General features: G+C 72.9%; 57 protein-coding genes and 3 pseudogenes (2 of these 60 cut by a window edge). 27 read left to right on the top strand and 33 right to left on the bottom strand.

Features of this window, described 5'->3' with window-relative positions; all coding sequences use genetic code 11:
- The 8 genes from FRADC12_RS27365 to FRADC12_RS27325 all read right to left on the bottom strand — a co-directional run.
- Nucleotides 1-131, bottom strand: partial view of a class I SAM-dependent methyltransferase gene (locus FRADC12_RS27365; protein WP_045878765.1) — the 5' portion only. It extends 607 nt beyond the left edge of the window; 131 of the gene's 738 nt are visible here — the first part of the coding sequence; the start codon lies at nucleotides 129-131; its stop codon lies off the left edge, out of view.
- Nucleotides 128-1078, bottom strand: a complete 951-nt coding sequence (locus FRADC12_RS27360) for a glycosyltransferase family 2 protein (RefSeq protein ID WP_052711223.1) — start codon at nucleotides 1076-1078, stop codon at nucleotides 128-130. The genes FRADC12_RS27365 and FRADC12_RS27360 overlap by 4 nt, the downstream gene beginning before the upstream one ends.
- Nucleotides 1075-2253, bottom strand: a complete 1179-nt coding sequence (locus FRADC12_RS27355; protein ID WP_045880329.1) for an arylsulfotransferase family protein — start codon at nucleotides 2251-2253, stop codon at nucleotides 1075-1077. The genes FRADC12_RS27360 and FRADC12_RS27355 overlap by 4 nt, the downstream gene beginning before the upstream one ends.
- A gap of 23 nt (nucleotides 2254-2276) precedes the next feature.
- Nucleotides 2277-3038 (bottom strand): creatininase family protein, encoded by a 762-nt coding sequence (locus tag FRADC12_RS27350; protein WP_045880328.1) that lies wholly within the window; start codon nucleotides 3036-3038, stop codon nucleotides 2277-2279.
- A 35-nt stretch (nucleotides 3039-3073) separates the two neighbouring features.
- Nucleotides 3074-4039 carry a hypothetical protein gene (locus FRADC12_RS27345; protein ID WP_052711222.1) on the bottom strand — a complete coding sequence of 322 codons (966 nt, stop codon included), beginning with the start codon at nucleotides 4037-4039 and terminating at the stop codon, nucleotides 3074-3076.
- 18 nt (nucleotides 4040-4057) lie between these two features.
- Nucleotides 4058-5257 (bottom strand): radical SAM/SPASM domain-containing protein, encoded by a 1200-nt coding sequence (locus tag FRADC12_RS27340; RefSeq protein WP_198153065.1) that lies wholly within the window; start codon nucleotides 5255-5257, stop codon nucleotides 4058-4060.
- A gap of 246 nt (nucleotides 5258-5503) precedes the next feature.
- Nucleotides 5504-5986, bottom strand: a complete 483-nt coding sequence (locus FRADC12_RS35265) for a DUF397 domain-containing protein (RefSeq protein WP_502685293.1) — start codon at nucleotides 5984-5986, stop codon at nucleotides 5504-5506.
- 24 nt (nucleotides 5987-6010) lie between these two features.
- On the bottom strand, nucleotides 6011-6874 hold the full coding sequence (locus FRADC12_RS27325; RefSeq protein ID WP_045880323.1) for a helix-turn-helix domain-containing protein: 864 nt from the start codon (nucleotides 6872-6874) through the stop codon (nucleotides 6011-6013).
- A gap of 200 nt (nucleotides 6875-7074) precedes the next feature.
- On the opposite strand from FRADC12_RS27325, the pseudogene FRADC12_RS33660 reads away from it, so the two are divergent.
- Nucleotides 7075-7569 (top strand): annotated as a pseudogene (locus FRADC12_RS33660) (DUF4158 domain-containing protein); the annotation flags it as partial.
- 283 nt (nucleotides 7570-7852) lie between these two features.
- Nucleotides 7853-9982: a Tn3 family transposase gene (locus tag FRADC12_RS27320; protein ID WP_052711221.1), complete on the top strand. Its 2130-nt coding sequence runs from the start codon at nucleotides 7853-7855 to the stop codon at nucleotides 9980-9982.
- A gap of 7 nt (nucleotides 9983-9989) precedes the next feature.
- Here the strand turns inward: FRADC12_RS27320 and FRADC12_RS27315 are convergent, their stop codons facing one another.
- Nucleotides 9990-10256, bottom strand: a complete 267-nt coding sequence (locus FRADC12_RS27315) for a hypothetical protein (protein ID WP_084011226.1) — start codon at nucleotides 10254-10256, stop codon at nucleotides 9990-9992.
- A gap of 72 nt (nucleotides 10257-10328) precedes the next feature.
- A complete protein-coding gene (locus tag FRADC12_RS27310) occupies nucleotides 10329-10658 on the bottom strand; it encodes a hypothetical protein (protein ID WP_045878764.1) in 330 nt (109 codons plus the stop codon).
- Here FRADC12_RS27310 and FRADC12_RS31850 point away from each other — a divergent pair.
- Nucleotides 10633-10833 (top strand): hypothetical protein, encoded by a 201-nt coding sequence (locus tag FRADC12_RS31850; protein ID WP_198153064.1) that lies wholly within the window; start codon nucleotides 10633-10635, stop codon nucleotides 10831-10833. The two genes, FRADC12_RS27310 and FRADC12_RS31850, sit on opposite strands and share 26 nt — an antisense overlap.
- Entirely contained in the window at nucleotides 10811-11206 is a 396-nt protein-coding gene (locus FRADC12_RS32590; RefSeq protein WP_052711220.1) for a hypothetical protein, read from the top strand. The genes FRADC12_RS31850 and FRADC12_RS32590 overlap by 23 nt, the downstream gene beginning before the upstream one ends.
- A 324-nt stretch (nucleotides 11207-11530) precedes the next feature.
- Here FRADC12_RS32590 and FRADC12_RS27300 read toward each other — a convergent pair.
- A pseudogene (locus FRADC12_RS27300) lies at nucleotides 11531-12077 on the bottom strand (methylenetetrahydrofolate reductase); the annotation flags it as partial.
- Nucleotides 12078-12186: 109 nt separating this feature from the next.
- Between FRADC12_RS27300 and FRADC12_RS27295 the strand changes: the two are divergent.
- On the top strand, nucleotides 12187-12723 hold the full coding sequence (locus FRADC12_RS27295) for a Tn3 family transposase (protein WP_052711219.1): 537 nt from the start codon (nucleotides 12187-12189) through the stop codon (nucleotides 12721-12723).
- Here the strand turns inward: FRADC12_RS27295 and FRADC12_RS27290 are convergent.
- Nucleotides 12720-12995 (bottom strand): hypothetical protein, encoded by a 276-nt coding sequence (locus FRADC12_RS27290; RefSeq protein ID WP_045878763.1) that lies wholly within the window; start codon nucleotides 12993-12995, stop codon nucleotides 12720-12722. The genes FRADC12_RS27295 and FRADC12_RS27290 overlap by 4 nt on opposite strands.
- A gap of 190 nt (nucleotides 12996-13185) precedes the next feature.
- Here FRADC12_RS27290 and FRADC12_RS27285 point away from each other — a divergent pair, with 190 nt between their 5' ends.
- Nucleotides 13186-13404, top strand: a complete 219-nt coding sequence (locus FRADC12_RS27285) for a hypothetical protein (RefSeq protein WP_157489082.1) — start codon at nucleotides 13186-13188, stop codon at nucleotides 13402-13404.
- Between the two features lie 16 nt (nucleotides 13405-13420).
- On the opposite strand, the gene FRADC12_RS27280 is transcribed toward FRADC12_RS27285, so the two are convergent.
- Complete coding sequence (locus tag FRADC12_RS27280; RefSeq protein ID WP_045878761.1) at nucleotides 13421-14227, bottom strand: methylenetetrahydrofolate reductase; 807 nt, start codon at nucleotides 14225-14227, stop codon at nucleotides 13421-13423.
- Between the two features lie 210 nt (nucleotides 14228-14437).
- Between FRADC12_RS27280 and FRADC12_RS27275 the strand changes: the two genes are divergently transcribed.
- Complete coding sequence (locus FRADC12_RS27275) at nucleotides 14438-15229, top strand: alpha/beta hydrolase (RefSeq protein ID WP_045878760.1); 792 nt, start codon at nucleotides 14438-14440, stop codon at nucleotides 15227-15229.
- Between the two features lie 361 nt (nucleotides 15230-15590).
- On the opposite strand, the pseudogene FRADC12_RS34640 reads toward FRADC12_RS27275, so the two are convergent.
- Nucleotides 15591-16324: pseudogene (locus tag FRADC12_RS34640) on the bottom strand (SCO6745 family protein).
- A gap of 440 nt (nucleotides 16325-16764) precedes the next feature.
- Here FRADC12_RS34640 and FRADC12_RS35260 point away from each other — a divergent pair.
- The 4 genes from FRADC12_RS35260 (at nucleotide 16765) to FRADC12_RS27250 (ending at nucleotide 20886) form a co-directional block, all read left to right on the top strand.
- Nucleotides 16765-17376, top strand: coding sequence for an endonuclease domain-containing protein (locus FRADC12_RS35260; protein ID WP_084011225.1), 612 nt, complete (start codon nucleotides 16765-16767; stop codon nucleotides 17374-17376).
- Nucleotides 17377-17536: 160 nt separating this feature from the next.
- A complete protein-coding gene (locus FRADC12_RS27260) occupies nucleotides 17537-18901 on the top strand; it encodes a coiled-coil domain-containing protein (protein WP_157489080.1) in 1365 nt (454 codons plus the stop codon).
- 429 nt (nucleotides 18902-19330) lie between these two features.
- On the top strand, nucleotides 19331-20113 hold the full coding sequence (locus tag FRADC12_RS27255; protein WP_052711322.1) for a class I SAM-dependent methyltransferase: 783 nt from the start codon (nucleotides 19331-19333) through the stop codon (nucleotides 20111-20113).
- Between the two features lie 254 nt (nucleotides 20114-20367).
- On the top strand, nucleotides 20368-20886 hold the full coding sequence (locus FRADC12_RS27250; protein WP_232304079.1) for an NUDIX hydrolase: 519 nt from the start codon (nucleotides 20368-20370) through the stop codon (nucleotides 20884-20886).
- An 88-nt stretch (nucleotides 20887-20974) separates the two neighbouring features.
- Here FRADC12_RS27250 and FRADC12_RS27245 read toward each other — a convergent pair whose 3' ends face one another.
- From FRADC12_RS27245 to FRADC12_RS27230, 4 genes are all read right to left on the bottom strand, one after another.
- On the bottom strand, nucleotides 20975-21418 hold the full coding sequence (locus FRADC12_RS27245; RefSeq protein WP_198153063.1) for a GNAT family N-acetyltransferase: 444 nt from the start codon (nucleotides 21416-21418) through the stop codon (nucleotides 20975-20977).
- 127 nt (nucleotides 21419-21545) lie between these two features.
- Complete coding sequence (locus tag FRADC12_RS27240; protein WP_045878758.1) at nucleotides 21546-24623, bottom strand: Tn3 family transposase; 3078 nt, start codon at nucleotides 24621-24623, stop codon at nucleotides 21546-21548.
- Between the two features lie 245 nt (nucleotides 24624-24868).
- The gene (locus FRADC12_RS27235) at nucleotides 24869-25768 is read right to left on the bottom strand and encodes a M48 family metalloprotease (RefSeq protein WP_052711217.1); all 900 of its coding nucleotides are present in this window, start codon (nucleotides 25766-25768) and stop codon (nucleotides 24869-24871) included.
- Between the two features lie 195 nt (nucleotides 25769-25963).
- On the bottom strand, nucleotides 25964-26365 hold the full coding sequence (locus tag FRADC12_RS27230) for a BlaI/MecI/CopY family transcriptional regulator (protein WP_045878757.1): 402 nt from the start codon (nucleotides 26363-26365) through the stop codon (nucleotides 25964-25966).
- A 161-nt stretch (nucleotides 26366-26526) separates the two neighbouring features.
- Between FRADC12_RS27230 and FRADC12_RS27225 the strand changes: the two genes are divergently transcribed.
- The 5 genes from FRADC12_RS27225 to FRADC12_RS27205 all read left to right on the top strand — a co-directional run bounded on the left by FRADC12_RS27225 (nucleotide 26527) and on the right by FRADC12_RS27205 (nucleotide 30850).
- Nucleotides 26527-27216: a ferric reductase-like transmembrane domain-containing protein gene (locus FRADC12_RS27225; RefSeq protein ID WP_052711216.1), complete on the top strand. Its 690-nt coding sequence runs from the start codon at nucleotides 26527-26529 to the stop codon at nucleotides 27214-27216.
- Between the two features lie 3 nt (nucleotides 27217-27219).
- Nucleotides 27220-27495 (top strand): ferredoxin, encoded by a 276-nt coding sequence (locus FRADC12_RS27220; RefSeq protein WP_084011224.1) that lies wholly within the window; start codon nucleotides 27220-27222, stop codon nucleotides 27493-27495.
- Nucleotides 27492-28826 carry an NAD(P)/FAD-dependent oxidoreductase gene (locus FRADC12_RS27215; RefSeq protein WP_052711215.1) on the top strand — a complete coding sequence of 445 codons (1335 nt, stop codon included), beginning with the start codon at nucleotides 27492-27494 and terminating at the stop codon, nucleotides 28824-28826. The genes FRADC12_RS27220 and FRADC12_RS27215 overlap by 4 nt, the downstream gene beginning before the upstream one ends.
- On the top strand, nucleotides 28823-29794 hold the full coding sequence (locus tag FRADC12_RS27210) for an acyl-CoA desaturase (protein ID WP_084011222.1): 972 nt from the start codon (nucleotides 28823-28825) through the stop codon (nucleotides 29792-29794). The genes FRADC12_RS27215 and FRADC12_RS27210 overlap by 4 nt, the downstream gene beginning before the upstream one ends.
- 150 nt (nucleotides 29795-29944) lie before the next feature.
- A complete protein-coding gene (locus FRADC12_RS27205) occupies nucleotides 29945-30850 on the top strand; it encodes a biosynthetic peptidoglycan transglycosylase (RefSeq protein WP_045878756.1) in 906 nt (301 codons plus the stop codon).
- 115 nt (nucleotides 30851-30965) lie between these two features.
- Here FRADC12_RS27205 and FRADC12_RS27200 read toward each other — a convergent pair whose 3' ends face one another.
- From FRADC12_RS27200 to FRADC12_RS27185, 4 genes are all read right to left on the bottom strand, one after another.
- Nucleotides 30966-32096, bottom strand: coding sequence for an MFS transporter (locus tag FRADC12_RS27200; protein WP_198153062.1), 1131 nt, complete (start codon nucleotides 32094-32096; stop codon nucleotides 30966-30968).
- A gap of 306 nt (nucleotides 32097-32402) precedes the next feature.
- A complete protein-coding gene (locus FRADC12_RS27195) occupies nucleotides 32403-33239 on the bottom strand; it encodes a metallophosphoesterase family protein (RefSeq protein ID WP_045878754.1) in 837 nt (278 codons plus the stop codon).
- Between the two features lie 104 nt (nucleotides 33240-33343).
- Complete coding sequence (locus FRADC12_RS27190) at nucleotides 33344-34081, bottom strand: VOC family protein (RefSeq protein ID WP_045878753.1); 738 nt, start codon at nucleotides 34079-34081, stop codon at nucleotides 33344-33346.
- Nucleotides 34082-34195: 114 nt separating this feature from the next.
- Complete coding sequence (locus FRADC12_RS27185; protein WP_045878752.1) at nucleotides 34196-34882, bottom strand: class I SAM-dependent methyltransferase; 687 nt, start codon at nucleotides 34880-34882, stop codon at nucleotides 34196-34198.
- Between the two features lie 170 nt (nucleotides 34883-35052).
- Between FRADC12_RS27185 and FRADC12_RS27180 the strand changes: the two genes are divergently transcribed.
- From FRADC12_RS27180 to FRADC12_RS27165, 4 genes are all read left to right on the top strand, one after another.
- The gene (locus FRADC12_RS27180; RefSeq protein ID WP_198153061.1) at nucleotides 35053-35847 is read left to right on the top strand and encodes an SHOCT domain-containing protein; all 795 of its coding nucleotides are present in this window, start codon (nucleotides 35053-35055) and stop codon (nucleotides 35845-35847) included.
- Nucleotides 35848-35921: 74 nt separating this feature from the next.
- On the top strand, nucleotides 35922-36470 hold the full coding sequence (locus FRADC12_RS27175; protein ID WP_198153060.1) for a hypothetical protein: 549 nt from the start codon (nucleotides 35922-35924) through the stop codon (nucleotides 36468-36470).
- Between the two features lie 309 nt (nucleotides 36471-36779).
- Nucleotides 36780-38138 carry an MFS transporter gene (locus FRADC12_RS27170; protein WP_045878749.1) on the top strand — a complete coding sequence of 453 codons (1359 nt, stop codon included), beginning with the start codon at nucleotides 36780-36782 and terminating at the stop codon, nucleotides 38136-38138.
- Between the two features lie 351 nt (nucleotides 38139-38489).
- A complete protein-coding gene (locus tag FRADC12_RS27165) occupies nucleotides 38490-38969 on the top strand; it encodes an NUDIX hydrolase (protein ID WP_052711214.1) in 480 nt (159 codons plus the stop codon).
- A 128-nt stretch (nucleotides 38970-39097) separates the two neighbouring features.
- Here the strand turns inward: FRADC12_RS27165 and FRADC12_RS27160 are convergent, their stop codons facing one another.
- A complete protein-coding gene (locus FRADC12_RS27160; RefSeq protein WP_045880311.1) occupies nucleotides 39098-39316 on the bottom strand; it encodes a hypothetical protein in 219 nt (72 codons plus the stop codon).
- A gap of 107 nt (nucleotides 39317-39423) precedes the next feature.
- Nucleotides 39424-40179, bottom strand: coding sequence for an AAA family ATPase (locus tag FRADC12_RS27155; RefSeq protein WP_157489077.1), 756 nt, complete (start codon nucleotides 40177-40179; stop codon nucleotides 39424-39426).
- 125 nt (nucleotides 40180-40304) lie between these two features.
- Here FRADC12_RS27155 and FRADC12_RS35255 point away from each other — a divergent pair, with 125 nt between their 5' ends.
- Nucleotides 40305-40649 (top strand): hypothetical protein, encoded by a 345-nt coding sequence (locus tag FRADC12_RS35255; RefSeq protein WP_232304078.1) that lies wholly within the window; start codon nucleotides 40305-40307, stop codon nucleotides 40647-40649.
- On the opposite strand, the gene glmS is transcribed toward FRADC12_RS35255, so the two are convergent.
- From glmS to FRADC12_RS27115, 8 genes are all read right to left on the bottom strand, one after another.
- Entirely contained in the window at nucleotides 40574-42400 is a 1827-nt protein-coding gene (gene glmS, locus FRADC12_RS27150) for a glutamine--fructose-6-phosphate transaminase (isomerizing) (protein ID WP_045878747.1), read from the bottom strand. The genes FRADC12_RS35255 and glmS overlap by 76 nt on opposite strands.
- Before the next feature lie 38 nt (nucleotides 42401-42438).
- Entirely contained in the window at nucleotides 42439-42717 is a 279-nt protein-coding gene (locus FRADC12_RS27145) for a hypothetical protein (protein ID WP_084011221.1), read from the bottom strand.
- 269 nt (nucleotides 42718-42986) lie between these two features.
- Nucleotides 42987-43718 (bottom strand): dienelactone hydrolase family protein, encoded by a 732-nt coding sequence (locus FRADC12_RS27140; protein WP_045878745.1) that lies wholly within the window; start codon nucleotides 43716-43718, stop codon nucleotides 42987-42989.
- Nucleotides 43719-44007: 289 nt separating this feature from the next.
- Nucleotides 44008-44463, bottom strand: coding sequence for a VOC family protein (locus FRADC12_RS27135; RefSeq protein WP_045878744.1), 456 nt, complete (start codon nucleotides 44461-44463; stop codon nucleotides 44008-44010).
- 50 nt (nucleotides 44464-44513) lie between these two features.
- Complete coding sequence (locus tag FRADC12_RS27130; protein WP_045878743.1) at nucleotides 44514-45092, bottom strand: hypothetical protein; 579 nt, start codon at nucleotides 45090-45092, stop codon at nucleotides 44514-44516.
- A 264-nt stretch (nucleotides 45093-45356) separates the two neighbouring features.
- Nucleotides 45357-46367, bottom strand: a complete 1011-nt coding sequence (locus tag FRADC12_RS27125; RefSeq protein ID WP_045878742.1) for an NAD-dependent epimerase/dehydratase family protein — start codon at nucleotides 46365-46367, stop codon at nucleotides 45357-45359.
- 84 nt (nucleotides 46368-46451) lie between these two features.
- A complete protein-coding gene (locus FRADC12_RS27120) occupies nucleotides 46452-48092 on the bottom strand; it encodes an MTB12 C-terminal domain-containing protein (protein WP_157489076.1) in 1641 nt (546 codons plus the stop codon).
- Nucleotides 48089-48763, bottom strand: coding sequence for a SigE family RNA polymerase sigma factor (locus tag FRADC12_RS27115; RefSeq protein WP_045878740.1), 675 nt, complete (start codon nucleotides 48761-48763; stop codon nucleotides 48089-48091). The genes FRADC12_RS27120 and FRADC12_RS27115 overlap by 4 nt, the downstream gene beginning before the upstream one ends.
- A gap of 211 nt (nucleotides 48764-48974) precedes the next feature.
- On the opposite strand from FRADC12_RS27115, the gene FRADC12_RS27110 reads away from it, so the two are divergent.
- From FRADC12_RS27110 to FRADC12_RS27085, 5 genes are all read left to right on the top strand, one after another.
- Entirely contained in the window at nucleotides 48975-50132 is a 1158-nt protein-coding gene (locus tag FRADC12_RS27110) for a phosphotransferase family protein (RefSeq protein ID WP_052711212.1), read from the top strand.
- Nucleotides 50133-50221: 89 nt separating this feature from the next.
- The gene (locus FRADC12_RS27105; RefSeq protein WP_045878738.1) at nucleotides 50222-51316 is read left to right on the top strand and encodes an Rv3169 family protein; all 1095 of its coding nucleotides are present in this window, start codon (nucleotides 50222-50224) and stop codon (nucleotides 51314-51316) included.
- A 177-nt stretch (nucleotides 51317-51493) separates the two neighbouring features.
- A complete protein-coding gene (locus FRADC12_RS27100) occupies nucleotides 51494-51826 on the top strand; it encodes a YnfA family protein (protein ID WP_045878737.1) in 333 nt (110 codons plus the stop codon).
- Between the two features lie 718 nt (nucleotides 51827-52544).
- A complete protein-coding gene (locus FRADC12_RS27090; protein WP_045878735.1) occupies nucleotides 52545-53561 on the top strand; it encodes an ABC transporter ATP-binding protein in 1017 nt (338 codons plus the stop codon).
- Entirely contained in the window at nucleotides 53558-54820 is a 1263-nt protein-coding gene (locus FRADC12_RS27085) for an ABC transporter permease (RefSeq protein WP_045878734.1), read from the top strand. Before FRADC12_RS27090 ends, FRADC12_RS27085 begins: the two co-directional genes overlap by 4 nt.
- A gap of 453 nt (nucleotides 54821-55273) precedes the next feature.
- On the opposite strand, the gene FRADC12_RS27080 is transcribed toward FRADC12_RS27085, so the two are convergent.
- Nucleotides 55274-55861: a GrpB family protein gene (locus FRADC12_RS27080; protein ID WP_045880309.1), complete on the bottom strand. Its 588-nt coding sequence runs from the start codon at nucleotides 55859-55861 to the stop codon at nucleotides 55274-55276.
- Nucleotides 55862-56198: 337 nt separating this feature from the next.
- Between FRADC12_RS27080 and FRADC12_RS35250 the strand changes: the two genes are divergently transcribed.
- A protein-coding gene (locus tag FRADC12_RS35250; protein WP_502685292.1) for an ATP-binding cassette domain-containing protein crosses the window boundary here: on the top strand, nucleotides 56199-56444 show its start. The gene runs 393 nt beyond the window's last position; the window shows 246 of its 639 coding nt (coding positions 1-246); it begins with the start codon at nucleotides 56199-56201; the stop codon falls past the right edge of the window.

The raw sequence follows: 56444 nt of genomic DNA, 5'->3' as shown, positions 1-56444 counted from the left end.
GTGACGTCGCCGAGCAGGCCGAGCACGGCCGGCCGGTCGTAGTGGGCGTTGTAGGCGCTGACGGCGGCCTCGTCGGCGAAGACCTGGGCGTACCCGTCGTAGAGCGCCGGCCCGGCGGCGACGTCGGTCATCCGGGTACTCCCTGACGATCTGCCCGCGGGCCGAGAGCGCGGGCGAGCACGGGCGGGCGGAACAGCATGTCGAGGTGCGCCAGATCAGCCTGCGCCGCTGTGGTGAAGGCCGGGTAGAGGGTCCGGATGGCGTGCTCGAAGGCGTGTCGCGGAACCGGCTGGCCCCGCTCGATGGCGACGTCCAAACGACCGTCGAACTCGGTGATCCAGCGCCGGTAGCCGGCCACCCGGGGGTCGGAGGCCGGCCAGGAGGCGTACAGGCGGCGGCGGGCGAGGGTGAAGGGTGTCGGGCTGCGCTGGTAGGCGGCGGCGACGGTTCCGGAGGCGCCCTGGACCTGGTGGTAGACGCTGGTGCAGGCGCCCGTGTAGGCGAACCGGTAGCCCTGGGCGTGCAGGGTCAGCCACATCGCCCAGTCCTCGCAGTGCTGGAGGGTCTCGTCGAACTGGGCCGAGGTTCCGGTGTAGTTGCGGACGGTGACCGCCCCGGTGTGGATGAAGTTGGCGACCAGCAGGAAGCCGGGATCGAACGGGTAGCCCTTGCGCAGGACGGCGGCGCCGTCGGCGGTCCGCGGTATGGCGTCGATCCAGCGGTCGCTGACCAGCGCCGCGCCGTAGGCCACCTCGATGCTGGGATCAGCCAGGGTGGTGGCGGCGACGGCCAGGTGGTCGGGCAGGAAGACGTCATCGTCGTCCAGGAAGGCGAGCAGGTCCCCGGAAGCGCTGGCAGCGCCGAGGTTGCGGGCGTGCGATACGCCCCGCCGCTGTGGCACCTCCAGCAGGGTGATCGCGAGCCGCCCGCGCCAGGCGTCGATGACCTGCTCAGGTGGGGTGCCCCCATCGGCGACGACGATGACCTCGAAGTCGCGCAGGCTCTGGCGGTCCAGGCTGCGCAGCGCCCGGTCCAGGTAGCCGGGCCGGTCGGCGGTGGGGATGATGACGCTGATCACTGGCTGCTCCGGACCTCGGGTTGGCAGCGGACTCGGGTGGTGGCCAGCTGCCAGGCCCGGCCGGCGGGCGTGGCCAGGCGCGCGGCGGTTCGGGCCGGGATGGCGGCCAGTCGGTAGATGTCGCAGCGGGAGTTCCCGCCGGCCGTGTGGTTCGTGCGGATGTGGAGTTCCCGCAGGGTGCTGCCGTCGCGGCTGATCTCGATGGCGCGGCCGTGCTGGGCGTCGGTGACGAGCAGGGTTCCGCTCGGGAGTTGCTGGCAGCCTCCGGCGAGTTCGGTGAACAGCGCGGCCGGCGGATCGGCGACGTAGGTGAAGACGATCTCGCCAGTGGCGGGGTCGATCTCCAGGACGCGGGAGCGGCGCGCGGCGCGCCCGTTGTCGAACACCAGCACGCTGCCGCCGGGCAGGGCGGAGGGTTGGTGCGGCCCGGACAACTCGCCGGGTCCCCACCACCAGCGCACCGCGCCGGCCCGTGGGCTGACGACGGCGATCAGGTCCAGCTCGCGGACCGCGACCAGGACGTCGCCGTCATCCCACAGGCCGGCCGGATGGGCGGGCACGATCTCCAGGGTGTTGGCGTGCAGCACGTCGCACGGCGAGCCCGGCTGGTCCCGCAGCGCACGGGAGACCTCCCGCCCTCGTCGCCCCGCGAGTCGGTGCAGGTCAGCGCACCCGACCGTCGCCCTGGCACGGCGGGCGAGCTCGTCGTGGACCAGGCCACGCAGGTGGTCGACGGTGGCGAGCAGGTCGTACAGCGAGTGCTGCTCGACTGGCCGCCCGCCGGCCTCCAGGACGGTGATCTGGTTGTCCAGGAGCAGGTACGGGCCGCCGGGCGCCGGGATGAGGCGGGGCTGTTCGGTCAGGACGTGCACGCGGCCGTCGGCGGCGACGTCCAGGTCGTGGTGGGCGGGCACCGGGGCGCTCCAGGCCAGGCTGGAGTCGGGGCGCAGTTTCAATACCGCGTGCAGCGGCACGATCGCGTACAGGCTTCCGTCGGGTCCGAGCTCGACGTGGTTCCAGCCACGCAGGTAGGACGGCGGATCGTCCACGGGGTCGGGCTGCCCGGTGGCGTTGCTCCAGGCGTGCACGAGCCGGCCGTCCCGGTCGGTCAGGCATGCCACCGGTTCGGGGTAGGACGCCGACGGCGAGTACAGCAGCAGAACCTCGTCCGTCACGTCGTGATCCGTGGTGTGGCCGGTCACCGCATCTCCTGGCGCACCGCGTCCGCAAGGCGGCGGGCGACCTGCTCGGCGACACGCTCCCCGATCGCGGGGCTGGAGCCCACGGCGGTATAGACGACGCCGTCGGAGGTGGCGGCGTCGGCCGGGAGCGGGAAAAGGTGGTAGGTGAACCGGCGAGGCGGGCAGCCGGCCGGACCTTCGGGCGCCGGGCGGGTGGTGCGCGGGGCGATGTGCATGACCAGGCTGGACTCGACCATGCCCGCGTGGTGGTCGACGTCGCGCGCGACCCCGGTCTCGGCGGCCAGCGTGTCGCGGAAGTCCTCGCCGACCACGTCCCACCAGTTCACGATCATCACCCTGGCGCCGGGGACGGCGGCCGTGACGATCCGCGCGGCCTCGCACAGAAAGCTGATGTTGTCGATCGCGGAGTTGACCACGACGAGGCGCCGAAGGCCGTGGCACGCCAGCCCGGTGAGCACCTCGGTGACCAGACGGGTGAAGACCTCGCCGCTGAGGTTGAGGACGCCCGGGAACTCGCCGCCGAGGCGCTGCGGCGGCGTCGCCACCCCGTAGCCGATGGTCGGAGCGACCAGGGCGCCGGAAAGGTCGCGGGCGAGCCGGCCGGCGAAGTAGTCGCTGATCATCGTGTCGGCGGCCAACGGCAGGTGCGGCCCGTGGGGCTCGACCGCTCCCACGGGCACGATCACCACGCCCGCGCCGGGAGCTGGATCGCGGGTCGCATCGTCGAAGGCGGGCCAGGTCATCTCGCCGAGCAGCATCGGCATCCCTTTCCGGCTGGGTTCGGGTAGGCGGGTCAGGCTCCGATCCAGCCCAGGCTGGGGAGGTCGCGCGGCCGGAGCCGCTCGCCAAGGCGCAGGTTGAGGAAGTCCTCCTTGTTGCAGCACCCGCCGTTCGCCCCGCATGGCGCCCAGGTCGCCGCGCGGGTCTCCAGGCGGAAGCCGGGGTCCAGGACGCGGCCGAGCGGGTGCAGGTCGGCGGCGGCGTAGCGCGAGCAGCGGTAGGCCACCCCGTGGATGTCGATGAACAGGTAGTCGTGCCCTGCCCGGCACTCCAGCTCGCGTGGGCCGGCGAGCGCGGTGAGCGCGAGCCTGGTCAGCGCCGGGTCGCCGCCCGCCTCCTCGATTACCTGCAGGGCGCGTTCGTGGTCGTGGCCGACGGCGCACAGCAGCGGCACAGCGCCGGTGGGGCTGGCGGTCGTGGCGGTCGGGTCGTAGCCGAGGTCGAGGTTGAACCGGAGCCCGGCGCGGCGGGCCGCGTCGCGTACCCGCCGGGCCCCGGCGGCGTCGGCCGGGTCGAACAGCAACGCGTTGACGACGACGAAGCAGCCGTAGGCGTCGTGGGCAAGCGCAGCGGCGTCGGTGAACTTCTCCAGGCCGATCTGGCCGGGGTGCCAGGTCAGCCACAGCGACACCTTGGCCATCTCAGCCGTTTCGGCCAGCAGGGGAAGACGGCGCTCGAGCAGCGAGGCGTTCGACAACAGCTCCACGTAGCGGACGTTGTCCTGGCGGGTGAGCCAGCCGGCCTGCTGAAGGAAGAACGAGGAGGCGAACGGCTCGCCGAGGCTGCCCAGGCGGACCTCGACCGGCTGCGGCCGGCTGCCGATCCAGCCGACCGTGGCGGCGAGGACGTCCCGGTCGGCCGGGTCGGTCCAGTCGTAGCGGCGGCTCTTCGACCAGTCCCCGGTCGACACGCAGTACGGGCAGCCAAAGTTGCACAGCCGCTGCCCGGCCACGTACCAGATCCTCATCGCGTCGGTCATGGCGGTGCTCCTGGTCGGTCAGCCGAAGGTGGCGATGGGGCGGAACTCGCGGGCGCCGTAGTCGAGCCGCTGGTTGTGGCAGCGCCGGCACGGCAGGCCCGCCGGCGCGTCGTCGACGCCGAACACCTGGCGGCGCAGCGCGACCGCGGCGTCGCTGGTCATGAGCTCGTGGATGCTGCCGGCGGTGATGTTGCCGAACCGTTCCCGCTGGTAGTAGTCGTTGCAGCACAGGAACAGGTCGCCGGCGACGCTGATGTTGGCGTGGTGGACCGGCCAGCCGCAGCCAGTCAGCGGCCCCCGGATGTCGATGTTCTGGAAGTAGTCGCCGCCCACGGCGCCGGCCCGGTCGCACGTCGCGCTCGCGAACACCTCCACGCCGGCGGGCTCGTACCGGGCGCGGACGCCGTCCAGGTTGCGGGCCAGGCTCGCCCCGACGCCGTTGACGACGACCTGGACCGGAAACCCGGCCTCGATCGCGGCGTCCAGGTTGGCCGTGGTCCGCTGGAAGCTCCGCGAGCCGGTAAGGCGCGCGAACTCGGCCTCGTCGGTGGAGGGCAGGTTCACGATCAGGTGCCGCAGCGCCCCGGGCCGGCGCAGGGCCTCGATCCGGTCGGGAGTGAGCGCGGAGGCGTTCGTGTAGAGCGCGAGTTGCAGGTTGTGCCGCGCCAGCACGTCGAGCCGGTCGGTGAACAGCCGGTCGAGCAGCGGCTCGTTGAAGAACTGGAACGTCACGTACCGCAGCGTCGGAACGGCCGCCAGCTTGGCCGCGACCTCCTCGAACAGCCCCAGCGGCATCGTCCGCCGCGGCTTCGGATCGGTCGCCACGGGACAGAACTGGCACCCCCAGTTGCAGTGCGCGGTCACCTCGATCTCGCCGGAGATCAGGTGATAGCCCCGGCACAGCTCGCCTGGCTCCTGCAGCCAGCTTCGGGCCACCGCCACGGCGACCAGTTCGGCGCCGAACCGTTCCGCCAGCGCGCTGGCCTCGGCTGGGCCCGCGGCACTGGCGCGCAGCAGGTCCAACATCGCCTGGTCGCTCTGCCACACGATCCGGCCGTCCAGGCCGACGATCCCGAATAGCGCGCCGGGCCCCGGTGGCTCCCCGGTGGGTGCGGTGGGCCCGTAGGTGTCGCTCCAGTAGCTGACCGGGAACGCCTCGCCCGGCATCACGCGCGTCAGGTACGGCGAAGTCTGCAGGCGACGGTCACCACCACTCACGCCAGGCCCTCCCCGGCTCGGCGCGCCCGATCCGGGGCGCGGACGGCGGGCGCGTCGCACTGCGCATCACTCTGCACAGTGCAGCAACACACATCGTGGAGGCAGTATCCGAGTCCAGACCGAACGTGACAAGCCCCTGACGGGTTTTCAGCGCCGCGCGGCGGGGCGGAAGAGCGCGAGAACGCGTCAGGGGCCGCAGCCCTCTGGAACGGCTGCGGCCCCTGACGACCGGCGATGTCGGTCGCGCTACCGGCCGTGCGGCTCTGGCTCCTCCGCCAGGCCGCCGAGCAGGTCGTCGAACTCGCCGGCCGTCACGCCGGCGACGAAGGCATCCCACTCAGTCTCGGTGAAGTAGAGGACCGGGCCGCCCAGACCGGCGGCGCCCCGCACCGTGATCGCCTGCCGCCCCGGCTCGAAGACCTTGTCGTCCCTGCGGAAGTCCGCCGGGACCTGCTCGGCCGGGATGTGCCCGGTGATGACGCCGCCGTCCCCGCCGCCGTCCCGGATCTGCGCGCCGGCCGGCCTCCTGGCCTCGTCGACGAAGGCCGCCCAGACGTCCGGGGTGAACCACAGGTCGGGGCCCGACGGAAACTTGGAGTCGCGGACCCCTATCCGACGAGCCGCGCCAGCTCCGGCCGCGGCCACCTCAACACAGTTGGCGGTCGGCTCGCTGCGCGTGGACTTGCGCCAAGAGGTGGTGACGAGGGGGGCGATGGCGGGCGTGCTCACGGCACTGTTCATAGTGATCGCTTCCTAACGGTCAGGCAGCTTCGTCGCGGCCTGGCTGATGAACTCGACGCTGTCGTCGGGGGACAGCGCCACCTCGGCCAGCAGGTCGTACCGCTCGGCGTAGCGGGCGACCTGAACCGGATCGGTCACGATGACATCGGTGGTGATCGACTCGATCGCCGCCACCACCGGGTCGCCGGGGTCGGGATAGGCGTAGAGCGACAGCGCTCCCGGCAGCGTCTGGAAGTCGCGCACCACCGCCTCGATCGGCAGCACGCGCACCGTGACGTTCTTCTCGGCGGCCCGGGCAGCCAGGTGCAGGAGCTGCTCGCGCATCACCGGCAGCGGCGCGGACGGCCGCCGGACCGCGGCCTCGTCGATCAGCAGCTCGTAGCTCGGAGCACCAGGGCGCCGCAGCATCCGCTGCCGGCCCGCCCGGCCCTCCAGCACGCCCTCGACGGTGGCCTCACCCGCGGGCATGACTCCCGTGACCAGCAGCCGTGCGCGGGCGTACTCGGCCGTCTGCAGCAGGCCAGGCACGGAACTTGGCTGGTACTCGCGGATGCCCACCGCCCCGGCCTCAAGGTCCGCGTACAGGGCCTGCCGCTCGCCCATCACCCGGGCGCCCGACTCCCACCAGCCCCTGGTCGCCGCGTCCTGGGCGATCGTCAGGAGGCTGGTCCACTCCGCTCCCTCGACGCCGAGCGCCTCGAGCAGCTTCATCACGTCGTTGATGTCCGGGGAGACCCGGCCGTTCTCCAGCCGGGAGATCTTCGACCGGTCGACCCCGATGCTCCTCGCGAGCTCCAGGTGGTTCAGCCCGGCGGCCTCGCGGCGCTTTCTCAACTCCTGTGCGAGCCGGTACCGGCGCACGTACGGGCTAATCATGCTCAGATCCTCAACGTGCGGAATGGTGAACAGTGCCAGAAGTCGCACACGGGCGTCACGCTATCAAGTGCTGGATCTCTCCTCGACGCGGGTGCGGACACATCGCCTCGGGGCAGTTCAGGACGAACCCCACGGAGCGGACGGAAGGGCGGCTGGAACGATGCCTGTGACGAGCGTCGATCGGGCGATGGGGGCGCGGGGTGCCGGTCAACTTCCTCACGGACGAGCAGCGCGGTCGGTACGGCCGGTTCAACGCGGCGCCGGACGCGGTGCAGCTGGGCGGGTTCTTCCACCTGGACGCGGACGCGCGCAGGCGGGCGACGGCCGCGAACGGCCGGCGCAACGAGCTGGGCTGGGCCGTGCAGCTGGGCACCGTGCGCTTCCTCGGCACGTTCCTGCCCGCCCCGGCGGACGTTCCGGCGGTGGTCGTCGACTACGTCGCCGAGCAGCTCGGCCTCGTCCCCGATGACCTGAAGGGCTACGGGGAGCACGAGGCGCGCTGGGACCATCAGGCGCAGATCCGCGATGCCTACGGCTATCAGGTCTTCGGGCCGTCGCAGTGGTGGGCGCTGGCTCGCTGGCTGTTCCTGCGGGCCTGGCACACCAACGAACGGCCCAGCGTCCTGTTCGACCTGGCCACCAACCGGCTCGTCGAGGCGAAGGTGCTGCTGCCCGGTGTGACGGTGCTCGAGCGCCTCGTCGCGAGCATCCGGGAACGCACCGCCGCCCGCCAGTACCGGCTGCTGGCCGCCGCGCCCAGTCCACCTCAGCGCGCCGACCTCGAGCAGCTTGTCGTGGTCGAGGCGGGTCGGCGGCTGTCGCGGCTCGACCGGCTGCGCCGCAGCCCGACCGACATCAGCGGCGCCGGGGTCGTGAAGGCCCTGGACCGCTACGTCGAGATCGACGGGCTGGGCGCGGCGGGCTGGGACCTCAGCGCCGTGCCGGCGGGGCGGATCACCGCGCTGGCCCGGTTCGCAGGTGTTCGACCTCGTCGTCGGCGACCTGGTCCGCACCTCCGGGTTCCGCGCCGGCCGGGAACGGCTGCGCACCCTCAAGGACCTCGACGGGGCAGCGCTGGTGCTGCGCCGGGCCTGGCTGGCCATCGGGCAGATCGCCGCCGACCCGGCCGGCGACCTGCGCCAGGCGCTCTCCGAGCTGGACGTCGCCGCCGTGGACGCGGCGGCCGCCACCATCTGCCAACTCGCCCGCGAACCCGACGACAACTTCCTGACCGAGCTGCTGGACCGCCACGCCACAATCCGCCGGTTCCTGCCCCGGCTGTTGGCCGTCATCGGCTTCGACGCCAACAACCGCCAGGGCCGCCAAACCCTCGAAGCGCTTGAGTTCCTCGCCGGCCTGCCCCGCCGGCGCAGCCGCACGCCCATCCCGCCGGACAGCGTGCCCGCCGACGTGCTGACCGCCGCCTGGCACCGGCGGGTCTTCCCGACCGACGGCGACAAGGCCGGGACGGTCGACACCCGCGCCTACACTGTCGCCACCGTCGAACGGCTCCGCGAGGCACTGCGCCGCCACGAGGTGTTCGTGCCCGGCCTGCGCAAGTGGGGCGACCCGACCGCCGGCCTGCTCACCGGCGACGCGTGGGAGAAGGAACGGCCGCGCATCTGCGCCGACCTCGGCCTGAACCCCGAACCCGGCGTCGACGTGCAACGGTGGGCCGGCCGGCTCGACACCGCCTACCGCAGGCTCGCCGACGGCCTGGCCTCGAATCCGTCAATCCGGATCGAACAGCGCGACGGCCGCGACCGCCTCGTGCTCACCGGCCTGGACAAGCTCGACGAACCGGCGTCTCTCGCGGCGCTGCGCGCCGATGTCGACGCTCGGATCCCGGTCGTCGACCTGCCCGAGGCGCTCCTCGAGGTACACCGCTGGACCGGCTGCCTGGACCACTTCACCCACGTCTCCGACGCCCCGTCGCGCCGCGACGACATGATCGTGTCGGTGGCGGCGGTGCTCGCAGCCCAGGCGATGAATGTCGGCCTGGCCGCTGTCGCCTCCGACACCGTGCCAGCACTCGCGCTCGACCGGCTGTTCTGGGTCGAGCAGAACTACATCCGCGCCGCCACCCTCACCGCGGCCAACGCCGCCCTCGTCGACTACCACATGGCTCTGCCGCTGGTCGCCGCCTGGGGCGGCGGCGAACTCGCCTCCGCCGACGGCCTGCGCTTCGTCGTCCCCGTGCGCACCCTCAACGCCGGGCCCAACCCGAAGTACTTCGGCCACGGCGCCCGCGGGGTCACCTACTACAACTTCACGTCCGACCAGTTCACCGGCTTCCACGGCATCGTGATCCCGGGAACCCCGAAGGACTGGTACTACCTGCTCGAAGGCCTCCTCGACCAGGAGACCTCACTGCGCCCGGTCGAGGTCACCTCCGACACCTCCGGCGCCTCCGAAATGGGCTTCGGGATCTTCCGGCTCCTCGGCTGGCAGTTCTCCCCACGCCTGGCCGACGCCGGTTCCGCCACCCTCCACCGCGTCGACCCGCACGCCCACTACGGCCCGGTCAACAACCTCATCCGCACCCGCATCAACACCAAGATCATCACAGACAACTGGGACGACCTGCTGCGCGTCGCAGGCTCCCTGCTCACCGGCGCCGTGCGCCCCGCCGAACTGTTCCGCTACCTCGCCGGCGGCGGCACTCCCACCCCGATCGGACGGGCGCTCATCGAGCTCGGCCGGCTCGACCGCTCCGCCTACCTCGCCGGCTACTACGACGACGAGCTCCTCCGGCGGAGGGTCAACACCCAGCTCAACCGGCAGGAGTCCCGCCACCAGCTCTGCCGCAAGATCTGCCACGGCCAGAAGGGCGAACTGCGCCAGCGCTACCGCGAAGGCCAGGAAGACCAGCTCGGCGCCCTCGGACTCCTGACCAACGTCTGCGTTCTGTGGAACACCGTCTACACCGCCCGCGCCCTCGACCAGATCCGCGACGAAGGCAAACCCACCGCGGTCGCCGACGTCGCCCGGCTCTCACCGCTCGGGTTCGATCACCTCAGAATGCTCGGCCGCTACAACTTCTCGCTGCCCGACGACATCCGCGCCGGCCGGCTCCGGCCCCTGCGGTCCCCGTCGCCCACCCAGTGACGCCCGGCTACTCACCGACCACGGGCGCGCTGGCCGCGAGCGTGCGCCGAACCTGCTCGTGTGACAGCCCGACGAACGCACCGATCCGCCGCAGCCCCCACCCCTCGTCCTGAGCGGCGGCCATCGCCGCCGCCAGCGCCGGCGAGGTCACCTCCTCCAGCGCGGCCCGCAACTCCGTCAACATCCGCAGCCGCGGCGCGGGCGCCAGTTCGGCCAGCTCAGAGCACAGCCGCTCCACATCCGCCCGCAGGAACGCGACCTTCTCCGAACTCACCCGGCCAGCCTGACCGGCCAACGCCAGCAGTGTCAACAAATGTGACACCAACCCCGACTTGCTGTTCCGTTCCTACTCGACCCCGATCGTCGCGAGCAGCAGCGCCATCGTCTCGTCGTGGTCACGTCGGCCGACCCGGAGCATGTCGGCGTACATCAACGCGATGTAGGAGTAGACGTGCAGCGTCTGGGTGACGCGCAGGGCGTCCATGAAACGCCCGGCGGCGCCCCAGGGCACCCGCACGGCCAGCCCGGTGCCCTGGCGGTAGCCGGCGGGCATGATGCCGCGCACCAGCACGACGTCGAAGAAGACGACGTGCAGGGACTCGTGCAGGAGGGCTTCGAGCAGATATTCGGGATGCCGGTTGAGTTTCGCCATGTTCAGGAAGAGCAACAGCGGCATCTTGTGGTCGTACATCGACCAGGAGATCTGGGGCTACCTGCTGACCCACTTCACGATCGCGGCGCTGATCTGCCAGGGGGCCACCGCGGCCGGGATCGACCCGGACAGAGTCCGCTACACGCGCACCATGCGCCTCGTTCGTCGACGGGTCGGTGACCCGTCTTCTTCCCCCTGACCACGAGGCGCGGGCCCTCGCCCGCGTCCACGCGGACATCACCCGGCCCGAGAAGCTCAACGAGCGCCGCGAGCGCGGCTACCCCCGGGTCGTGCGCCGCGCCCGCCACAACCACTACAAGGTCAAAAGCCCTGGGCAGCACGGGATCCGCTACGACGCGCCGGCCACGATCAGGCTCGCCAGAACGAGCGGACCCGCGCCGCAGCAGCGGGAACGGACCCGGACACGCCACCGACCCGCCACCGCCGGGCCGCGGGTGCGCGCCGACCCGCGTGGCACCGCGCTCCGCGGGCCCCGCCGCCGCACGGGGGCCTCCCAGCCGCCCACTGGCCGAATCTTCAACCGGCGTGCTCAGCAGCGCCACAAATCATGATCGAACTAGCGGAAGTGGCATTGTGTGTGCGCCCGAGAGGGGGTGTATAGGCACCCACCCGCGGTCTCGCCGGGGGCCCTTCCGTGCTGATCGTGCAGGTCGAAATGGCGGCCAGGGCGCGCCGCAGGATGGGAAATGCGCTGGTCGCCGATGTTCGGCGCCGGCCAACGGACGCGGCGCGGCACCCGCCCGCCAGCGTGATGTGACGCACAATCGACGCCCGCGGTGTTCGGAACGGCGGCTACAGGTTCATGCCCAACCACGAGAACGCAGACGGACCAACCGTGAGGAGTCAGCCGTCATAACGCACGTTCGCTCCCGCTCGCCGCTGTCGCGCAGCCGTAGTACCTGGTCGCAGGCGGCTTCGACACCGGCAGCCGGGTCCCTGCCGACGGCGTGGACGAGGTCGTCGGGGATGGCGATGTCGGGGATGGCCGCGGCGAGGCGGCGCGCCATCCCAGCGCTCGCGAGGACCATGACGCCGGCGTAGACGGGCAGCTCGACCGGATGGGCGTCACGCCACCGCAGCAGCGCGTCACCGGGTAGCTGACCTGGACGAACAGGAAGTCGGCCGCGCGTCTCCAGGCGGCGGGAGCAGGCCCGCCGCGGCGCCGACCCGGAACGCCGGCCGGTCCGCGAAAACCGGATCATCGCCGGCCGCGCGGGCCTCGTCGATCACGGCGTGGACGGTGAGGTCGCTGGTCCGGTTCCCGGCGGTGGGTCTGTCTCCGTGGACGAACAGGAACTCGTCGACGCCGTAGGCCGCGGCGGTGAGCAGGTCGCGGCGGAACCCGAGCAGGTTGCGGTCACGCGAGTTCACGCAGGCGATGCTGCGTCCTCCCATCGCCGCCACCTCGTGTCCGCCCGCGACCACGGCATCCGCGCCCTCGACGCCATCCACCACGTCCTCGCCGGCCGACCCTGGCTACCGATCCCGGTCGCCACCACAGCCTGAAACAGCATCAGCACGGGTCACACCCGTGAATGGACACGTCGCGGGCTCCCTGCACTCCGGCACGATCAAGGCCTCCGAGGTCTTGCGCGTGCTGGCACCCGGCGGCAAGCCCACCCCCACCGGCAAGGCAATCATGGAGATCGGCCGTCTCGACCGCAGCGCCTACCTGTCCACCTACTTCGCCGACGAACTGCTACGGCGGCGCGTGAACACCCAGCTCAACCGGCAGGAGTCCCGCCACAACCTCGCCCGCAAGATCTTCCACGGGCAGAAGGGCGAGCTACGGCAGTCCTACCGCGAGGGACAGGAAGACCAGCTCGGGGCACTGGGACTGATCCTCAACATCGTCGTCCTGTGGAACACGGTCTACTTCCAGCAGATCATCGACGAGATGCGAGCCGAGGGCATCCACGTCCGCGACGAGGACATCGCCCGCCTCTCGCCGCTGAAGTTCGCCCACATCAACTTCCACGGCCGGTACAGCTTCGCGCTGCCCGCCGAGGTCGCCGGAGGCCAGCTCCGATCCACCCGCAAGCCCGCCGAGGCCACAGCCCTGGGCTAGGAGGGCCCGGCCGGCTCGCTCTCCGCCCGGGCGAGCCGGTAGCGGACCTTCTCGTGCGACAGACCCACCAGGCCGCCGATCTGCCGCAGCCCCCAGCCCTCCGCCCTCGCCGCAGCCATCCCGCTGTCCAACGCCGTGTCCGTCACCTCGTCCAGCGCCTGCCGCAGCTCAACAACGAGCCGCAGCCGGATCGCAGGCGCCAGATCGTCCAGGCCGGCGCAGAACCGCGCCACATCCGCCTTCAGGAAACCAACCGTCGGGTCATCGCTCACCCACCCACCCTGTCGGACCCGACCGCCGACCGTCAAAAGTTTTGACAGCAACAGCCGCCCTCGCTGCCGAGTCCGCCGGCCCGGCCGAGCGCAAGGCGCACCGGGTCTACGCCGCCCGCATCACGGCCACCGAGACCCCACAACTTGATCGATCTCACCGATAACCACGGTTCGATTGATCCCCGGGGCCGTGTTCGAACGCTACGCGTCCTCGGCCGGGCGGGCAGGACAGGAGAACGGTGGCGTCACCGTGCTCATCTCCCACCGCTTCTCCACGGTGGGAATGGCGGACCTCATCGGCGTTCTCGACCGTGGCCAGCTCACCGAACACGGCACCCACCACGAGCTCATGACCGCCGCCGGGCTCTACGCCGAACTGTTCACCCTCCAGGCCCGCGCCTACCACTGAGAACCGGCCCGGGCGGTCAGAGAAGGTCCTCGAGTCGGGTGGCGACCTGGCGGTAGCGGCTGACCGGGACGAGGTGCACACCAGCGAAGGCGCCGCTGTCGCGCAGCCGTAGCACCTGGGCGCAGGCCGCTTCGACCCCGGCCGCCTGGTCGCGTTCGACTGCCTGGACGAGGTCCTCGGGGATGTCGATGTCGGGGATGGCCGCGGCGAGACGGCGGGCCATCCCGGCGCTCGCGAGGACCATGACGCCGGCGTAGACCGGCAGTTCGACCGGATGGGCGTCGCGCCAGCGCAGCAGGGCGTCCACCGAGTAGCTGACCTGTACGAACAGGAAGTCGGCCGCTCGTTTCCAGGTGGGCAGTGGACGTAGGCCGGCCGCGGCGCCGACCCGGAACGCCGGCCTGTCCGCGAAGACCAGGTCCTCGCTGGCCGCGCGGGCCTCGTCGATCATCGCGCGGACGGTCAGGTCGCTGGTCCGGTTCCCGGCGGTGGGTTTGTCGCCGTGGACGAACAGGAACTCCTCGACGCCATAGGCCGCGGCGGTGAGCAGGTCGCGGCGGAAGCCGAGCAGGTTACGGTCGCGGGAGTTCACGCAGGCGATGCTGCGTCCCCCCATCGTCGCCACCTCGTGGGCGACGGCGATGCTCGACACCGTCGCGCGTCCGATGTGGTTGTCGGGGATCAGGAACGCGTCGGTGACGGGGCTCAGGACGCCGATCTGGTGGCGGGCGTGGGTCAGGTCCGGCCGGGTCGGCGGCTCGATCTCGCAGATCAGCTCGAAGCCGCGCACCGGACGTTCGTGACCCGCCGTGGATTCCTGCATCCGGACAGGATAGGACGCCCTGATCCACCGACCACAGCCACGCGAGCTGGTTGACGACGCGCCGCCGTGGTCCGCCCGTCTTACCGAAACCTGATGGTTCTCTTGCCCAGTGGTTGGCGGCTGGTTGGCATCCTCGCTGCTGTGAACGCACCTGCAGCGCGAAGCTCGCGCACGCCGAGAACGAGCGCGGTCCGGTGGTCGACCGGGACGGTGATCGGAATAGCGCTGGTCGCCGCCATGCTGCTGGCCGGTTGTCGGGCAGCCGGGACCACCCGCGGGACGGGACCGGCCGTCACCTCGCCGAGCGCCGGCGGGCTGTCCCCGGCCGGCACGCCCGTCGCAGCGGCGGCGAGCGTCGACCCGGCTGCCGGGGTGTCGACGCAGCCGGTGTATCCGGTCGAGCCACCTGCCCAGGGAAGCTTCGAGGGCTTCGCCACCTACTCCTACATTCCCGCGCACCCCACCGGGATCATCTACCTCTTCCACGGCTCCGGTGGCAGCGCCGACTTCGCAGTCAAGATCGAGAACGCCGACGTCCTCAACGACATGATCGGCAGAGGCTTCGGTTACGTCGCGACGGAGAGCACCGAGCGTTCCGGCGAACGACGCTGGAACGTGGACGGCCCGTCGATGACCTCCAATCCCGACCTGGCTCGGATGGACCGGCTCCGCCGGCACGTGCTCGATACCACGGCCGTCGACGCAGGCACGCCCACCTACGGACTCGGCATGTCCAACGGGAGCGCGTTCGCCGCGCTGTGGGCCGCCGCCGAGAGCTCGGCCGGTGTCCCGATCAGCGGGGTAGCCCTGTACATGGCCGGCCCCACGAAGGCGGTCGACCGGCTCGGCGGGCTGCGGGTCCCCACCTTCATGGTGGTCGGGGTCAACGACACCGTCACCGACCCCGCCAAGGAGAAGGCCGACCTGGCCGCGATCGCCCACACCGGGATCCCCACCGAGCTGCACGAGGTCATCCAACGGGCCGTGACCCCCGTGCGCTAGCTACGCGTCCCAGGCGTCACCGAGGCGACGGCGGCGGCGGTCGTCGCCGCCTACCGGCAGGCCGGGCTGATCGACTCCGCCGGTACGCTGGCCGTCTCCCTGCCCAAGAACCTCAGGGGAGACGGCGCCGACAAGCTCACCAGCGGCGTTGTCCTACCCACAGTCCTCACCCCCGGCCAGCGAATCGCCGTCCACGCGGAGACGCTCGCCACGATCGGCGCGCACGAGTTCAACGCGGAGTTCAAGGTGCAGAACGCGAACTTCTTCGCCGATCATCGGACCACCTGACGGTGGCGGCCTCGCCGGCGCCCGTGAGAGTCCGCGGCGAGTCAGACTCCGGTCGACGAGCCGGGGCGGACGATCACGATGACGACGACCGCGGCCCACAGCAGGTTGAACAGCCCGGGAGGCGGCCTGCCAGGCCCCGGCCGCCTGGGCGGCCGCGCGTCGTGGCGGCAATACGAAGTGCCCCTGGTGACACGTGTTTCTCACCTGCACACCGGGTCAAGCACACCGGCGGCCTGCTCCGAGCGGCCGGGTTCCGTCTACCAGTCCTGGTCGGCGAGTAGCAGTGTGGCGAGCGGTTCGAGGGGGTCACGAGCTCGTGGAGCTCGTCGAGCCCGAGGCTTTCGTACGGCTTGGCGGCGAGGTGGTCGGTGAGCGCCTCGACCCGCTGCTTGGTGGCGCGGCCCGTTTCGCTGAGCCAGACGTCATCTGCGATCAGGTTGCGGTCGCGCATCCCGTCGATCACGGCGGCGAGCTGGGTAGGGGGGAGGTGGTGGATCCGTCCAAACTTCTCGGCGGGATGCCCACGTCGAGGGCGTGCAGGACGTGAGCCTCCAGGCCGCCGCCACCTTCGGTCATGAGGGCGGTGATGTGCCCGTCGCCGCGGTGCTCGCGCAGCAGGGAAGCCGCATGGAAGAGGCGGGCGACCACGTCCTCGGGGATCGGGAGCGCGCGCAGCGCGGCGTACATGGGCCGGCCCTCGACCGGTGCGCTGGGCGCAGCCCGCAGCAACAGGTCGGCGGCCCGTGCGAAGGCGGGCGCGTCGGCGTGATCGCCGAGGATCCGCCGCAACGCCTGCACGCAGCCCATTGGGCTCGTCGGCCGCGTAGGGGATGACACCGATCGGCTCGACCAGCTCGAACATCTGGCGTGCCGTCGGGTTCATGGCCTGATCCTCCTGCTGCCCAGCGCATCTTGCGGACACTCACGATCACTTGGACGCCTGGATCCCACGAGACTCATCGGTCCTGGTTCGAACGAACGCAAGAATTCGCCTGGTGCCGTGTCGAGTCCTGGAACCGCGCCAACAGCGTCATCTTCTTCGGCAAGGGCGTACTCTTGCCGACCCCAACCTCCCTTGGCACAAGAACCCTTGACCGCCAACGACCTCGACGCTCTCAGCGCAGTCTCCTGGCCGGATCGGCGCTGGTCAGCCACATCCGCCCGATTTTCGGCGGATGCTACGGCGACCCCGCCGGGACTCCCGCCCCGCGTAGGGGTTTTGTAGTGAATTGCGGCAAGATCGGTACATGTCCAATGACAGTGTCGCTGTGAGCCGAGACACAGGTCAGGCCGCACGAGACGCCCTGATCGGCATTCCGCGGCAATGCGCGCGGTGCAACCACGAGTTGGCGGAGTCGGCCTTCGCGCGACCGCGAACCGCGCGACGATCGGGCAGCGCCCAGTGCAGGGCCTGCGAGGCCACACCACCCAGCGCGTCCGACCTGCTCACATGCGTCAAGTGCGGGCAACGCAAGCCACGCGTCGCCTACCGGCAGGTGACCTCCGACCGCTGGCGAACGGACTGCCTGGACTGCACCAAGACTCAAACGCGCCAGCGGTATCGAGAAGAGAACGGGCTGGCGCGGATCCGCCGCGACCACTGGCTCCGGACGTACGGCCTCACGCCCGAGGCCTACGCCGATCTACTGACGTCGCAGCGTGGCCTTTGCGCGGTCTGCGACGTCGATCTGACGGCACTACCCGTGCACCAGGTACATGTGGATCATGATCACAGGGTCGGGCGGGTCCGTGGCCTTCTGTGCGCAACCTGCAACACCCGCATCGCCCCCGCAGCCGAGACCATCAGTTCGGATCTGCTCGCGCGTGCGCTGGCGTACCTCCAACGCGCCAGCCGATGACCTTTGGCGAACGGCCCCACTCCCCCAATTTCTAACTCTCGAGAAGTGAAGCTTATCGAGCGTCAGGATTTTCGTTTCGTGGTACCTGGTGTTTCGTTGCGTCGTTACGTTTCGTCTCTGCTACGTTCTGGACGTTACGGAATCGAGTGGAGGGGGCGTAGTGACGGATGCCGCGGCGACACGGGACAACGGCGGAGATTTGGTAGCGAACGTCGGGGGAGAGATCGGTCAGGCGGCCGGCGTCACCGACGACGCCGGCCGTCTCGTTGATCTCAGGCCGGTGCCGGACCAGGTCGCGGGCGTGGTCTGCGGCTATCCGGGCTGCGGGCGGCCGTGCGCGGCCGCGGACGGGCCTGGCCGGCCTCCGGCGTACTGCGACGACCCGGCGCACACCCGGCTGTCGGCCTACCGGCGCCGCCGCGAGCTCGCCGCCCTGACCGCCACCGGTGGCGGTCCGGCCACGGGCGACGGTCCGCGGCGAGCCGGCGGCGGGAGCGGTGTTCCAGCCGGCCGCACCGGCGCACGGGCCGAGACCCGCCCGGTGGCGGTCGCCCGGTTGCGCGCCGACGAGCTGGCCGCCCACGTCGGGACGCTGGCCGCCGATCTCGGCCGGACGCTGGAGGCGTTCACGGCGGCCCTGGGCCGGCTGGGTGACGTCGGCGCGGCCGAGACGCAGGTCGAGGCGGCCGAGGCGGACGCGGCCCGGCGGGTGGGTGAGGCGACCTCCCGGGCGGTCCGCGCCGAGGCGGCGGCCCGGGAGCAGACCGCGGCGCGGGCGGACGCGGAGGCGGTCACCGCGGAGGCGACCGCCGCGCTCGACGAGCTGGAACGGCGCCTGGCCGAGGCCGACGCCGCGGCGCTCGTCGCCCGGGAGGCGGCGGGGGACGCCGAGCGCCGGGGCGCCGAGGAGATCGCCCAGGTCCGCGCCCAGGCGTCGGCGGAGGTCGAGACGGCCAGGGCTCAGGCCCGGGCGGAGGTCGCGACCGCGCGGGCCGAGGCCGACGAGCGGGCCGAGTCGGCGCGGGCGGACGCCGCGGCCCGGCTGGCGACGATCCGGGCCACGGCGGAACGGGAGATGGCGACGCTGCGCGGCCAGCTGGCCGCGGCGAACGCCGAGCTTGGTGGTGCCCGCCGTGACGCCGCGTCGGCGGCCGAGGCGCAGGCGGAGCTGCGCGCCGAGCTGGCGGCGTTGCGGGAGGCGGCGTCGGCGGACCGGGCCGGTGCCGCGTCCGCGCTCGACCGGGTCCGGGTGGACGCGGCGGCCGAGGCCGACCGGCTGCGCCGGGAGACCGCCGACGAGCTCGGCCGGGTCCGGGATGAGCTGGCCCGGGTGCGGGCCGCGGCGGATACGGAGGTCGCCCGGATCCGGGCCGAGGCGGCGGCGGCGCGGGAGGCCGACCGGGCGGCGGCCGAGGAACGGATGGCGGTGCTGGCCGAGGCCCGCGCTGACGCCCGCTCACGGGCCGAGCGCGCCGAACGCCACGCCGACGCGCTCGCCGCCCAGCTCGCCCAGTCCACCGCCTGACTCCGGCCACCCCCGCCCTCTCCCCCGCCCACGCGTCTGATGATCACGAACCTGGTGGAGGTCCGCGCCGCCAGCCCAGTCAGCGCCCCGTCCGGCGCCCCAGTCCCGGCTTCGCCTGGCCAGCGGCCGCGACCAGCCGCTTTCATGATCGGGTGGATTTGCGGTCGCCGGGGCTGCCCCGAATCCACCCGATCAGGAGATGGAGGTGGTTGATGTTGTCCGGGAACGGCAGGGCACCGTCTCAGACCCCGACAAGTGAGACAACTTCCGGACGGGTCTTATGAGACGCCATTCGGCCTGGTGGTGCTGGACGTAGGTGGCTGCGCCGGCGTGTTCGCTGGGGGATCCTCTAACGAACACAGTCAGGGCGTCACGCCGGCGGCCTCACCGAAGATCAACCGGTGTTCGCCGTGTCTTATGATCATCGGTATGGCGGATGAGGCGGGCGGTCACGTACCGGTCAACCGGCGGCAGTGGGACGAGCACCTGTCGGCCTGGTTCGACCGGTACGCGCATCGTCGTTGGGCCGCGGGCGAACCGTTCTGGGGCATGTGGTGCGTCCCTCAATCCCGGCTGCCGGTCCTGCCGGCGGACGTGGCTGGTGCCTCAACGGTCGAGCTGGGCTGCGGTAGCGCCTACGTGTCGGCGTGGCTGGCCGGTCGGGGCGCGCACCCGGTCGGTGTTGATTTCTCGGCCCGGCAGCTGGCCACCGCACGCCATCTGCGGGACGAGTTCGAGCTGCGCTTTCCGCTGGTCCACGGGGACGCCGAGCAGGTGCCGCTGGCTGACGCCTGCGCAGACCTGGTGATCAACGAGTACGGCGCGGCCGTCTGGTGCGATCCCTACCGGTGGATCCCGGAGGCGGCCCGGCTGCTGCGCCCTGGCGGCCGGCTGGTGTTCCTGACCCACTCTCCCCTGGCCCGCCTGTGCATGCCGGAGGCCGGACCGGCCACCGATCGCCTGGTACAGAGCCTGTTCGGACTGCACCAGCTGGTACGCCGCGGCGGCTCGGGCCGGGAGTACCGGCAGTTCGCGCTGCCGCACGGGGAGTCGATCCGGCTCATGGCCGCGTGCGGTCTAGTCGTGGAGGACCTGATCGAGGTTCAGGTGCCGCCGGACGCGGCCACCAACAACAACGACTTTCCGGAGTTCCCACCCGAGTGGGTCCAGCGTTGGCCCGCCGAGGAGGTCTGGTTCGCCCGGCGCCGCTGAGCCGTCAGGCCCTTGGCGACGGCCCCCGCCAAGGAGAAAGCCCGGGGTAAACCGGCGGCTCGCCCGACCGTCAGCCGTGCTCCTCGCCAGGGGCGTCGGGGTCGCGGAGTTCCCGCAACCCGATGCAGAACCACGACACGTACCGCTGACGATCACAGTGGCGGCGGCGTCGAGCAGTCTCGGCAGACGATCGTTTGCCGACAAGATCCCCGGAGGGTCAACGTGGCCCTGCCAGCCGTCCGATACTGACCCGCGTGAGCGATGGCGATCTGGCCCCCCTTGCCGCGGACGACGACGGGAACCTCCTGGTGGCGTTCCACGAGGTCGGCGAGGACGCCGACCTGCGCGACGCCCCGCTGCCGGCGTCTTTGGTCGTGCTTTGGAGCGACGATGGCCGCCTGCTGCTGGTGTTCGACCGCCGTCGGCAGTGCTGGGAGCTGCCCGGCGGGATGATCGACCCGGGCGAGACACCGCGGGAGGCGGCGGTGCGCGAGCTGCGCGAGGAGGCCGGCTACCAGGTAGACGACCTGCTCTTCGCCGGCTTCGCGCGGTTCACCCTGGGCCCCGAGCGGCGTTCCGAGTACGCGGCGGTCTACGCCGGACGCCCCGCCGCGGGCAGCCCTTTCATCCCCAACGAGGAGATAGCCGCGGTCACCTGGTGGGACGGCACTGCGCCGCTCGGGGGTCGCGTGCAGCCGCTTGATGTGTGCCTGGGGCAGCTGGCGCGGGCAGGCCTGGACCGAGGCGGAGATGTTGGGCGCGGCCGGCCCTAGAGATCACCCAGGACCGGTCTACCCAGCCGGCGCGCTCGTGGCGGCTCACAGCGGCCGATAGCCGTTTGGCTCGCGCTGCCCGACACGCTTACGTCGTCCGCTCTTCTCGGGGTCGGGCGGAACTCATTCTGATCTTGATGTTGTTCTCGCCGTGCCGGGCGACGTCATGGAAGCCGAGCCGCCGGTAGAGGGCGTGCGCTTGCTGGTTGATGGCCAGGACGTCGAGGGTGACGGGGTGGCCGCGGCGCACGGCCTCGTCGAGGAGGTCCTGGATGAGGCGGCTGCCGATGCCCTGCCCCTGGTAGTCGGGGTGGATCTCGATTCGGCCCAGGTAGGTCTCTGCCGGACGGCGTTCGACGCTGAGCAGGCCGGCGTCGCGGCCGTCCACCATGATGATCTGGGTCCGCTCCGGGTCGAAGGTTCGCTCGTGGTGGACGCGTTGGATGGCGCCGTCCCAGCCCCAGATCTGCTCGACATAGCTGCCCATCGCGGCACGGTGCAGCGCGAAGCAGAACTCGCTGTCAGCGGGCATCGCAGGCCGTAGCCCGACCTCGATCATGTGAACCGTTCCGTGGGTCGCTCGACGAGTGGGCCGCCGCTGAGCTTGAACGCCATCGCCAGCCTGGCCGCCCGCGATCGGGCTGGCCGCTGATGGCGGCTCACGCGTCGCCTTCGTCGTCGTCGGGCGCGTCGGGGTCGCGCAGTTCGCGGATCGTTCCGGGCGGGAGGTCTGGTAGGACGAAGCTGTAGGTGCCGTGGACTTCGAGGTGCCGGTTGACGAACGGCGACAGCCTGGCCATGTCCTCCTCGCGCACCGGATAGCCCTGAGCCCTGAGCTGGTGGACGGCGGCGTCGAGGTACACAGTGGTCCACAGGACCACGCAGTTCAGGACGAGTCCGAGGGCGCCGAGCTGGTTCTCCAGGCCGCGTTCGTAGCGGTGGTACAGCTCGCCCTTGCGACCGTGGCAGATCTTGCGGGCGAGGGCGTGGCGGCCTTCCTGCAGGTTGCGGATGTGCTTGATGTCGCGCCGATAGGTCTCGTCGGTGTCGATGTAGGCCAGGATGTGCAGGGACTTGAAGATCCGGCCGTAGGCGGCGATCGCCTCGCCGAGTGCGGTCGGGTGCCCGTCGCGCTGCAGCATGGTGACCACGTCGTAGGCGCGGACCGTGCCGGTGTAGATCGAGGCGACCACCCGCAGGATGTCCTCCCAGTTCCGGCGGATCCTCTCCAGGTCGATCTTCCCGCGGGCGAAGGTGTTCAGCGGCCCGTAGTCGGCGTCGGCGCTGATCCGCCAGCCCTTCTGATCGGGCAGGTCGGCGAGCGCGGGCCGGTAGGAGATGCCCAGCAGTTCGAGCAGCCCGAAGATGACATCGGAGTAGGAGCCGGTGTCGGTCACGACGATCTCGGGGAGTTCTCCTCCGTCCAGGCCGAAGATCACATCGATCATGTGCAGGGAGTCGCGGACTGTTCCGGACACGACCTTCGCGCCGCGTCCGATGCCCTGGTCGTTCATCGCGTTGAGCCAGGTCATGCCGCGTTTGGATCCGAAGAACTTGCGGTTCGGGCGGGCGAAGGCGGCCGGGACCGGGACGACGAACCGCATCCCGTCGACCGCCGCGACCAAGCCGCCGCCCCAGGCCCGCGCCAGGTCCAGGCCGCCCTGCCGGCCGACGAGGGGAGCATTCGCCGGGGCAAGGGTCTCGGGGCGGAAGTAGTTCTGGAACACGTGCGACAGCCGCGAGCGCTCGAGCGCGGGGATGCCCTTCTTGGCGATCGGCCGGTACCCGACGTTCAGGGAATGCGCGGCCAGGCAGGCTGCGATCGACGTCGGCAGGTCCTCCAGCCGGGACCGGCCGCCGGACACGGCGGTGAACGCGGCGGCCAGCGACGGCTCCCATGCCATCACCTCCAGGATGACCTCGGGCAGCTCAACCCGCGGCAGCATCGCGGTGGTGCGGGCGCGCAGGTCCACCAGGGACGGCGGCTCCTCGACGGCCTTCACCCCGGTCAGGTGGATCCTGCCCGCGTCGTCGACGCGGACCTCGGCGTTGCCGGCCAGCCGCCCGCCCACCTCCCGGTAGGCCCCATCCAGGGTCTGGCCGTGGCCCGCCAAGAGGGCGTCGGGGCTGTCGGGCAAGCCGAGCGTGGTCAGCACCTCCCCGCGGACCGCGTCCCAGGCCGGGCCCTCCAGGAGCTGGGCCTGGGGGTTACGCCACCTCGTGGAAGCGTCGGCGTAGATGTCGCGGCGCTTGAGGTGCCGGTAGAACTGCTCGAGCACGCAGAACGTGTAGGCGTGTCGGTTCACCGCCCCGTCCTCATACGCGGGCTGGCCGAACACCAGGCGTTTCCACGGGCCGTTCACCACGGACGGCTCGATGACCCGCGCCGGGACCAGCGGCGCGGGCAGCCGGCTGCGGAAGGCCAGCACGGCCGGCAGCGCGCGCATCGCGGAGAGCACCGCGGTGCCCTCGGCGTTGGCACCGAACTCGATCACCTTGGGCAGCATCTTCAGGAATGCCGAGACCGTGGTGTACCGGCCGGCGAGCGCGGCCCGCCAGTCGTCGGGGTCGGCGTCGGCTGGTGGCACGGTGTCGTTCACCAGCACCAGCGCGGCCCGCAACTCCGTGCGGGATACGACCGCCTCGATCGCCTCCCACACCTGTGCCACCCGCGGCTCGTCGTCCGGGCCGCCCCAGGACTCGGAGTCGAACAGCGCGGCCACCGCCACCGCCAGCCGGGCGGAGGCCCTCGCCAGCTTCGGATGCCGGCGGACCGTCTCCTTGTCCGCCGCGCTCTGTGCCTTGTTCAACAGCTCGGTGGTCATCAGCAGGTCCAGCAGTTCCAGGGCGTCGTCGACCGCCTTGGCCTCCAGGTACTGGACAGTCGCCAGCAGCGTCGCCAGCCGCCGGCCGTCGCCATGCCGGCGGATCTGTGAGGCGTCCGCGCTCATCCCGTACCGGGCCAGCTCCGCGAGGCGGCGCGGCGGCACCAGGCCCTCAGCGCCGAGACCGGCCAGGCCCAGCCCCGCCACCTCGGCGACCTGTTCAAGCGCTTTGATCATCGCCGGGCCGGACCCGCGCGGTACTGGGCCCTTGCGCCAGCGCTCCAGGTCCGACACCCGCGACCCCGCCGGCACCTCCAGCAACTGGTCCAGCACATACCGCTGGCCGACCGTCAGCAGCCCTTCCAACACGCCCCACAGCCGACGGTTCGTCTCGTCGCGGACCTCCGCGACCAGTCGGGTCAGCGTTGTCAGACCCGGCAACAGGACATCCCGTTCCCGCAGCCAGCCCGCCGCATCGGTGAAGATCGCCTTCGGGCCGTCGCTCGATGTCCACGACCGGGCCGCGACCCAGGCCCGCAGTTCCTCCTCAGCGGTGGTGAACTCCTTCAGCCCGCGTTCGCGCCTGATCTCCCACTGATGGTCGAACTTGGTCTTGGCGCGCGCGGTGTACTTCATGACGCACGAGGGATCGGCGACGCCGAGTTGCTCGGCCATGAAGTCCAGCACCGCGGTCGGAACGTCGAGAGGGTCCTCCAGGAACATCCCCACCCAGCGGACCGTGACTAGTTGGAGGCTGAACCCGAGCCTCATGTGTTCGCCGCGGTGACGCTCGACCAGCGCCCGATCGTCGTCGTCAAGGAAGAACACGCGATCCAGGTCAGCCCGCGAGGGCACTCTCGCGTACCGGCCGTACGCCGCCGCCTCGTCATCCGTCAGGAACTCAACCGGCATACGCCGCAATCTAGGACGACCCGCCCAGTGCGGAGCGCAGAGCTATCGAACCGCTACACGATTAGGCCACCGCCGGGTTGACCCACATCGGAACGATGGATGGCGGTAACACCGGCCACGGCGGCCCCTTAACGCCACTGGCCGTTCCGTTGCTGCTCAAGCCCCGTGTCGGGATCGGCGGCCAGGTCGAGTTCCTCGCAGACCCGGGGCCTGGCGGCCGTCCAGGCCGGGGGCCGTGGTGTGGTTCATGGGTGTAGCTGTTCGATGATTCGGTGCCAGCCGATGGTGGCGTCGGTGAGGACGGCGGCGGTCAGTGCGGCGGTGAGCAGGGTCGGGAGGGTGCGGTGCCAGCGGTTGTGCAGGGGTGGGGCTTGGAGGGCGTGGACGCGGGCGACGACGCCGTGGTGAAGGTAGCCCAGTGTTGCCGGGTCCGGGGTGGTGGTGTGGGTGGTGGCGAGCGCGGCTCGGGCGAGGGCCCGGGCGGCGGTCTGGCGGTCTCCGATCTCGGTGGCGGCCTGTTCGTCGGCCCACCGTTCGGTCTGGAAGACGATCGCGGCCCGGGTGGAACGCAGCAGGGGGTTCACGGTGGTGGCGAGGTCGGCGGCGGTCCGGTAGCGGTGGTGGTGGCCGTGGAGGTGGGCGCGTTCGTGGGCGAGCAGGACGCGCCGTTCGGCGGTGTCGAGGGCCCGCAGCAGACTGTCGGAGACGATCACACGGCCGGGGTGGGCGCGGTAGCCGGGTAGCGCGTGGGCGTAGGGGGTGTGGTTGGCGACCACCACGAGGTCTCCGGCGGCGGGTGTGTGGTGCAGGCCGGTGAAGGCGCGGTGGGCCCGGCGGCGGGCGGCGGTCGCGCGGAAGGCCCGGATCGTGATGACGGCGAGCGCGCACGCGGCGAGCAGGCCGACGGTGCGCGGCACCGGGTCGGCGGCGCGGGGCACGCTGGTGTGGACGGTGATCTCGTCGATGCGGACGAGGCCGGCCGTGGCCAGCAGGCCCAGCGCCCAGCCGGTCGCGGCGGCAGCGCCGATGGCCAGGGCGGTGAGGGTGCGGGTGGCGGCGCGGGGGTGCAGGTGACGGCCGAGGCGCGGCGCGGTCACGGCGATGGCGGCGACGAGGGCGAGGAGCAGGTAGACGCTGACGTACATGGGTCTCCGTCCGGCGGGGCGAGCGGGGCGGCGCCAGGGCGCGTCCCGTGGATCTTGGTCGATGCGGGCGGCGTCCCAGGCGGTCCGTCGCAAGGCGGAGGAGGAGTCCATAGCGGAGCTATGGGTGACGACGACAACGCGGCGAGTGGTTGCCCGGGACGCCGCCCGCGCGGCCGAAGATCCACGGGACGCGCCCTAGGGGTGACGGCTGTCGAGGACGGCGCGTAGCGCCGCCTCGGCGTCGGGGTCGAGGCCGGCGACGAAGTGGAGCATCACCGCGGCCGGGTCGACGCCGCTGGCGAGCGCGGCGTTCATCCGTTCGGCGGCGAGCTCGGCAGGGCCTCGCCGGGGGGTGTAACGGTGGGCCCGGCCGGCCAGCTCGCGGTCGCACAGGCCCTTGTCGTGGAGCCGGGCGAGCACGGTCAGCACCGTCTTGTACGCCAGATCCGGCGGCAGCCGGGCATGGACCTGCGCGGCGGTCAACCCGGTACCGGACGCCCACAGCAGGGCGAGCACCTCGCCTTCCAGCGCGCCGGACGCGCGCCGTCCCGTCGGCGCCCGCTCATCGGCGCCGCCGCGTGCTTCTCCTGGATCCATGGCCCTCACCCTCACCCTCGTCGCATCCGGGACGACTCGACACGCCGACGGACACCCCCCTTTGTCGCACAGGCTGTAGGACACCGGCTAGTCTTACCACCTGTAGGAGACGGTGGCCGCGCCGCTGTCCATGTCGCCCCGCCTTTGGAGTGTGTCAGCCCATGCGCAGATGGTTCCGTGCCGCCGTCCTGGCCTCGGGGGTGCTGGGCACTGTGCTGGTGGCCGCCGGCCCGGCTCTCGCCGGGACCGACGGCCCGGCCCGGGTGTTGGCCGGTGAGGGTGCTGTCACGCCCTACGACGCGGGCGTGCGCCATATCGCGACGCTGGCCGGCTACCTGTCCTACGGGCTGATGGCGTTGACGGTGTGTTTCGGCATCCTGACGACGACTGGGTGGGCGCGGCGCGGGGTCCGCCGCGCCACCCTCTACGGCGGGCACATGACGCTGGCGCTGGTGACCTTGACGTTCGGCTGCCTGCACGCGGTCGCCTACGTGTTCCAGACCGGCGAGCACTTCTCCTACCTGAACGCGGTCGTGCCGCTGGCGGGCGGCGGGGAGCCGGAGGTCGCTCTGGGCATCGTCGGCCTGGAGCTGGGCCTGGCGGTCGCCGCCTCGATCTGGCTGCAGCGCCGGCTGGGCTACCGGCGCTGGCATGTGCTGCACTACCTGGCCTACCTCGCTTTCGCCCTGTCGCTGGCACACGTCATCGCGACGTCCCGCGAGGTCCAGGCCCTGGGCATGCTCGGCCTGGCCGTCTTCGCGTTGGCGGCGGCCTGCGCGCTGATGGCGCTGCTGCGCGTGCTGCCCGCGACCACCGCGGTGGCCACCCGGATCATCCCCCAGGAGCTGTGACCCATGGACGATCACACCCGCCGGCCGGTCGTCGCGGCGCTGCCGCGGCTGGCCGTCGGCCAGCCCCCGCCGCCACCGCGGCGGACCGTGGTCAGCGTGGACGCCAACCACTGCGCCCTGTACGGGATCTGCGAGCAGGAGGCCCCCGACGTGTTCACCCTCGGCGTCGACGGCCGGCTGCGCTACCCGCCGGGCGTCGACGCCGGCCGGGTGGCGGCGGTGCGCCAGGCCGCCCGGCTGTGCCCCATGCGGGCGATCAGCCTGCGGGACCAGCCGTGAGCGCGGCCCTGCGCGGCCGGACGAACCGGGTGGTGATCGTGGGTGGCGGCCTGGCGGGGCTGTCGGCCGCGGAACGGCTGCGCGCACGCGGTTTCGCCGGGCAGATCGTCATCGTCGGCGACGAGCCACACCCGCCCTACAACCGCACCCCCCTGTCCAAGCAGCTGCTCACCGGCCAGCTGCCACCCGCCGATCTGCGGCTACGCGCCCACACCGACCCGGCCGCCTCCTGGCGGCTCGGTGTCCCCGCGGCCGGCCTCGACCCACGGGGCCGTCAGGTGATCCTCGCCGACGGAACCACCCTCGACTTCGACGGACTGGTCATCGCCACCGGCGTGGCCGCCCGCCGGCTACCCGACCAGCCGGCCGCCGGCCCCGTCCACACCCTGCGGACCCTCGCCGACGCCCACGCTCTGGACGAGACCCTCGCCGCCGCCCGGCAGGTGGCCGTCGTCGGCGGCGGGTTCCTCGGCTGCGAGCTGGCCGCGACCGCCCGCCACCGCGCCCTGTCCGTCTGTCTGATCGAACCTGCCGACGTCCTGATGGCCCGCCCGCTGGGGGCTCATATCGGCGGCCTGGCCGCCGCTGCCCACCGGCGCGCCGGAGTCCGTCTCCACCTCGGCAGCCAGGTCACCCGATGGACGCCCACCACCCGCGGCTTCCGGCTGGCCCTCACCGGCGGCGCCCGGGTGGACGCCGACGCCGTCCTCGTCGCGGTCGGCACCGCCCCTGCCGTCGACTGGCTGGCGCACTGCGGCCTCGCTCTCGGCGACGGGGTGCAGTGCGACGCCACCACCCACGTCCTGGCCGCCGACGGCCAGCCTGTCGAGGGGATCGTCGCGGCCGGTGACGTCGCGTGCTGGCCGAACCTGCGTTTCGACACGGTCCGCCGCCGGGTCGAACACTGGATCAACGCGGTGGAGATGGGCCAGGCCGCGGCCGACGCCCTGCTCGCCGGTCCCCGCCACGCCGTCCCCTTCACCCCGGTCCCGCGGTTCTGGTCCCATCAGCACGACCTGCGCATCCAGGCCGCCGGCCTGCCCGCGCTGGCCACCGACGTCACCCTGCTCGCGGGCTGTTTCGACGCCGGCCGGTTCCTCGCCGGCTACACCCGCCCCGCCGACGACGCCACCCCGGTCCTCGTCGGCGTCGTCGCGTTCGACGCCCCCCGTGCCCTGGCCCGCTGGACCCCGCACATCGGCAGGCCGCTGCCCCGGCGGACCGGGCCGCGCCGCCACCGCGCCTCCCGCGCCGCCGTGTCCGCCACGCTGCCACGTCCGCGCGGCGGCTCCGAACCCTCCCCGGCCAGCCGACCGGCCAGGCCCCGATGAAACCCGAGCCGCACCGGCCACCCGACGTCGCCAGCGCAATCGCCGGCGACCAGGGCGACGGGCCGCAACCCCCGGACCGCAGACCCAACTGGGCGCAGGCCACCCTGTGGGCCTTCATCGTCGTGCCGTTCCTCGCGGTCATCGCCGGCGCCTCCTACGCGGCGGACGGCCATGAGATCAGCCTGCTCGACGCGGTCCTCGCCGTCGGGTCCTTCGCTATCACCGGGCATGGGGTGACCGTCGGATTCCACCGGCACCTCACCCACGGGGCGTTCAAGACCCGCCGCTGGGTGCGGATCGGCCTCGCTGTGGCCGGGTCGATGGCCGCCCAGGGATCGGTCATCCACTGGGTCGCTGACCACCGCAAGCATCACGCGTTCTCCGACCGCGACGGTGACCCCCACTCCCCGTGGCGGTTCGGAACCAGCCCGCGCGCGCTGGCCAAGGGGCTGTGCTGGGCCCACCTCGGCTGGCTGTTCGTCCGCGACGAGACCTCCACCCGCCGCTACGCCCCCGACCTGCTGGCCGACCCCGACATGGTCCGGGTCGACAACGCGTTCCCCTGGCTGATGGCGGTGAGCCTGCTCGCTCCGGCCGCCCTGGGCTGGGCGCTCACCGGGGGCACGGTGCACGGCGCGGCGACCGCGTTCCTGTGGGCCGGGCTCGTCAGGATCTTCGTCCTGCATCACGTCACCTTCTCCGTCAACTCGATCTGCCACGTCCTCGGGCCGCGGCCGTTCGCCACCCGGGACCGGTCCACCAACGTCTGGCCGCTCGCCGTCCTGTCGATGGGCGAGTCCTGGCACAACGCCCACCACACCGACCCGACCTGCGCCCGCCACGGCGTCGACCCCGGCCAGCTCGACTCCAGCGCCGCCCTCATCCACGGCCTCGAGCGGATCGGGCTGGCCTGGAACGTGCGCTGGCCAGACCAGGACCGCCTCGCCGCCCGCCGACGGACACCGTGACCGCCGCCGATCCGCGAGGGCCACGGCGCGCGGCCATGGCCCCGGACCTGGCCTCCGCCGAGCCGGGCGCTGTCCGAGGCGAGTGCGGGCCGCAGGCCGGGACAGTGCCGCCGCCCATGGAAGGTCAGGGGTGAGGGAAGGTGGGGGGTGATGGCAGCTAGATCGACCGCCGACCCGGCACCGGCCGCGCAGAAGGATCGCTGGCTGATCGCCTTCGGCTGCGCGACGGCGCTGTCCGTGGTCGTGGTCTTCCTCGTGCGCGATCTGACGACCGAGGCGTTCGGCCTCACCGAGCTACTGATCCTCATCGGGGCACTCACGGTGCTGATCGCCCCGGCGGTCGGCCGTCCGATACCGAGCTGGGCGCGACGGGCGCTGATCGGCGCCGTGGCTCTCGGCGCGGTGGTCGTCGCGGCGGCCAGCATCGTGCTGGAGCTCAGCCCGGGTGTCGCAGACGCCGAGAACCGGATCAGGGCGTTGGACGCGGTGCACGGCGTGGCCGATCCGGGGATCGCGCCCCCGGCCCGGGTCGCGACGGCGCTGATCGCCACAGAAGACACCCACTTCCGGATCGAGCGCGGCATCGACCCGGTCGGGGCGTTACGCGCCACCGTGGGCTCGTGGGTGGGCGGCGGCGACCAGGGCGGCGCCACCCTCGACCAGCAACTCGCGAAGCTGGTGTTCACCGGTGGCCACCACGCCGCCGGCGACCAGCTCACCCAGGTAGCGCTCGGATGGAAGCTCGACCACCGCTACACCAAAACCCAGATCCTGGAGATGTATCTGCAAGCCGCCTACTTCGGCCACGGCTACTGGGGCATCAACGCCGCCGCGGCGGGCTATTTCGCCCGCACCCCCGACCAGCTGGCCTGGCCGCAGGCCGCCGTCCTGGCCGGACTCGTCCAGGCCCCCAGCGCCTACGACCCCTACCAGCATCCCGCCCTCGCCCTCGCCAGGCGCAGCCATGTCCTCGACCGGCTGGTCGCCACCGGCGCACTCAACCGCCACCAGGCCGACGTCTACGCCACAGCGCCACTGGCCCTCGCCCGCCGCTGACACCCACCACGCCCCGCGGCGTACCGCACCCCAGAAGCTCGAAGACAGCACGCGGACTCCTCACCTGCCGCGAACCCAGGTTCCGCTACCGGACCCCGCGCGACCAGCGGAGCGGTCAGCCACGCCGATACGCCAGCACGCCAACAGCCAGGACAGCGGCGACGGCGCCGGAGACCAGCAGCGGCACACGGCCGCTGCCACCCCACGCCAAACCCGCCCAGATCCCGGCGACCAGCACCGCGCCACCGGTCAGCCCCTGGAAGGTGCCCTGCGCCCGGCCCTGCTGGTCGGGGTCGACCAGCAGGGACACCCACGCCTTGCCCACCCCGTCCGTGCAGGCGGTGAATCCGCCGTAGACCACCAGCAGCGGCCACACCCACCCGGACGACCCGGCCACGCCCAGGCCAAGGTAGCCGACCGCGAAACACCCCAGCCCAACTCCGTAGACCCGCCGGGGACCCAGCCGGTCGGCCAGCGCCCCAGCCGGGTAACTCGCCGCCGCGTAAGCAGCGTTGTACACGACATAGGCGACGATCACCCAAGCCACCGACAGCCCCAGCGCCCTCACCCGCAACAACACCAACGCGTCGGGGAAATTCACCACACTGAACACGGTCAGCGCACCCACGACCCGCCAGAAAGAGCCCGGCAACGGCCCAGCCACCAATCCCGCCGCAGCCCCGGCCACGGGCCTCCCAGCCGACGCCGCCCGGTCCACCGACCCCGACCGTTCCCGGACCGCGGCGACAAGAAGGACCGAGGCCACCGCCGGTATCACCGCGATCACCAGCAGCGGACGCAGACGGTGGTGCAGCAACTCGTAACCTGCCAACCCCAGCAGCGGACCCACCACCGCCCCCGCGGTGTCGATCGACCGGTGAAACCCGAACGCCCGCCCCCGCGCCGCCACCGGCACACCCTCGACCAGCAGCGCATCCCGCGGCGCACCACGGACCCCCTTCCCGAGCCGGTCCACACACCGGCCCGCCAACACCACCGGCCACACCAACGCCACCGCGACCAAAACCTTCCCGACCGCGGCCAACCCGTAACCGACCGCGACCATCGGGCGGCGTCCCACCCGGTCCGCCAACCGTCCGGCCGCGAGCTTCGCCACCGACGCCGCACCCTCGGCCAGCCCCTCCACCGCCCCCACCACCACGACCGGAGCACCCAACACGACCGTCAGAAAGATCGGCAAAATCGGATAGAGCAACTCGCTAGCGCAGTCCTGCAGGAAACTCACCCCAGACAGGACCTTCAGGTTCCTACTGCGCCAGCCCAACCCGTCGCCCGCCACATCCCGACCCACCCCGTCACCTGACACCACCGTCGACGAAGACACCCCAGCAGCCTGCCCCCATCCCCATCCCCAGCGACGGGCCGGGAGCCCCCTCCCGCCCGTGCGCGTTGGGGGCCGTCTGGTAGCCGCAGTCCCCGCCGGATGGCGGACTACCACCCGGCAGGGACGGCCACGGTCGCCGCCGGTTCAGCCGACCGTGAGGGTCATCGCGGCGGTGTGCAGGGTTCCCGCGGTCTGGAACTGCAGGTGTTACCCGATACGGACTACCTCTGGAAGCTGGTAGACGGCGAACGGGACGCCGATGACCGGTGCGGCGACGTTGCGGACCGCAATGCCGGCGGGTGTTGTGCCGACTTCGGCCCCGTAGTGCGCGTGGCCGTGCAGGGCCAGCGTGACCCGGTGCCGCTCGCCTGGGGCCAGGCCACGCGAATGGCCGCCGTCCAGCTCGCCGTTCGCCGCACCGGCCAGGTGGAGGTCTTCTGTCCCGTGCTCCCCCGCGGACACGGGTTCGCCGTCGATCGCGGCGCCGAGCAGGTGGCTGCCCAGGAACGGGTACAGCTCCAACTGTTCACCCACGAGGGTGTCCCGGGTCGGTGCGTAGTGCGTGAGCGCCACCTGTAGGTCAACGTCCAGCTGACCCAGCGCGTCCCGCAACGCCTGCGCGGCCGTCGTGGCGTGACGGGCGAACTCCTTCATCTCCTGTTCGCCCTGCTCGGCGACCATGCAGCCGGCGAACCCCCCGCCGAATCCCTTGGCACCGGCAATCCCGACCTGTCCCCCGGCGGTGTCGACGACCGTCGCGGACCCCTCCAGCACGGTCACGCCGGCCTCGGCCAACATCTCGGCGAACGCCGCTTCTTCGCCGCGGTCGTAGTCGTGGTTGCCGAGGACGGCGATCACTGGCAGTTCGAGCCCACCGAACAGAGCGCACACCTCAGCGGCGGAGTCGATACCGCCGTTCTCGGTGAGGTCGCCGGCGAGGAGGAGGACGTCGGCCACCTCGACCGCGCGCTGGTACAGCGGCCGAAGCCGGGCAGCGGCCCCCGGCCTGACATGAAGATCTCCGACAGCGGCGATGCGAACCATAGCCCGATCATCCTTGAAGCCACCCGGCAGCACAGCGGATCGGGCGGGCGTCCTGTGGCCCGACGAACATCGTCGGCCAGGGCCAGGCGCGGGGCGGCGCCGTGTCAGGACAGGGCGAGGACGCAGAACTCGTTGCCTTCCGGGTCGGCCAGGACCTTCCATCGGACGTCGCCTTGGCCAACGTCGGCAGGTGTCGCGCCGAGCGTCTCCAGCCGGGCCACCTCCGCCGCCTGGTCGTCACCGGGGTACGGCAGCACGTCGAGGTGGACGCGGCCCTTCCAGGTCCGCGGGCCGGGCGCGCGGAGGAGCTCCAGATACGGGCCGACGCCCTCGGCGGCGCGCAGGCGCGCGTGGCCGTCGGTCACCTCGTGCACGGTCCAGCCCACCGCGGCACCCCAGAAACGGGCCAGGGCGCGCGGATCCGCGCAGTCGAGCACGACCGCGGCGATCGGCCCGGTGTCCCGGTAGATCTCCCGGGGCTCCAGCACGCAGAACACGTTGCCCTCCGGGTCGGCCAGGACCGTCCATGGGACGTCGCCCTGACCCACGTCGGCGGGTGTCGCGCCGAGCTCCTGCAGGCGCGCGGCCAGCTCGGCCTGGTGGGCCGCGGACGTGGTGGCGAGATCCAGGTGCACGCGGTAGTTCACCGTTTCGGGAACCGGGACGGTGACGACGTCGACGCAGACCGCGGTGGGGTCCGGCCATTGAAATCCGACGGGTTCGATGTTCGTCACCCCGGGTCCCTCGCTGGCGACACCCCAGCCGAGCGCCGCCGCCCAGAACCGGCCGAGCGCCGCGTCATCCCGGGCCTTGAAGTTCACCTGAACAAGTCGTAGCGCCATGGGGTCAAAGACTGGCAGAGCCGGAGGTCCGACTGACCTGAATCCCTGGATCACGACCGTTGAGCGTTACCAGCCCAGGTACGCGGACGACGCTTGCGACGTGGGGGCGCCGTCCTAGCCGGGACCGCTCGTCGGGGACGGCTGCGCCGTGGCGGGGCCGCTGTCGTGGAGCATCGGTTTCTCCCAGATCAGCAGGTAGCGCCAGAACAGGAGCCGTCGCACGCGTGCGCCGGGCAGGATGGCGGCGGCCTCCCGCGCAGCCGCTCGCGTGGTCAGCGGCGGGTTCATGACCACGGGCATGCCCGTGCGTGTGTGGTGCTCCCCCGCGAACGGCCTGTTGCCCCGCAGCAGCCCGTTCGCGAGGAACACGGCGCCGAGAAAGCGGTGCGCGACCGCCGCGACGATCTCGACGGGCCACTCGTGGCGCAGGTCCGTGCGGGGCAGGGCGACGGCGGCGAGGACGCCTCCAGGCCGCAGGGCGGCCGCGAGCACCGGAAGCGCGTCCTGCAGGGGCATGTGGTGCAATGCGCAGATGGAGAGGATCGCGTCGTAGTCCTTGGCCGGCAGCGGGTCGGCCAGCACATCCGCGAGAACGCAGCGGACGTTGCCGGGGGTGTGCCGCCTCGCCTCCTCGATCATCCGCGCGGAGCGGTCGACGGCGTCGACCTGCTCGCTGTGCTGGGCGAGCCGGGCCGCGAACGCCCCGACGCCACAGCCGACATCGAGCACCCGCCGGCAGGGCCGCGGCAGCTGGCGTAGCAGCAGCCGGTGGTAGTAGGCGTTGTGAGACCAGTCGAGCACAGCCGGCACTATGCCACCGCGCAGCCACCGCCCCGCAGGCGGCTGGTCACGGTCCCCGCGCGACCGCTCGCCGCTGGCCGCCGGGGCGCGGAAACGGCGTTGACGTGATGATCTGGACGCTGTGGCCCTAGCCTTAGCGGGGCAGGTGTCGAACCACGGGGGGAGTCATCGTGCGCGAGCTGACTAGCCAGGGCGAGCGAGCGGTCGCGGGTCTCGCCGCCCGCTACGGCGTCAGCACCGACGCGGTGCGCGTCATGCTGGAGGCGGTCCGGCGGGGCAACGGCACCATGGCGCAGTTCTCCCACCCCGAGCTCGGCGGGCGCGGGCAGTGGATGGCCGGCGGCCTGACGATGGTCGGCGACATGTTCAACGACCGGCTGAAGGCAACGGTCAGCGGACTGGCGAGCGACCTGGCGAGCCTGCTGGCGGCCGCCCCGCTGTACGCGCCCGAACGGGCGGCCGAAGGCTCGCCCAGCCCGGTGCACCAGGCGAACCTGGACACGTGGTGGCCGCCGGAGCTGGGCCGGCCGGGTTCCAGCGGCGGCCAGAACGACTCCCGGTACGCGGTCTTCCCACAGGTACGCCGGCTGGCGGTGCGCGGCGGCGACGGGGCGCTGCGCGTCTACGACACGCTCGACCACGCCATCGGCGGCGTACAACAGCAACAGGGTGCCCAGCCCGGCTCCCTGGAGTTCACCAGCCAGCACGGCACCTTCACCGTCGAGACCCTCCCGCTGGTGGGCCACGCCACCACGGCACCGCCAGCCCCCGAACCCGCCACCGTCACGGCGCCCGCGGACCCCCAGCCAGCCGAGCCCACCGCGCCGGCACCGGCCGTCGCGACCGGGACTGACGCCGACGCGGTGCTCGCGACCCTCGACCGGCTCGGCGACCTGCACCAGCGCGGCGTCCTGACCGACGAGGAGTTCGCCACGAAGAAGGCCGAGCTGCTCGCCCGCCTCTAAGCCACGCGGCCGGCGACGGATGGTTGGCGGAAGGCCGACAGGGAGACCTGGACACAGTGAACGCTGACGTACTGGTGCCACTGCTGGTCCCAGTGATCACCGGCCTCGTCGGCGCGTCCGGCATCGCGCTTCGGGACAGGATGCTTCGTCGGGACCGCGTGAACGAACGCAGGGAGGCGCTGAGCAGCGCCACCGCCGAGGTTCTCTTCGTCTCCGAGTGGTGGAAGGCGCGGCAGCTGGCGGGCGTGTCCACGGAATCGACCGACGAGGCGGGACTGCGAGCCAGCGCCAAGCTGGAGGAGGTGTGGGAAAACGTGCAGGCCACGCGGCCGCCCGACCCTCCGCCTACTGCGGCGGTGTGGCGCCGGCTTCTGCTCGTCATCCCCTTGGCGGGGTGGCGGGCGGCTGCCCTGCGTGTCCTTTTCTATACCTGCCTGTTCGCTCTGTCGTTGGTGGTGGTCAGCACCATCTTCAAAGTGGCCTCTCCCGGCAGCTCCGACGAGGCCCTGTCCGACGACACCATCCTGCTGATCATTTTCTCGTTGCCCGCGCTCGTACTCCGCTTCCTGGCTGTTTCCGCGGATCAGCATGCGAGAACGCGACGGCCGTCCTCGGCGGCCTGAAGCGAGAGAGACCCGGCCCGCGGCCCCTACGGGACCGTCCCGCTGAACGGCACCGGAACCCGCACGCTGGCACCGCACGCCGTTCTCGCGGGAACAGGAGCCGACCGTGGCCACGTCACCCGGGTTGGCCTCTCGGCCATCCTGTGGTGGGCCTCCCCCGAGGAGACCAAACCCATGCCGGCGCCCGTCCGACGCGGATTCGAGGCAACGTGGGGGAATGACACACCACGCGCCGGGCCCTGACCGGCCCGCGACCAGCCCAGGGCCGGCCTCCACCACCGGCGGGACGGCGCGCGAAGCCACTGCCTCATGACCCCGACGACGTCGCCGGCCGACGGGCCCGGCGGACCTCGTGGGCGGCTGAGCCGGCTGGCGGTCGACACCCGGCCGCTCGCGATTCCCGCGTTCCGTCGGACGTTCCTCGGCCAGGGCACCGCGATCATCGGGACGATGGTCACGGAGGTCACCGCGCCGGTCCAGATCTACGACATCTCGGGCTCGTCGTTCGCGGTCGGCCTGGCCGGGCTGGTGGGCCTGGTCCCGATGGTCGTGTTCGGCCTGTACGGCGGGGCGGTCGCCGACGCGGTCGACCGGCGCACGCTCTACCTGGCGTCGTCGTTGCTCACCTGGGCGGTCACGCTCGTCCTGCTGGCGCAGAGCCTGCTCGGGGCGCGGTCCGTCGGGCTGATCCTCGGCCTCGTCGCGGTCCAGGCGGCGGGTTTCGCGGTGTCCTCGTCGACCCGGGGCGCGGTCGTGCCCGCGCTTGTCCCCGTCGGCCTGGTTCCCGCGGCGAACTCGTTGAACTACACGGCGACCACGGTCGGGGCTGTGATCGGGCCGCTCGTCGCCGGCCTGCTGCTCGGCTTCGACCACGGGTTCAGCTATGCCTACGGCGCCGACGCGGTCCTGTTCACCGCCGCGCTGTACTCGACGTTCCGGCTGCCGTCGCTGCGCCCGGAGGGGGCGGCCGGGCGGCCGGGGCTGCGGTCCGTGCTCGACGGGCTGCGGTTCATCGGCGGGAACCCGGTGCTGCTGATGTCGTTCGTGGTGGACATCGCCGCGATGGTGCTGGCGATGCCGCGGGCGCTGTTCCCCGAGGCGGCCGCGACCCGGTTCCACGGCGGCGTCGGCCTGCTGTACTCGGCGATCGCCCTCGGGTCGGTGCTGGCCGGGCTGAGCAGCGGCTGGATCGGCCGGGTGCGCCGCCAGGGCGTCGTCCTGACGGTGGCGGTCGTCGGCTGGGCCACGGCGATCAGCCTGGCGGGGTTCGCGCACGTCTACTGGCTCGCGATCGTGCTGCTGGCCCTCGCCGGTGCCGCCGACCTGATCAGCGCCGTCTGCCGGCAGACGATCCTGCAGACCTACGTGCCCGACAACATGCGGGGCCGCCTGCAGGGCGTGTTCACGGTCGTCGTCGCCGGCGGCCCGCGGCTCGGGGACCTGCGGGCCGGTGTGATGGCCGCCGCGACGACGCTGACCATCGCCTGGTCGGGCTCGGCGATCCTGTGCGTCGTCCTCGTGCTGGCCGCCGCCGTCGCGGTGCGCCCGTTCTGGCGCTACGACACCGCCGCCGCGACAGCGGACGACGCCCCGGCGCAAGGCGCGGTACCACCGCCCGCCCGTCCCGCGGGCGCGCCGGACCGGATCGGGACGGGCCTGGGCGCCTGACGCCGCCGAGACGGCGGTGCCGCAGGCGGCGGGGCCAGTCACGGACGGGGCGAGGACCGGCTGGCCCGCGTCCGCGGCCCGCACCGCCCGGATCAGCTCGTCGCGCCGGGCGTCCTTGAGCAGGTAGCCGGTGGCGCCGGCCTCGATCGCGGCGACGACGTCGCGGTCGGTGACGAAGGTCGTCAGGACCAGCACCCGGGCCGGGTTCCCACGCTCCCCCATCCACCGATCGGTCGATGCCCGCGGCCCGCTCCGCCTGTCGCCCGGGTGGGCGGGCTGTCACGATCGGGGCAGGGCGGGCCCGCCCGACGGGAGGCTCGCCGCGGCGTGGACTGGGTGGAGGGGAACAGGGTGGGCGAGGTGGCAGAGAACGCGGACGGCGCCGAGGTCCGGGCGGCCGGCGGGGTGGTGTGGCGGCCGGCGCCGGGCGGCGGCGTCGAGATCGTGCTGGTGCACCGTCCGAGGTATGACGACTGGTCGCTGCCCAAGGGAAAGGTCGAGCCCGGTGAGACGTGGCTTGCGGCGGCCGTCCGGGAGATCGACGAGGAGACCGGTTTCGCCGTCGCGGTCGGCGCGCTGCTCGGGGACGTGACCTACCCGGTCGGCCGGCACGGGCCCGCGGCCGCGACGTCGGCGACGAAGGTCGTGCGCTACTGGGCGCTGCGCGCGACCGGGGGTGCGTTCACCCCGAACCACGAGGTCGACGACCTGCGCTGGCTGCCCCCGGGCCAGGCGCTGGGACTGCTGTCCTACGACCTCGACCGGGACGTCGTGGGCCGGTTCGTCGCGACCGACACCGGCGGCCCGGACGGGTCGGGTGACAGCACGTGACCGGTTCGGAGGCGGGTTCCGAGGTGGGTGGGCCGCCGTTCGTCGAGGCCAGGTACCCGGGGTGATCGTCGCGAGGTCGGTGGGGACAGCGACCACGGGGTGTCCGGGTCCTCGCGCCGGCCGGCGAGCTACGCGCCGCGTTCGGCGGCGAACCGGGCCGCGGCCTGGTCGCGCCAGCGGTGCGGCAGGACCTGCGCGCCGCGGCTGACCGCGACCGACACGGCGGTGGTGAACCGCAGCACGTCGACGATCACGACGACGCCGCCGCCGGGCGCGAGCGCGGCGAGGTCGTCGGGGCCCCAGCCGGACCGGACCGCGAACGGCGCCTGGTCGGTGAACGGGCCCACCTGCTCATGATGCGCGCCTCCCCCGGCCCGCGGGCCGGGTTCGCCGTGAACCTGGACACCGTGACGGGCAGGCCCGCCGGCCCGGCCGCCGGCGACGGGACCGGACGTCAGTCCTCGGCGAGCAGGTGACGCAGGTAGCGGTCCGGGGCGGCGAGGAAGTCGCGGGTCATCCGGACCGGCAGCGCGTCGTCGTAGCCGACCGTGCCGACCGCGCCGTCGGCGCCGATCTCGTAGATCGTCGCGCCGGGCAGCGCGAGCAGGACAGGCGAGTGGGTCGCGACGACGAGCTGGCTGCCGGCGGCGACCAGGTCAGCGAACCGGGCCAGCAGCGCCATCGCGCCGCGCACCGAGAGGGCTGCCTCCGGCTCGTCGAGGATGTACAGCCCGTCGGGGCCGAACCGGTGGGTGGCCAGGTCCAGGAACGACTCGCCGTGGGACCGCTCGTGCGGGGAGACCCCGCCGTAGGAGCCCAGCAGCCGCGTCGGCCCGTCGCGGTCGAGGCGTTCGATCTCGGTGGCGACGTTGTAATAGGACTCGGCGCGCAGGAAGAAGCCGGTGCGTGGCTTGCGGACCTCCCAGTGCAGCACCAGGTGGTCGCCGAGCGCGGACTCGGTGGCGCGGGTCGCGAACCGGAAGTTCTGGCTGCCGCCCTCCGGGTTGAACCCCGCGGCGACGGCGATCGCCTCGACGAGCGTCGACTTGCCAGTGCCGTTGTCCCCCACCAGGAACGTCACGCCGGCGCCGAGGCGCAGCCCGCCCGCGCGGGCCAGCCAGGCGACCGCGGGAAGGCCGAACGGGTAGCCGGCCGCCCCCGACGGCGCCGGCAGCCGCACGTCCCGGATGAACCGCCGCTCGGTCGCCACCCCCCGATCCTCCCGGGGACCGGCCCCAGTCCACAACGCAGCCGTCGGTCTCCCCGAGGGACAGACAGCCGCGACTGCACAGCCAGAACTGGACAGTCTGGACTGTCGGTCTTAGGGCGGCTCCCGTGGCTGACACGCTCAGGGGCGACGAGGCGGGTGGCGCGGCCCTCGCCGACTCGGCGGTGACGGCGGCGCGGGACGTGCGCGTCGTGATCGGCCGGCTGCGCCGCCGGCTGCGCGAGGTCGCCGACGGCACCACCGGCGGCGAGCTGTCCCCTTCCCAGGCCTCCGTTGAGCCCCCCGTGTGCGGGGCCCGCCGGCCGGGCCCCGCACACGGCCGCGCCGGCGCGCCCTCGCGGCCGGCGGGTGGGGCCGCGCCCGTGGCCCGACGGGCCTACTCGACGGTGACCGACTTGGCGAGGTTGCGCGGGCGGTCGACGTCGTGGCCGAGCGTGACGGCGGCGTGGTAGGCGAACAGCTGCAACGGGATCCCGAGCAGGATCGGGTCGAGCTCGGGCTCGTTGCGCGGCACGACAAGGACCTCGTCGGCGACGGCGGCGAGCGCCCGGTCGTGGCCCACGACGAGGACCCGGCCGTCGCGGGCCCTGACCTCGGCGATCGTCCCCAGGTTCTTCTCGCGCAGCTCGTCGTCCGGCACGACGGCGACGACCGGCCGGTCCGGCGACACCAGGGCGAGCGGCCCGTGCTTGAGCTCGGACGCCGGGTAGGCCTCGGCGTGGATGTAGGCGACCTCCTTGAGCTTCAGCGCCCCCTCGGCGGCGACGACCGAGCCGCGGACCCGGCCGACGTAGAGCATCCCGCTGTACGCCGACCAGCGGGCGGCGACCGCGGCGACGTCGTCCTGCCCTGCCAGGATCTCGGCGATCTGCCCGGGCAGTGCCCGCAGCCCGCCGATGAGACGGCGCCCGTCGGCGGGTGAGAGGTCCCGCACCCGGCCCAGGTGCAGCGCCAGCAGCGCGAACGCGACCGCCGTCGCCGTGTACGTCTTCGTCGAGGTCACCGACACCTCCGGGCCCGCGTGCAGGTAGATCCCGCTGCCGGCCGCCCGCGCGATCGCGCTGCCGACGACCCCGACGACCCCGACGACCCGGCCGCCCTTGCGCTGGACCTCCTGGACGGCGGCGAGGGTGTCGTACGTCTCGCCGGACTGGCTGACCGCGACGTAGAGCGTGTCGGGCTCGATCAGCGGGTTGCGGTAGCGGAACTCCGCCGCGGGCTCGGCGACCGCCGGGATCCGGGCGACCTCCTCGATGAGCTGCGCCCCGAGCCGCCCGGCAAGGTAGGCCGAACCGGCGCCGAGGATGACGACGCGACGGACCGCGCGGGCGTCGCGCGGGGACAGGTCGAGGCCCCCGAGGTGCGCGGTCGCGAACCGGTCCTCGATCCGCCCGCTGATCGCCCGTTCGACGGCGGCCGGCTGCTCGTGGATCTCCTTGTGCATCCAGTGCCGGTAGGAGCCGAGCTCGTAGGCCATCGGCGCGACGTCGACGACCTCGGCCGCCCGGCTGGTCAGGGCGCCGTCGCGGCGGACCTCGTAGCCGCCGGCGCGCAGCGTCGCCAGGTCGCCGTCCTCCAGGTGCACGACCTGGCGGGTGTGCGCGACCAGCGCGGACAGGTCGGACACGGCGAGGACCTCCCGCTCGCCGACGCCGAGCAGCAGCGGGCTGCCGTTGCGGGCGACGACCACCTCCCCCGGGTGCGCCGCGTCGAGGACCGCGATCCCGTAGGTACCGGCGATCTGGCCGAGCGCGACCCGGACCGCGTTCGCCAGGTCCGGCTCACCGGCCGCGAGCTCCCGGCCGATCAGGTGGGCGAGGACCTCGGTGTCGGTGTCGGAGGTCAGGACGACGCCGTCCGCGGTCAGTCTGGCGCGCAGCTCCACGGCGTTCTCGATGATGCCGTTGTGGACGAGGGCGACCCGGCCCGCCGCGTCCAGGTGCGGGTGGGCGTTGCGGTCACTCGGCGCGCCGTGGGTCGCCCACCGGGTGTGCGCGATCGCGGTCGTCGCGGTGAGCCGCTTCGGCAGCCGCGCGGCCAGGTCGTCGACCCGCCCGGCGGCCCGGTGGACGGTCAGCCCGCCGTCCTTCGCCGGGATCGCGAGGCCCGCCGAGTCGTAGCCGCGGTACTCCAGCCGGCGCAGCCCGTCGACGACGAGCGGGACGGCGGGGCGGCGGCCGACGTAGGCGACGATTCCGCACATGAACAGCTCCGTTCTGGCCAGCCGGTCGGGCTGGACGGTCAGCCGTAGACGACGCGGCGCAGCTGGCGCGGCGTGCGCGGCTCGACGCGGAAGCGGTGCTCGGGCAGCTCCCGGCCGATCCGCTCGAAGATCGCGTCGTTCGTGAGGCCCCGGCGGCGCAGCTCCCCGTGCCGCCGGCGCACCCACGCGTCCGGCGCCTCGTCGTAGTACGCCAGCACGTCCGCGACGACCCGGGCCGCCTCGGCGGCGGTCAGGTCCGTCGTGCGGGCCAGGTGGTGGACCAGGTCGGCGGGCAGCGGCACGGGCACAGCGCCCACAATCGCCCCCAGCCCGCGCGAAGTCCAGTGTCCTGCCCGGAATCGGGCAGGACCCGCGTCCCAACGGCCACCGGCCGGCCCGGCGCGGGGCCAGGCCGGCCGGCGAGGTCAGCTCCGCTGGCCCAGCAGGTGGAGTCGCCGGTGACCGAGCACGGTCCCGATCGGCCGGCACAGTCGTGCGTCTGCCGCCGCCGCTCTTCGAGGGCGGGACCCGCCCTCGAAGAGCGGCGGGCTGGCCGACAGCCGCTGTCGTCCGCTGCGGCCCGGCGTCACTTCAGATGCCGGGCGAAGAACCGGTTGCCGCTGTCCGCCTCGAACTGCGGGACGCCGGTGTGCCCACCCATGTTGGCGTGCAGCGACTTCTCCGTGGAGCCGAAGGCGTCGAACAGGTCCAGGGCCAGCTGCCGGTCGTTTCCCTCGTCGTCCCACTGCAGCAGGACCCGCAGCGGAACGGTGACCTGCCGGGCCTCCGCGAACAGGGCGCGGGGGACGAAGCTCCCGGCGAACAGAACGGCGGCCGAGAGACGCGGCTCGACGACCGCCAGTCGGATGCCGATGGCGATCACCCCTCCCGCGAACCCGACCGGGCCGCCGATCTCGGGCAGCGCGAGCAGGGCGTCCAGGGCGGCCCGCCATTCCGGGACCGCCTGCTCGACCAGCGGGAGAACGAGCCGGTCGACGATCTCGTCGTCGACCGGCTCGCCGGCCGCCAGCGCCCGGCGCAGATCGGCGCGGGCCTGTTCGGCGGCGGGTGAACGGGGCCGGTCGCCGCTGCCGGGGAGCTCGATGGTGGCCGAGGCGAAGCCCTCAGCCGCTCCGTGCCGGGCCCGGGCCACCAGCCGCGGGTACATGGTGCGCAGCCCGCCGGGGTGGCCGAGCAGGATCAGCGGGGCCGGCGCGGACACGGACCCGGGCGTCCACAGGATGCCGGGGATCTCGCCGAGGGTGAAGGTGCGCTCGAGGACACCGTCGTCGAGGCGCTGTTCGAAGGTGAATCGCATGGTCGTGCCTTCCGGGAGTGCTCGTGAACGGCGCTCCCGGACGACCTACCGCCCGACCGTGACCCCGGAGAGGAGCACCCATGTCGATACTGCGTTCACGGGTACCACCTCCTCGTCCTCTCGCACGGCCCCCGGAAAGTAGCAGCGGTCGCCGCGATCCGCCAACGGGTTTTCGCGGAGCCACGGGGCCGGGAAGAAGCGCGCCGCAACGAGTCCCTTGCCCGCACGGCGTCAGCTCACCGGGCAGGCCCGGCGCTGGTTCCCGCTCCGGGCCTGCCTTCAGGCCCGGTCAGGTGGCGCAGAACTCATTGCCCTCGGGGTCGCGCAGCACCCACCAGTGGCCGACGGGACCCTCGTCGAACTCGCGGACCCGGGTCGCCCCGAGCGCCTCCAGCCGGGCGACGAGGGCGTCGCGCCCACCGGGTTCCGCGTGGACGTCCAGGTGCAGCCGGTTCTTGACCGTCTTCGGTTCGGGGACGTCCTGGAACAGCAGCCGGCGGCCTTTCCCGATGCCGCTGACCTCGTCGAACGGGTCGTCGGGGTGGCGGACCGCTGCGTAGCCGCGGAACGTCCGCCGCCCGCCGTGCTCGGTGACCGCCTCCGGGGGCAGCTGCCCGGCGGCCAGCAGCCGGTCGACGAGAACGCTGGGATCCTCGACCGCGTAGCCGAGCGCGGCCGCCCAGAAGTCGGCGAGCGTGGCCGCGTCCCGGCTGTCGACGACGAGCTTCCAGTGCAGAGGCGTCATACGGCCAGTGATACCGCCGCCCTGTGACAGTCCACCGCCGTGCCTGGTGTTCAGAGGCCGCGCAGGGCGGTGCGGGCCATCGCGACGACGGGGTCGCGCGCGGTGGCCGGGGTCTTCGCGGCCGACGTGACGGACAGGTCGAGGACCTGGCTGCCGCGGACCTCGACGACCCAGATCGTCGCGAACGTCATCCCGGCGAGACTGGGTGTCGTGCCGTACCGGGCGGCGTCACCGACCCCGGAGATGTCCTGGGAGGCGCCGCGGCCGTACTCGCTGGCGCTGACGCTGTCGTCGAGTTCCTGACGGGCGGACACCCCGTCACGGCCACCGTCACGGACCCCGACGGTCAGCGCGCCGACCGGCACGAACCCGGCGGTGAACGCGCAGCTCAGGAACGTCTGCCCCTGCTTGGGCGCGGACATGGCGACCGACCGCGGCGCGACCGTGGACCGGCCAGTGAGCCGCTCCACGGCGGGCATGTCAGCCAGGTCGCACGCCGAGCGCGGCAGCCGGAACGCGGCCGCCTCGGACGAGGACGGGACCTGAGCCTGCTCGTCGCCGCTGGAGCAGGCCGCCACGGCGAGCGTCGCGGCCAGCCCGGCCGCGGCCGCCACCCGCTGCGGACCCACAGTCCGCGCCCCCACCGGCCGTGTCCAGACCGGCTGCGTGCGCACCGGTCGTGTTCGCGCGGTCCGCGTTCGCACCGTCCGCGTCCCCACAGGGGCACCTTAACCGGGCCTGATCAGCCGGCGGGAAACCGAGTCGCCCGCCCGACATCGCCACCCATCCTGACCCGGTATGTGCACACTGTCCGCCGCGCTGGGCCAGGACGAGCGCCCTGCCCGCGAGCGCCGGCGACAGCCCGTCGGAGTCGGGAGGGCAGGGGCGGCCGGTCAGCCGGGCAACCCCAGCAGGGCGGCCTCGACGGCCCGGTCGATGCCGACGGGCGCCCGGTCCGGGCGCTGCGGCGGCGGCCCGTCCAGGCCCCGCAGCCACGCCCACGTGTCAGCGGCAGTGTCGGCGACCGGGCGGGCCCGCAGGCCGGCGCCCAGTGCCCGGGTCACGTCGATGCCGTTGACGTAGTCGTACATCTCGCCGGGCGGCAGCCAGATCGGCAGGCCGGTCCACGGCCGGACCCCGGCGGCGAGGATCGCCTCCGGGCCGGTCCAGACCAGCTCGGCGTCCGACCCGGTCGCCGCCACGCAGGCCTCCAGCAGCCCGGCCATCGTCGTATGCCCGGGCGGGCAGACCACGTCGTACGCCCCGCGGCCCCCGGCCGCGGCGGTGTCCAGCAGCCAGCCGGCGAGATCCCGGACGTCGATGAACCGCGTCGGCAGGTCCGCCGGACCAGGCGCCAGGACCCGGCCGCCGCGGGCGACCCGGTTCAGCCACCAGGGCAGCCGGCCGATGTTCTCCCCCGGGCCGAGGATCAGCCCAGGCCGGGCCAGCAGGGTCCGCTCCGCGCCGAACGCGCCCAGCGCGGCGAGCTCACCGCCGCGTTTCATCCGGTTGTAGCCGGCCAGCCCGCCGTCGACCGCGTCGTCCGGGTCACCGTCGACGAGCGGCCCGTCCTCCGCCGCACCCGCCACCCCGGGAAACGCGTACACCGACCGGCTGGAGACGAACGCGAGACACCCGGCCCGCCCGGCGAGCAGCCACGCGGCGTCCCGGACCGCGACCGGCGCCCACGACCAGGTGTCGACGGCGACGTCCCACTCCCCCGCCGCGCCGGCGAGCGCCGCGAGCCCACCCGGCGCGGTGCGGTCACCGCGCAGGACGGTCACGCCGGACGGCGCCGGGTGGCTGCCCCGGTTGAAGACCGTCACGTCCCAGCCGCGGCCCAGCGCGGCCTCGACGACCGCCGTCCCGACGAACTCCGTCCCACCCAGCACCAGAAGCCGCACACCGCGACTATGCCCACCCGCCGCCGCCCGGGAAAGTTCCGCCTGCTGACGGCAGAACACCCCGCCCCGGTGCCGCCGGCCAGGTCAGGCCGGAGGGCAGGCCAGCCCCTGCACCCCGAGCGCGGAGACCGTGGAGCAGTAGCTGTCCCTGCTCACCTTCCAGCCGCCGGACGTGCGGACAGCCGTCGCCACGATGCTGTACTTGTAGGGAAAGGTGTGGTTGAGCAGCGACGGGACGGTCGGGTCGGTGAACGACAGCGTGATGCCCGCGCTGACCGTGTCCGCGCTCTGCCGGTCCAGGCTGGTGACGGTGACCTCGATGGTGTGGCCCAGCTGCGGGAACCGGGCGACGACCTCGTCGCTGACGGCCCGCAGCGCCGGGCCGTCCTGCAGGGCACCGGTGAACTGGGCCGGCGTCACATCGTGGGTGAACACGTCGTGGAACGCCGCCTTCACCGCCACCGCGGTCGCCTCGTCGGGTGGGACCTGCGACCGCATCCCCGGAACCGGCTGCGGGGTGTAGGCCGGGTTCGGCGGCTGCTGGCCGAGCAGCAGCCCCGCGCCGACCTGCCGCAGCGTCGTGAGGTCAGCCGGGGTGTCCCCAGTCGACTCGACCGCGAGCCGGGCCCCACCGGGTGTCACCCAGGTCAGCAGGCCGCCGTACCGGTGGCCGCCGATACTCGACGCCATGGACTGCCCTGCCGTGGCGTTCTGGTCCGTCTCGACGAAAAGGGCCGGCTGGCCGCCGAGCGTCGTCGTCGACACCCGCGTCACGCCCAGCGACGCCCCGTCGCCGCTCAGCGCCTGGGAGAGCTGGCTGTTCGACGACGGATAGTCGGGCTGCCAGGTCACGGTCGCCCACAGGGCGGCCGGCGCGCCGGTAACCGCCGTCGTCGCGGGCGCGCCGGGAAGGACGGCCAGGGCATCGCCGGGGCTCACCGAGACGGTCCCCGGGGCTGACGCCGCCGTACCGAGGGCCGTCCGTGGCGAGCTGAGGGCCGCTGGCGGTGTGGTCGTCAGGTCTGCGCCGGGACCGTAGGACACCGAGCCGCCTGACGTCCCGGCGCACGGCGTGGCCTGCGCGCACGGCGGCGACGGCACGGGTTCGCCGGTCCGTTCCGCGTTGCTCGCGGTCGCCGGGGCCGCGGCGGTCGGGGTGGCCGCGGCGATCGTCGTGAAGTGGCTGATGAACGAGGTCTGGCCGACGAGGTGGGTGGACATGGTCAGCGGCGGCACGGGACCCGAGAGCGACCAGCCGTTCCCGCCGGGTGATACCTGCACGGCCAGGTCAGCGTCATGGCTCATGCCGGCGGGCAGCCAGGTGACCGTCATCCCGCCGAACGTGTGCGCGGGGTGCGCCGCGACCGCAGGGGAGACACCGCCGGCGCCACCCCGGCCCGCCGTCAGGCTCACCGGGACACCGACACCGAGCACAACCGCGACGACCAGCGCCGCGCCGCCGGCGGCCCTCACCCGGGAACGGTGCCGCCGGGCCCGGGCCCGGACCACCTCGGGGAACACCGTGCCGACACCGCGCCGGGGCATCTCGGCCCGCAGCGCCCGCAGCCGCGCCCGCAGCTCCTCCTCGGCCGCGGGCATCAGGTCCCCGTCCGGCGCCGCACACCCGGGCGACACCCCGTAGCCACCATGCGGCCCGGCCGCACCGGAGCCGGGCGAGACCTCCGGCTTCCCCCGCACCCGTCGCCTGCCTGCTCCTGCGCTCACAGCGCCCTCTCCCTCACCGGGTCGGCCGCGTCGAGGTCCGGCGCGCCCAGCGGCGCCGGCCGGGACGCGACACGGCTGTCGTCCCCGGACTCGTTGGTAAGGACATCGAGCCCAGCGGCCCCGGCGCGACCGGGACCGCCGCGCCGGGACGCGGCGAGCGCGTGGACATGTTCGCTGTCGCGCAGCCGGGCCAGGCCGCGGGACGCCTGGGAGCGCACCGACCCGACCGAGCAGCCCAGCGCGGCGGCGACGTCGGCCTCCGACAGGTCATCGAAGTAACGCAGGACCAGCACGGCGCGCTGCCGCGGCGGCAGCGCCCGCAGCGCCCGCACCAGGCCGTCCCGCTGGGACATCCGGTCGGCGTGGTCGACGCCGTCCGCCGCGACGTCGACCACCCACTGGCCGTCGACGACCAGCGGCACCTCGGTGACCCGCGCCCGCAGCCGCCGCCAGCGGCTCGTCGCGCCGTTCACCAGCGCGCGGCGCACATAGGCCTCGGGCCGGCCGTCGGCGATCCGCGCCCAGTGCCGGTAGGTGCGTTCGAACGCGCCCTGTAACAGGTCCTCACCCGTCGCCCAGTCGCCACCGGCGAGCAGGACCGCGCTCAGCAACAGCCGGTCGGCGGCCCCGGCCACGAACGCCTCAAAGGCCAGCTCCTCATCGGCGCGCACCCTCGCCCCCTCCGTGTCTGGCCTGCCCTAGTCGAAACGCGTCCGCCCTCCGCCACGATGAGCCGCCGGGCCGCCCCGGCCCCAGCCGGGTTACGCGGGGGGCGATTGACAGCACGCCGACCGCAGGCTAGAACCAGTTCCAGTTCTGTGGCGTGGCTCACGACCGGGACGGCTGGCGGCCCCACGACGAGCCGCGCGGAAAGGGCTCGCCGTGCAGGCACAGGAACGCGACCCCGAGCTGACCCGCACCCGGCTCGCCGGCTGGCTCACCCCCCGGCTCCCCGGCGCCACCGGCGGCGTCGACCTCGGCCCGCTGGCCAGCCCGGAAGGGCTCGGCTTCTCCAACGAGACCCACCTTTTCGACGCCACCTGGGGCGACGGCGACACCCGGACCACCCGCCGCCTCGTCCTGCGGATCGCCCCGACCGTCTACCAGGTGTTCCTCGAACCACGCTTCGCCGAGCAGTACCAGATCATGGCAGCCCTCACCGGAGCCGACCCCGGCCTGCCCGTCCCCGAACTGCTCGGCTACGAACCCGACGCCACCCTGCTCGGCGCCCCGTTCTTCGTCATGGCCGCCGCCGACGGCCGCGCCCCCAACGACAACCCGCCCTACCACGTCGGCGGCTGGCTGCACGACGTCAACCCCGCCGACCGGGCCGCGATGTGGTGGGCCGGCATCGACATCCTCGCCCGCGTCCACCGCCTCGACCCCGCCACCCTGGACCTCGGCTTCCTCAACAGTGCCGGGCGCGGCCGCACCGGGATCGACCAGCAGCTCGCCTACTACGAACAGATGCTCACCTGGGCCGGCGCCAAGGTGTTCGACACACCCCCCGAACCCCTCGCCACGGCACGCGACTGGCTGCGCGCCCACCAGCCCGACGAACCCGACCCACCCGTCCTGCTCTGGGGCGACGCCCGCATCGGCAACATCCTGTTCGACGAACAGTTCCACCCCACCGCGGTCCTCGACTGGGAGATGGCCGAGCTCGGCGCCCCCGAGACCGACTTCGCCTGGTTCCTGTTCCTCGACCGCCACCACTGCGAAGGCTGCGACGCGCCCCGCCTCGCCGGCTTCCCCACCCGGGCCGAGACCGTCGCCCGCTACGAACAGCTCCTCGGCCGGCCGGTCCGCCACCTCGACTACTACGAGGTCTTCGCCGCCTACCGCTTCGCCGTGATCATGCTGCGCATCCTGGTGACGTTCGTCGAGCTCGGGATGATGGACCCCACCACCGACATGATCACGAACAACACCGTCAGCCGGATGCTCGCCACGCTCCTCGACCTGCCCGCCCCCGGCGCCCCACCCGACCGCGAAACCCCGAGGACCGCTCCCGCGGGAGCCCCCACCGCCGCCGGCTGACCGGGCCAGCCCGCCAGAGCGGCGCCACAGCCGGCCCGGCCTCCTCTGGACGCCCGAACCGTCGCCGCCGACGAACCCCAGGAGCACCCGTGCTGTCGCCGCTCGACGACTACCCCGTCCACCAGACCGCCGCACCGATCCGCCAGGCCGCCACCTCCGACCGCAACTTCTACGACCGCTACTACTTCAACTGCGGCACCCACACCGGCGACACGTTCCTCGTCCTCGGCCTCGGCCAGTACCCGAACCTCGGCACCGCCGACGCGTTCGCCCTGCTGCGCCGCGGCACCGAGCACCGCGTCGTACGCGCCTCCGCAGAACTCGCCGCCGACCGGCTCGACACCACCGTCGGCCCGTTCCGCGTCGAGGTCGTCGAAGGCCTGCGCACCCTGCGGTTCGTCCTCGAACCCAACGACTGGGGCCTGTCCGCCGACCTCACCTTCGACGCCGCCATGCCCGCGACCCTCGAACCCCGCCAGACCATCCGCGGCGCCTCCGACCGGATCATCATCGACGCCTGCCGCCTCGCCCAGACCGGCCGCTGGACCGGCACCTTCACCGTCGACGGGCACACCACCCAGGTCACCCCCGACCGCTGGTGGGGCACCCGCGACCGGTCCTGGGGAATCCGGCCCGTCGGCGAACCCGAACCTCCCGGCCGGCCAGGGGAGTTCCACACCCTTTTCTGGCTCTATCTGCCGATCCAGTTCCCCGACCACTCCGTCATCGTCATCGTGCAGGAGGACGAAGCCGGGAACCGCGCCCTGGAGGAGGCGCTGCTCGTCTGGCCCGAGGCCACCGGCCGGCCCGCCGAACAGCTCGGCCGCCCCGACGTCACCATCACCTTCCGGCCCGGCACCCGCGTCCCGACCGCCGCCGCCATCCGCTTCACCCGCCGCGACGACAAGCTCCCCGAGATCACCGCCGAGGTCCAGCTCACCGCCCACCTCGGAGCCGGCACCGGCTACGGCTTCGACCCCGGCTGGAGGCACGGCATGTACCAGGGGCCGCTGAAAGTCGACGGCGAGACCGTCGAGCTGACCGACCCCGACACCGCCGGCCGCCTCGTCGGCATCACCGACAGCCTCGCCCGCTTCACCCGCGACGGCCAGGTCGGCTACGGCCTGTTCGAGCTCCTCGCCATCGGCCCGCACCGTCCCACTGGCCTCACCGGCTTCCTGTAGAGGGTCGCCGTGGCATCCGCCGAAAATCGGGCCGAGCCGCGACTTCGTCCGCCGCCAGGCCGCCAGCCGCCGGACGGGGTCCGGCGCCCCGCGGCCCGCCCGCCGGCGCGCTCGGTAGCCTCCGACGGGTAGGCGCCCGGCAGCGGGCGCCCCCGCCGAGAAAGCCGCCTGCCTGCCGTGGTCGTCGCCCGCTCCGTCGCCCTGTTCGCCGTCGCCGCCGTCCTCGAGATCGGCGGCGCCTGGCTGGTCTGGCAGACCATCCGCGAACACCGCGGCTGGGGCTACGCCGCCGCCGGCATCGCCTCACTGGCCCTCTACGGCTTCGTCGCCACCCTCCAGCCCGACGGCCACTTCGGCCGCGTCCTCGCCGCCTACGGCGGCATCTTCGTCGCCGGATCGATCCTGTGGGGCGCCCTCGCCGACGGCTACCGCCCCGACCGCTTCGACCTCGCCGGCGCCGCCGTCTGCCTCACCGGCATGGCGGTCATCATGTTCGCCCCCCGCGGCTAAACCTCCGCCCGGCACCTCTCACAGCCCACAGCCCCAGCCGCGTCAGAACAGGAGCATTTCCGTACCCGGGCCGGCACCGGCACGAGGAAACGGACGCCCACCGGGCCACGCCGGACGCGTCCGCTCAGCGGCGCCGCGGCCCCCGGCCAAGCTGGGCCTGACGGGCCGCGAACCGAACCCGCGACGCCCGCTGCCGAGCCTCCCGACAGGCCCGGCACTGCGTGTCCTCAGCCGGCGCCGCACCACACGTCACACACAGCACCACCCCGCCGGCGCCGACCGGCGCCTCCGCGCGGAACTCCTCCACGCCGCGCCGGCAGAAACAGGTCGCGACCGGACCGGCGAGCCCCGCCACCACCCCGTCGGCCCCGCCCACACCGGTCGGCTCCGCACCCGCCCCAACGGGCGTCGCGCAGCACGTCACCCACACCGCCATCGGCCCACCGCCGAAGTGCGCCGCCCAGGCATGACCACACAACGAGCAGCCCACCAGCCCACCAGTCGACGGCACATCAGTCTCGGCCACCCGACCAGTCGACCACGCCGACCGGCCCCCGCGCACCAACGTCGCCAGGATGTCCGCTCCCGCCGCCGGCGCCCGCAACCGCACAATTCCTCCCGCGACCCGGCGACGACCCAGAAGAACGGCGCAAGCACTGGCACGATGGACCACGGCCGGCCGACAACAGGCCCAACCACACAGCCTGGAGGCGCCGCGATGCGCGACGGAGCGCTACAGATCGACGGGCTGTCCAAGCGGTACGGCCACGTCGTCGCGCTGCGGGACATGACCTTCGACGTCCGCGCCGGGGAACTGTTCGGCTTCGTCGGCTCCAACGGCGCCGGCAAGACCACCACCATGCGCATCGTGCTCGGCGTCCTGGCCGCCGACGCCGGCGAGGTCCGCTACGACGGCACCCCGCTCACCATCGACACCCGCCGCCGGATCGGCTACATGCCCGAGGAACGCGGCCTCTACCCCAAGATGCGCGTCGGCGAACAGCTCGAGTACCTCGCCCAGCTGCACGGCATGACCGCCCCCGCCGCCCGCGCCGCCACCCGCGTCTGGGCCGACCGGCTCGACATCGCCCACCGCCTCGACGACGACGTCCAGGCCCTCTCCCTCGGCAACCAGCAACGCGCCCAGCTCGCCGCCGCCCTCGTCCACGACCCGACGGTCCTCGTCCTCGACGAACCGTTCTCCGGCCTCGACCCGATCGCCGTCGACGTCATGAGCGACGTCCTGCGCGAACGCGCCGCCGCCGGGGTCCCCACGGTCCTCTCCTCCCACCAGCTCGACCTCGTCGAACTGCTCTGCGACCGCGTCGGGATCGTCTCCGCCGGAACCATGGTCGCCGTCGGCTCCGTCGACGAGCTCCGCGCCGACGGCGAGTCCGTCCTCGTCATCGACGCTCCCGACGCCCCGACCGGCTGGGCCGACACCCTCCCCGGCGTCCGCACCGCCAGCCGCGACGACCGGGGCCGCACCGAGCTGCGCCTCGCCACCGGCACCGACGACCAGGCCATCCTGCGCGCCGCGCTCGCGACCGGGCCCGTCCGCGAGTTCGCCCACCGCCGCTCCAGCCTCGCCCAGCGCTTCCGCGAGGTCGTCACCCACCAGGCCGGCGAACCCGAACCCCCAACCCGCACCCGAGGCCGACGCGGCCGGCTCATCCCCACCCAGCAGACCTGGCCGGCCCGCCGGACGGACCCCGCGAAGGGCAGCCAGGCGTGAGCGGCACCCGCGACGTCGACCCCGCCGCCCCGGCCGAGCCCACCGAGACCGACCCGGTCCGGCCGCCAGGCTCCGCCCGGGTCCTCTGGCTCGTCGTCCGCCGCGAGGTCACCACCCGGTTCCGCTCCCGCGTCTTCCGGGTCATGACCCCGCTGTTCGTCGTCGCCCTCCTGCTGGGCATCGGCGCCGACGCCCTGTTCAGCGGCGACGGCACGACCCGCGCCACCGTCGGCCTGCTCGCCACCGACGCCCCGACCGCCGCGGCCCTCACCGCCACCGGCAAGGCCAGCGGCCTCGACGTCCACACCGTCACCATCACCGACCCCGCCGACGGCGAACGCCAGGTCCGCGCCGGCACCCTCGACGCCGCCATCACCGCCGCCGACCCGAGCGGACTGCACGTCGTCGTCCGCCACAGCCTCGACGACCTGCCCGCCACCGTGCTGACCGCCGTCGCCCGCCAGCAGGCCCTGCGCACCGAGATCTCCACCCTCGGCGGCGACCCGGCCCAGGTCGAAGACGCCGTCAACGCCGCCGGGATCCACGTCGCCGTCCTGGAACCCACCGACCCCCACGCGAGCTCACGCATCGGCCTCGGTGTGATCACCGGCATCCTCATCTACATCTCACTGATGATCTTCGGGCCGGCCGTCGCCCAGGGCGTCATCGAGGAGAAGTCCAGCCGCGTCGTCGAGCTCCTGCTCGCCACCGTCGGACCCTGGCAGCTCATGGCCGGCAAGGTCGTCGGCATCGGCGCCGTCGCCCTGTTCCAGCTCGCGCTCTACGCCGCCATCGGCGTCCCGTTCGGCCTGCGGACCGGCGTCCTGAACCTGCCCGCCTCGATCGCCGCCAGCTCCGCGCTGTGGTCACTGCTGTGGTTCCTGCTCGGCTTCGGCCTCTACGCCCTGCTGTTCGCCGCCGCCGGCGCGCTCGTCTCCCGCCAGGAGGACGCCGCCGGCGTCACCACCCCACTCGTCATGATGATCATCATCCCGTATGTCGTCGGGATCTCGATCCTGCCCGGCAACCCGCGCTCCACCCTGCTCGCCGTGCTGTCCGTCGTCCCGTTCACCGCCCCGCTGATCATGCCGATGCTCATCGCCGCCGGCACCGCCGCCGGTTGGCAGATCGCCCTCGCCGTCCTCCTCGACGTCGGCGGCATCGCGGCGCTCGTCCGCGTCGCCGGACGCGTCTACGCCGGCGCCGTCCGTCGCGCCGGCAGCCGCGTCCGCCTCATCGAAGCGCTGCGGGCCCGCTGACACAGGGCCGCGGGTAGAGCACGGAGATCGCCTGCGGCGCTTCGACAAGCAACGACAAGGCCGCGCTGTCTGTTGGGGCTGTCTTCAGTCCTTTTGGTCTCCCGGGTTGAGGTTGAAGATCAAAAATGAGATTCCGGCTCGTCAACAGCGTTGACTATCTTGTGGTCAGGCCTGGGGTGCGACCGTGGGCGCGTCAGCCGGGATTTTCAGCCGCTCTGCGCGCGACGAGGCCGGCCGAATCAGGTGCTGAGCGCGTCAGTGAGGCCTCGGGCGACGCCCTCCCCCACCCCTCGGCGCCTTAGCCGTTCTGCTCGCGCACCACCGCGCACCACCGCTCGGCACCGCGACGGCCGCGTGTCACGCCCCCGCGAGACGTTGAAGATCGTTTGTCGCAGCGGCCGGCCGTCAACATCGTGGACAACGGCGTGTGACGTGCTGCGGGCGGGCCGCGGGTCAGGCCCGCGGCGGCGGGACGGTCCAGCCGGTGGCGGCGGCCCACGGGCGGGCCCGGGCCGTGATCTCCCCGATGATGGTCGACTTGGCCGCCGAGTAGTGCTGGGTGCTCGGCCAGTCGACCAGCGCCAGGGCGCGCTTGGCCGCCTCGTAGGCGGCGCGGTCGGCCCCGTCGTGGCGCAGCCAGTCCCGGAACAGCAGATGGCGGTGCTCCCAGTCGCCGCCGGCGCTGCACAGGTGCACATGCACGTCCTGCTCCGGCGTGCGCAACATCCAGTGCTCACCACGCTCGCGCACCCGCACGACATAACCCGCGACGACCAGCGCCGGCACGAAGCCTCCGTCGTCGGCAATGTCCGCGACGGCAACCAGGATGTCCACGATCGGCTTCGCGCCCAGGCCCGGCACCGATGTCGAACCCACATGTTCGACCCGCACCGCCCGGGGCCCGAGGGCGGCGACGATCCGGTCACGTTCGAACGCGAACCGTGCGACCCACTCCGGCCGATACGCGGCGATCACGATCGGCCGTTTCTCCGGGCCGCCGACGAACACTTTCTCCTCGGTCAGAACCTCGCCGCCAGCCATCGGCCTCGTCTCCGCCAGATCGCCGGCCACCACGAGCCGGCGTGAACCCGTTGACCCCGGAGCATTCCGGGCCATCTCCCCCGCCACCTGCCCATTCTGCGCCGTGAGAAGACCACTGGCTGTCGCGAACATGCCTTTCCCGGTTCCCACCCGGGACCAGTCCGGGGGTCTCCGTACCGGGCCGGCACGCCGATTTCCCACGTCCGTCGGCGAATCCCGCCGGCGGAAGAGGGCATAGCCCCACCCCCGGTTCGGGGTCCAGCGCCCGTGTCCAGCTGACGACAGGCCGCGACGATCGATCCCGACGCCAGCTCCACGCCCCCTGGAGGTCACCGCCATGCCCACCACCACCGCCCACCCGGCGCCCAGCCGGCCACCGGCACCACCCGCCACGGCCGGTGCCGTCGCGATCCGGGCACGCGGCCTGCGCAAGCGGTTCGGCGACATCACCGTCCTCGACGGGGTCGACCTCGACGTCACCGCCGGCAGTGTGCACGCACTGCTCGGCGCCAACGGCGCCGGCAAGACGACGCTCGTCCGGATCCTCGCGACGCTGCTGCCCGCCGACGGCGGCGAGGTCACG

It is taken from the genome of Pseudofrankia sp. DC12 (assembly GCF_000966285.1).
Taxonomy (GTDB): Bacteria; Actinomycetota; Actinomycetes; order Frankiales; family Frankiaceae; genus Pseudofrankia.
The sequence above is the reverse complement of the archived record's forward strand: the minus strand, read 5'-3'. Positions and strand labels throughout refer to the sequence as shown.

Bases quoted from the DNA above. Each gene is read 5' to 3' on its own strand.
- FRADC12_RS27220 (WP_084011224.1), top strand. From the start codon at position 27,220: ATGGACGATCACACCCGCCGGCCGGTCGTCGCGGCGCTGCCGCGGCTG.
- FRADC12_RS27210 (WP_084011222.1), top strand. From the start codon at position 28,823: ATGAAACCCGAGCCGCACCGGCCACCCGACGTCGCCAGCGCAATCGCC.
- FRADC12_RS27345 (WP_052711222.1), bottom strand. From the start codon at position 4,039: ATGACCGACGCGATGAGGATCTGGTACGTGGCCGGGCAGCGGCTGTGC.
- FRADC12_RS27280 (WP_045878761.1), bottom strand. From the start codon at position 14,227: ATGCAGGAATCCACGGCGGGTCACGAACGTCCGGTGCGCGGCTTCGAG.
- FRADC12_RS27205 (WP_045878756.1), top strand. From the start codon at position 29,945: ATGGCAGCTAGATCGACCGCCGACCCGGCACCGGCCGCGCAGAAGGAT.
- FRADC12_RS27195 (WP_045878754.1), bottom strand. From the start codon at position 33,239: ATGGTTCGCATCGCCGCTGTCGGAGATCTTCATGTCAGGCCGGGGGCC.
- FRADC12_RS27140 (WP_045878745.1), bottom strand. From the start codon at position 43,718: ATGCGATTCACCTTCGAACAGCGCCTCGACGACGGTGTCCTCGAGCGC.
- FRADC12_RS27225 (WP_052711216.1), top strand. From the start codon at position 26,527: ATGCGCAGATGGTTCCGTGCCGCCGTCCTGGCCTCGGGGGTGCTGGGC.
- FRADC12_RS27310 (WP_045878764.1), bottom strand. From the start codon at position 10,658: ATGCCGCTGTTGCTCTTCCTGAACATGGCGAAACTCAACCGGCATCCC.
- FRADC12_RS35260 (WP_084011225.1), top strand. From the start codon at position 16,765: ATGTCCAATGACAGTGTCGCTGTGAGCCGAGACACAGGTCAGGCCGCA.
- FRADC12_RS27245 (WP_198153063.1), bottom strand. From the start codon at position 21,418: ATGCCCGCTGACAGCGAGTTCTGCTTCGCGCTGCACCGTGCCGCGATG.
- FRADC12_RS31850 (WP_198153064.1), top strand. From the start codon at position 10,633: ATGTTCAGGAAGAGCAACAGCGGCATCTTGTGGTCGTACATCGACCAG.
- FRADC12_RS27255 (WP_052711322.1), top strand. From the start codon at position 19,331: ATGGCGGATGAGGCGGGCGGTCACGTACCGGTCAACCGGCGGCAGTGG.
- FRADC12_RS27230 (WP_045878757.1), bottom strand. From the start codon at position 26,365: ATGGATCCAGGAGAAGCACGCGGCGGCGCCGATGAGCGGGCGCCGACG.
- glmS (WP_045878747.1), bottom strand. From the start codon at position 42,400: ATGTGCGGAATCGTCGCCTACGTCGGCCGCCGCCCCGCCGTCCCGCTC.
- FRADC12_RS27090 (WP_045878735.1), top strand. From the start codon at position 52,545: ATGCGCGACGGAGCGCTACAGATCGACGGGCTGTCCAAGCGGTACGGC.
- FRADC12_RS27325 (WP_045880323.1), bottom strand. From the start codon at position 6,874: ATGATTAGCCCGTACGTGCGCCGGTACCGGCTCGCACAGGAGTTGAGA.
- FRADC12_RS27350 (WP_045880328.1), bottom strand. From the start codon at position 3,038: ATGCTGCTCGGCGAGATGACCTGGCCCGCCTTCGACGATGCGACCCGC.
- FRADC12_RS27190 (WP_045878753.1), bottom strand. From the start codon at position 34,081: ATGGCGCTACGACTTGTTCAGGTGAACTTCAAGGCCCGGGATGACGCG.
- FRADC12_RS27135 (WP_045878744.1), bottom strand. From the start codon at position 44,463: ATGACGCCTCTGCACTGGAAGCTCGTCGTCGACAGCCGGGACGCGGCC.
- FRADC12_RS27240 (WP_045878758.1), bottom strand. From the start codon at position 24,623: ATGCCGGTTGAGTTCCTGACGGATGACGAGGCGGCGGCGTACGGCCGG.
- FRADC12_RS27170 (WP_045878749.1), top strand. From the start codon at position 36,780: ATGACCCCGACGACGTCGCCGGCCGACGGGCCCGGCGGACCTCGTGGG.
- FRADC12_RS27080 (WP_045880309.1), bottom strand. From the start codon at position 55,861: ATGGCTGGCGGCGAGGTTCTGACCGAGGAGAAAGTGTTCGTCGGCGGC.
- FRADC12_RS27235 (WP_052711217.1), bottom strand. From the start codon at position 25,768: ATGTACGTCAGCGTCTACCTGCTCCTCGCCCTCGTCGCCGCCATCGCC.